Source organism: Variovorax sp. AC103, from assembly GCF_979254005.1.
On sequence record NZ_CEEDFC010000002.1, the window covers coordinates 1 to 55,662 of the forward strand.

Below are 55,662 nucleotides of genomic sequence, written 5' to 3' on the forward strand. Positions count from 1 at the left end.
GGGTGGCGGCATCGGGGTGGGGGTCGGGACCCCGCTGCCCGCGGCCGACACCGGCCGGGGCTCGGTGGTCACCAGCCCGCCCGAGCAGACGGCCAATCTCACGGCCGACCAGTTCAAGGCCAGCCTGCAGGCCAGCGCCCAGGGCAGCGCGCTGCTGCAGGTCGCGGGCACGCCCAAGTGCGGCATCGACATGCGCTACCTCGAATACCGCACCGTCGGCGCGAAGAACGAGGCCACCAACGCCACCGCCGCCGTGATGGTGCCCACGGGCTCCGACGTGGCCTGCAGCGGCCAGCGGCCGGTGGTGCTCTATGCGCACGGCACCACGGCGGCACGCAACTACAACCTGGCCAGGTGGACCGACAGCACGCAGGCCGCCGCCGGCGAGGGCCTGCTGATCGCGGCCACCTTCGCGGCGCAGGGCTACATCGTGGTGGCGCCCAACTACGCGGGCTACGACAAGTCGACGCTGCCCTACCACCCCTACCTCAACGGCGACCAGCAGGGCAAGGACATGGTCGATGCGCTCACCGCGGCGCGCAAGACCTTCGCGAGCATCGGGGCGAACGACGCGGGCTCGCTGTTCATCTCCGGCTACTCGCAGGGCGGCTACGTGGCCATGGCGGCCCACCGCGAGATGCAGGCCACGGGCAGGACGGTGACGGCCTCGGCCCCGCTGTCGGCGCCCTCGGCCATCAGCCTGCTGACCGACTACACCTTCCAGGGCTGGCCGGCGCTGGGCGCCACGCTGTTCGTGCCGCTGCTGTCGACCAGCTGGCAGCAGCAGTTCGGCAATGTCTACGGCACCCCTGGCGACGTGTACGAAGCGCAGTACGCCAGCGGCATCGAGACCCTGCTGCCGAGCCTCGCGCCCGACACGCTGTTCAGCTCGGGCAAGCTGCCGCAGCTGGCGCTGTTCCCGGCCAATGCCACGCCGGGGCCGGTGAACAGCCAGCTCGCGATCTTCTACGGCGCCAACAACCTGGTGCGCCAGAGCTACCTGACGCAGGCGGCCGCCGACATCCAGTCCAACCCCTGCCCCGGCAATGCGCTGCCGGCCACGGCAGCTTCGCTCAGCACGGCCACGCCGCTGGGCTGCACGCCGTCCACGGGTTTCCGCAAGGCGGCCGTGGCCAACGACCTGCGCAACTGGGTGCCCGCCAGGCCGGTGCTGATGTGCGGCGGCGCCAACGACCCGACGGTGAACTTCGTCAGCACCCGCGCCACCGCCGGCTACTTCCGCGCCAAGGGCATGCCGGCCGCCGCGCTGACGGTGGTCGACCTGGAGGACTCGGCCGCGGTCGACGCGTATGCGACGGCGCGCGCCGGCTTCGCGCAGGCCAAGGCGTCGCTGGTGCAGAGCACGACGGGCAGCGCGGCGGACAAGGCCCAGGCGGTCACGCTGGCGTACCACGGCACGCTGGCGCCGCCGTTCTGCCTGGCGGCGGCGCGCGGGTTCTTCCAGGGCGTGCTGGCGGCCGGCGGCTGACCGGGGTCAGGGCCCGCCCCCAGGCTGCGCGCACTTCGTGTCGCTGCTCCTCCCCCCTACCTGGGGCAACACCTGAGGCCCGGCAAAGCCGGTTCCCCGGTGTTCCTGGATCAGGCCACCGACGCTCGTTGCAGCCTGTCCTTCACGCCTTCCCACTCGGGCGTGTCGGGCGGGGTTTCGATCCAGATCAGCTTGGCGCCCTGCGCGTCGAACTCGCGCAGCACGGCGAACAGCTGCTGCGCGCTGGCCGCCGCGTCGTCGGGCATGCGCCGCAGCAGCAGGCGCTGCGAGCGGGTGCGCATCGGGGCGCGGGCCCACACGGCGATGTGCGCCGCGTTGGCGCCCAGCACGTCGAGCCCGGCCTGGAGAGTCTTGGCATCCATCAGCCGCACCTTGGCATTGGGGGCGTAGTGCGCCTCCAGCGTGCCCGAGGCGCGCGGGTCGGGCGTGTCGAGCACGTCGCGGTCGCTGAGCTTCTCGCCGCAGGCGGCCTCGATCTGCGCGCGCGTGATGACGCCCGGGCGCAGCAGCACCGGCGCGCCGCGACTGCAGTCGACGATGGTCGACTCGATGCCCACCTCGCACGCGCCACCGTCGATCACGAGCAGGTCGTCTCCGAACTCGTCGTGCACATGCTGCGCGGTGGTCGGGCTGACGCGGCCGAAGCGGTTGGCGCTGGGCCCCGCGACGCCGGGCACGCCCAGCTCGGCGCAGGCCTCGAGCAGCGCCTGCGCCACCGGATGCGAAGGGCAGCGCAGGCCGATGGTGTCCTGCCCGCCCGCGGCGGCAGCGCCCACGCCGGGCTGGCGCGTGACGATCAGCGTGAGCGGGCCGGGCCAGAAGACCTGCACCAGCTTCTGCGCGAACAGCGGCAGCGGCTGGGCGAAGCGCGACAGCGCCTCGGTGCCCTTGATGCCGGCCGCCACGTGGACGATCAGCGGGTGGTCCGAAGGCCGTCCCTTGGCCTTGAAGATGCCGGCAACCGCCATGTCGCTGGTGGCATCGGCGCCCAGGCCGTACACGGTCTCGGTCGGGAAAGCGACCAGGCCGCCCGCGCGCAGCACGCGCGCGGCTTCGGCAATGGCGTCGATGGCCTGGGGCGAGCGCCCGTCCAGGATCATGCGAGGTCGGCGGTGGTCACCGCGGGCAGGCCCAGCAGCAACGCGGCCTGCGACGCGGCGGCGCGCACGCCGTCGAGCGTGGCGCCGGTGAAGGTCAGGTGGCCCATCTTGCGGGCGCGCCGCGGGTCGACCTTGCCGTACAGGTGCAGGTGGGCGCCGGGCAGCGCGAGCACCTCGCTCCAGCGCGGCGTGACGGGGGTGTCACCTCCCTGCACGAACCACAGGTCGCCCAGCAGGTTGAGCATGATGGCCGGGCTGTGCTGGCGCGGCGCGACCAGCGGCAGGCCGGCGAGCGTGCGCACCTGCAGCTCGAACTGCGACACGTCGCAGGCTTCCATCGTGTAGTGGCCGCTGTTGTGCGGGCGCGGGGCCATTTCATTGACCACCAGCGAGCCGTCGGCCAGCGCGAAGAACTCCACGCACAGCATGCCCACGTAGTCCAGGCCGTTGGCAATGCTCTTCGCGGAATTGACCGCGCCCTGCGCCACCGTCTTGGGCATGTTCTGCGCGTGCACCTCGGTCACGGCCAGGATGCCGTCGCGGTGCAGGTTGCGCTGCGGCGGAAAGTGCACGATCTGGCCGTCGCGCCCGCGCGCCAGGATCACCGAGCATTCGAACTCGAGCGGCAGCATCTTCTCGAGCACGCAGGGGACGCAGCCCGTGGCCTGCCAGGCCTCGACCAGCTCGGCGCGTGTCTTCACGCGCTGCTGGCCCTTGCCGTCGTAGCCCAGGCGCGCGGTCTTCAGGATGCCGGGCAGCAGGCCGTCGTCGACGGCGGCGAGCTGCGCGGCCGTTTCGATGGCCGCATAGGGCGCGCAGGGCACGCCGCAGCGCGTGAAGTGCGCCTTCTCGGCGATGCGGTCCTGCGCGATGGCGATGGCCGAAGCGGCGGGCGACACCGGGCGGGCCACCGCCAGGTGCTCCAGCGAGGGCGCGGGCACGTTCTCGAACTCGGTCGTCACCGCGTCGGCGAGCCCGGCCAGGCGGGCCAGGCCGTCGACGTCGTCGTAGTCGGTGTGGATGTGGTGGTGGCTCACGCGGCCGGCGGGGCTGTCGGCGTCGGGGTCGAGCACCGCCGTGAAGTAGCCCATGCGCTGGGCGGCGTGCACGAACATGCGCCCCAGCTGGCCGCCCCCGAGCACCCCGAGCGTGGCGCCCGGAAGAACCGGCAGATCGCCTTCATGGCCGCTCACAGGGCACCTCCGCCTTGCGGCGAGAAGGGGGAGACCGGCGCGGCCTCGCCGGCGCGAACCGGGGCCGGCGGCAGCGTCATGGCTTCGGCGGCGGCGGTCTGCGCCGTGCGGAAGGCGTCGAGCTGCGCGCGCAGCGCCGGGTCGTTCACCGCCAGCATCGCCACCGCGAACAGCGCCGCGTTGGCCGCGCCGGCGTTGCCGATGGCAAAGGTGGCCACCGGCACGCCCTTGGGCATCTGCACGATGCTGTAGAGCGAATCGACGCCCTGCAGGTGCCGGCTGGCCACCGGCACGCCGAGCACCGGCACCGTGGTCTTGGACGCCAGCATGCCCGGCAGGTGGGCCGCGCCCCCCGCGCCCGCGATGATCGCGGTGAGCCCGCGCCCCGCGGCGCTTTCGGCGTACGCAAAGAGCGCATCGGGCATCCGGTGGGCCGAGACCACCTTTGCTTCGTGGCTGATTCCGAATTGCTGGAGAATCTCGACCGCGTTGCGCATCGTCTCCCAATCGGAGCTCGAGCCCATCACTACACCGACCTGAATGGTTTCGTTCATGGTTTCAATTTTACGTTTCACCCCCAGCTGGTTCCGATGATCGACATCACTCTCGAAAATTTTCAGGCCGAACTGGTCGAAGGCTCCGTCGCCACGCCGGTGCTGCTGGACATCTGGGCCGAATGGTGCGGACCGTGCAAACAGCTCGGGCCGGTGCTCGAAAAGCTCGAGGTCGAATACGCCGGGCGCTTCACGCTGGCCAAGCTCGACGCCGACAAGGTGCCGCAGATTTCCTCGCAGCTGTCTGAAATGTTCGGCGTGCGCAGCATTCCGTTCTGCGTGATGTTCAAGGACGGCCAGCCGGTGGACGGCTTCGTCGGCGCCATTCCGGCCGAGAAGATCCGCGAGTTCCTCGACAAGCATGTGCCCGGCGCCGACGAGGCGCAAGCCGCGTCCGAAGAAGCCGCGGCACAGGACGCGCTGGCCGAGGGCGACACCCAGGGCGCGCTCGAGAAGCTGCAGCACGCCGTGGCCACCGACCCCGCCAACGACGACGCCCGCTTCGACTACATCAAGCTGCTGCTGCTGGAAGGCCGCCTCGACGACGCCAAGGTCGCCTTCGCGCCGGTGATCGCCAAGACCGGCCTGGTGCGCCGCTTCGACGCGCTGCAGCGCTGGATGGATGCTATCGATTTCGCAGCACCACCCGCAGGCGTGGCGCCCGCGATGACCGATTTCGAGGCCCAAATTGCCGCCAACAAGCGCGACTTCGACGCCCGTTTCGCCCGTGCCCGCCTGCTGATGGCCGCGCAGCGATGGACCGACGCCATGGACGAGCTGCTCGACATCCTGATGCGCGACAAGTCCTGGAGCGAAGAGCTCGCCCGCAAGACCTACATCGCGATCCTCGACGTGATCGAGCCGCCCAAGGTGAAGGTCGCCGACGGCCAGATTCCGCCGGACGATCCGGTGGTGGCCACCTACCGGCGCCGGCTCAGCAGCGTGGTGCTGAGCTGATTTTTGCCAATGCGCCTTTGGGCGCTCAAATTCAATGAAAAGCGACCTTCAGGTCGCTTTTTTTGCGTCTGTGAGTTGCCCAACGGTTCTCGCATAGCTAAGATTGCTACTCTTTTTTGAAGAAAAGCATATTTCAATGAGCCAAGTCATCGAAGAACTGTCAAGCGCGCGCAAGGCAGGGGGCTGGAGCCAGGAAGCACTGGCGACCCAGGCAGGCCTGTCGCGCATGACGGTGCAGCGCATCGAAAGCGGCCAGATCGATCCACGCCTGTCCACCCTGCTCGAGATGGCGCGCGTGCTGGGACTCGAATTGATGACCGTGCCCGCCGCGTTGCGCCCGCAACTGGAAGACTTCGTGCGTTCGGGCGGCCGCCTGCTGGGCCAACCGGCGGGCGTGGGCGCGCCGCCCTCCATCGCACAGAGCCTGGCCGACGAAGGGCGGTGAGCACAGCCGCCGCATTCAACACCGGCATCCGCTACCTGCGGATGTCCCTGCACGCACCGGACGGCGGACGGCGCGCCGTCGGCTATCTCTCGCAGTACGGCGACATCCTGCGCGTGTCGTTCGACGACGCCTACATCGGCGACGCCGGGCGCCCGACGCTCTCCCTGGCCTACCGCGGCGCCGACGAGGCCGCCACCCGCGCCATCCTCGCCTCGGCCCGCGACGCTCGCGTCTCGCGCGGCGACCGGCACTGGCCCACCTACTTCCAGAACCTGCTGCCCGAAGGCCACAACCGCGAGCGCCTGGCCCAGCAGCGCGGCTGCAGCGCCGACGATGAGTTCGAGCTGCTGGCCGCCGCCGGCCACGACCTGATGGGCGCGCTCGAGGTCGAGCCCGTGCCCGCGGCCGAAGGCATTCCCGACACCGTGCGCCACTGGCACACGGCGCTCGGGCTCGACGTGCTGGAACCGGGATTCGTCGAAATGCCGGTGGAAGATGCCGCCGCCCTGCCCGGCGTGGTGACCAAGTTCTCCGCCGTGCAGGACGGCCGGCGCTACGTGGTCAAGCGCCATGGCGCGGCGGGCTCCTTCATCCTCAAGCTGCCGACCACGCGCCACCCCGACCTGGTCGACAACGAGTTCACCGGCTACCGCCTGTGCGGCGCGCTGGGCCTGGACTGCGCCGAGGCCAGCGTCATCGGTCGCGCCGATGCGGACCTGCCCGAGCAGGTGCCGTTCACTCAGCTCCTCGCCGTGCGCCGTTTCGACCGCACGGCCGACGGCGGGCGCATTCACATGGAAGAGTTCGCGCAGGTGTTGCAGTACGAGCCGCGCCAGAAATACGGGCGCGGCCTCGCCGTCGACTGGCCCGCCATGCTGCGCGTGCTCGACCGGCTGTCGCCGAACCCGGTGGCCGACGTGCGCGAATGCGTTCGGCGCATCGTGGCGTTCATCCTGCTGGGCAACAGCGACGCGCACCTGAAGAACTGGGCGCTGCGCTACCCCGACGGCGTGGCTCCGGTGCTCGCGCCGCTCTACGACCCCGTCTGCGTGGCGGCCTTCTTCGAGGACGTGCCGCCTTCGGACTACGGGGTCAACCGCGCCATCGACGCCAAGCTGCGCGCCTTCGACTGGGACGCGCTCGACGCGTTGCTGCGCTCGGCGGGCCTGCTGCGCCCCGCGCGGCTGATGACCATCGCCAAGGACACCGTGCGCCAGGCACAGGCCGACTGGCCCGCGCTGCTCGCGCGCGACGACACGCCCGACAGCGTGCGGCGCTGCGTGAAGGCCCGGCTGGCCGGTGGCGTGGCATTGGCGAGCTAGACGCGCTCGCATACGATCACGCCCGATTCAACTTGTTGCAGATCGAAAAGGAAAGACCGGCCATGCGCTCCTTCGCCCGCCTCGCACGCTTCTCCCGCGGTACAGCGCTTCCCGCCCTCGCAACGGCGGCTTTGCTGACGGCCTTGACCGGTTGCGGCAGCGGCATCAGCCTCGACGAGCCGATCGAAGGCCCGGCCTGGCGGCTGGTCCAGCTGGGCGACGAGCCCGTCGCGCCGGGCGGCGAGGCGCAGGTCCAGTTCGACCGCAGCAGCGGCCGCGTCAGCGGTTCGGGCGGCTGCAATCGCATCTCGGGCACCTTCACGCGCGCGGGCAGTGCGCTGAAGATCGGACAGATGGCCGCGACCCGCATGGCCTGCCTCGACCCTGCGCGCGGGGCCAACGAGGCGCAGTTCATCTCCGCGCTGCAGAGCACCGCGAGCTACAGCCTGGCAGGCCCGGGCCGGCTGGCGCTGCTGGATGCGCGTGGGCGGACGGTGGCGTTGCTCATCGGCGGCGGCCGCTGAAACGAAAAAAGACCGGCCTCGGCCGGTCTTTGCTTTTGAAGAGAACGCCGGGTCAGCCGGTCAGCCGCTCCAGCGCCTCGCGGTATTTGGCGGCCGTCTTCTCGATGACCTCGGCCGGCAGGCGCGGCGCCGGGGGCGTCTTGTCCCAGGGCTTGCCGTTGATCTTGGTGGCTTCGAGCCAGTCGCGCACGAACTGCTTGTCGTAGCTCGGCGGATTGGTCCCAGCGGCCAGGGCGGCCTGGTAGCCCTCCACCGGCCAGTAGCGCGAGCTGTCGGGCGTGAGCACCTCGTCCATCAGCACCAGCGTGCCGGCCTCGTCCAGGCCGAACTCGAACTTGGTGTCGGCAATGATCATGCCCTTGGCCAAGGCGATCTGCGCGGCGGTCTCGTAGATGGCGATGCTGGTCTCACGGATCTGCTGGGCCAGCTTGGGGCCGACGATTTCCACCACGCGGTCGTAGGTGATGTTCTCGTCGTGCTCGCCGGCCGCGGCCTTGGCGGCGGGCGTGAAGATCGGGCGCGGCAGCTTGCTCGCGTTGGTCAGGCCCTCGGGCAGCGGCACGCCGCAGACCGACTGGGTTTCCTGGTATTCCTTCCAGCCGCTGCCGGCCAGGTAGCCGCGCACCACGGCCTCCACCGGAATCGGCTTCAGGCGCTTGACCAGCATGGAGCGCTGGGTGACCTGTGGCACTTCGTCGGCCGTGACCACGCTCTCGGGCGCGTCGCCGGTCAGGTGGTTGGGGCAGAGCTGGCCGAGCCGCTCGAACCACCACAGCGCCATCTGCGTGAGGATCTCGCCCTTGCCGGGAATGGGCTCGCCCATGATCACGTCGAAGGCGCTGAGCCGGTCGCTCGCGACCATCAGGATGCGGTCTTCGCCGACGGCGTAGTTGTCGCGCACCTTGCCGCGCGCAAGCAGGGGCAGGCTCTGGATGGAGGAGGTGTGGACGGTGGTCATGGGGCAGATGCGGTGAAAAACGACGGAAACGAAAAGACGGTGAAAGCGGATTGTGCGCGCAGAAAAAAGCCACCGCGAACGGTGGCCTTCGATTCACGCGGAAGTTGTCAGACCACGGCCTGCGCCAGCTCGCCCTTGGCGTAGCGGGCGGCAACCACCTGCAGCGTGTCGCCCTTGATCTTGGCGCCCTGGCCTTCGCAGCCGAACTCGATGTAGCGCTGCTTGCAGATCAGCTTGGCGGCTTCGCGCGCGGGCTTGAGCCATTCGCGGGCGTCGAACTTGTCGGGGTGCTCGGCCAGGAACTTGCGCACCGCGCCGGTCATGGCCAGGCGGATGTCGGTGTCGATGTTGATCTTGCGCACGCCGTGCTTGATGGCTTCCTGGATTTCCTTCACGGGCACGCCGTAGGTTTCCTTCATGTCGCCGCCGTACTGGCGAATGATGGCCAGCAGCTCCTGCGGCACGCTCGACGAGCCGTGCATCACCAGGTGGGTGTTGGGAATGCGGCGGTGGATTTCCTTGATGCGGTCGATCGCCAGGATGTCGCCGGTGGGCTCGCGCGTGAACTTGTAGGCGCCGTGGCTGGTGCCGATGGCAATGGCCAGTGCGTCGATCTGGGTGCGCTTGACGAAGTCGGCGGCCTGCTCGGGGTCGGTGAGCAACTGCTCGCGTGTCATGGTGTCGTCGGTGCCGTGGCCGTCTTCCTTGTCGCCCTTCATGGTCTCCAGCGAGCCGAGGCAGCCGAGCTCGCCTTCGACGGTCACGCCCAGGCGGTGGGCCATGTCGGACACCTTCTTGGTGACGTCCACGTTGTACTCGTAGCTGGCGATGGTCTTGCCGTCGGCCTCGAGCGAGCCGTCCATCATGACCGAGCTGAAGCCCAGGTCGATGGCGCCCTTGCACACGTCGGGGTTCTGGCCGTGGTCCTGGTGCATCACCAGCGGAATGTTCGGATACTGCTCGATGGCGGCCTGGATCAGGTGCTTGATGAAGGCTTCACCGGCGTACTTGCGCGCACCCGCGCTGGCTTGCAGGATGACCGGCGCGCCGATTTCCTTGGCGGCCTCCATGACGGCCTGGACCTGTTCGAGGTTGTTGACGTTGAAGGCCGGAATGCCGTAGCCATTGGCTGCGGCATGGTCGAGCAGTTCGCGCATCGAGACGAGAGCCATAGGGAAATACCTCGCGGGAATTAGGGAAAGAAGAAGGCGGAAAGACGAGAGAAAACTGCCGCAATTCTACCGAGACCCCCCTCACCCTAATTGTGGGACGGCACCGACGCCAGCCCGAGGAAACCCAGGACCGGCGGCAGAACCGGCCCGCCCAGCCACTGGATCGGCTTGGCGAAGGCGCCGATCAGCGTGACGTGGCTCAGGTTGTCGAACAGCTTGACCTCCACCGGCACGCCCGCAGTGCGCAGCGCGGCGGCCATCTGGCCGGTGTTGCGGTCGGGGTAGACCAGGTTGTCCTTCGAGGCCGCCATGAGCAGCGCGCGCGGCGACGCCGCAGTGACATGCGCCAGCGGCTGCGAGTCGCGCGGCGTGTTCGGCCAGTTGAAAGCCGCCTGCGCCTGCGGGTCGCCGATGGGCAGGAAGTCGTAGGGGCCGGCCAGGCCTATCCAGCCGGCCAGCTGCTTCGGGCTGGCGCCCACCTCGCCGAGCCAGCGATCGTCCAGCGCCACCATCGCGGCGTTGTAGCCGCCCGAGCTGTGGCCCATCACGTAGACCTGCTTCGGGTCGGCACCGAGCTGCGCGGCGTTGTCGAGCGCCCATTTGACGGCCAGCGCGCTGTCGCGCACGAACACCGGGTAGGTCAAGGCCGGCGACAGCCCGTAGTCGGGCACCACCACCACCGCGCCGCGCGCGGCCAGCGCCTCGCCGACGAACTTGTAGCTGGCGCGGTCGCCGTGGGTCCAGGTGCCGCCGAAGAAGAACACCACCAGTGGGCGCGAACCGCGTGCCGGCCGGGTGGACGGCAGCGGCTGGTACACGTCGAGCACCTGGCGCGGCGCCTGGCCGTAGCCGATGTCGCCCTGGAACTGGTAGGTGTCGGCGGGCACCAGCCCGTTGAGCACCTTGACCGGCGAACAGGCCGACAGCACGGCGGCGGCGGTGACGGTGAAGGCGGTGACGAAGGCGCTGCGGCGCCGGCGAAGGGAGTGGAAAGCGGTGGCGAAGGTGGGAAAGCTCATCGCACCAGTACGCATGCAGTGGCCGACCGGTTTCGTCAGATGGGAAGCTGCGTGGTCGACAGCACCTGCTTCAGAACGACGAAGGTGCGGATCTGCCGCACCCCCGGCAGGTACAGCAGCTGCTCGGCGTGCAGGCGGTTGAAGCTGTCGTTGTCGCGCGTGCGCACGAGCATGAAGTAGTCGAACTCGCCGGTCACCACGTGGCATTCGAGGCAGCCCGAGACCTTCTGCGCGGCTTTCTCGAAGTCGGCGAAGGAGTCTGGCGTGGAGCGGTCGAGCACCACGCCGATCATCACGAGCATGCCGACGTCGAGCGCGTCGGGGTCCAGCAGCGCGACGATGGCCTTGATGAGCCCCGAGACCTTGAGCCGCTCCACGCGGCGCAGGCAGGCGGCGGCGCTGAGGTTGACCTTGGCGGCCAACGCCACGTTCGACAGCGAGGCGTCGCGCTGCAGGGCGCGAAGGATGGCGCGGTCGGTGCGGTCGAGCTCCGGGGGAGAACGCAATTTTGTTGTGCTCATTCCTTTTTCCTCGGCTTGAAAGTGATGGCTTTTGCCATCGTGCCTTTTTTTCCTTCGGGAAGCCAGACAACTTCGCAAGCACGTTGCGAGCCCTTCTTCCTACGATTCAAGGCTTCAACCCCTTGGAGCCGCACCATGAACCTGAAGAAGTTTCCCCGTCACGCACTGACCTTCGGCCCCACGCCGATCCACCCCCTGAAGCGCCTGAGCGCGCACCTGGGCGGCGAGGTCGAGCTGTACGCCAAGCGCGAGGACTGCAACAGCGGCCTGGCCTTCGGCGGCAACAAGACGCGCAAGCTGGAGTACCTGATTCCCGAGGCGCTCGAAGGCGGCTACGACACCCTGGTGTCCATCGGCGGCATCCAGTCGAACCAGACGCGCCAGGTGGCCGCGGTGGCGGCGCACCTCGGGCTGAAGTGCGTGCTGGTGCAGGAGAACTGGGTCAACTACTCCGACGCGCTGTACGACCGGGTCGGCAACATCGAGATGTCGCGCATCCTGGGCGCCGACGTGCGGCTGGACGCGGCGGGCTTCGACATCGGCATCCGCAAGAGCTGGGAAGAAGCGATGGCCGACGTGCGCAAGGCCGGCGGCAAGCCGTTCCCGATTCCGGCGGGCTGCTCGGAGCATCCGCGCGGTGGCCTGGGCTTCGTGGGCTTTGCGGAAGAAGTGCGCCAGCAGGAGGCCGAGCTGGGCTTCAAGTTCGACTACATCGTGACCTGCTCGGTCACCGGCAGCACGCAGGCCGGCATGGTGGTGGGCTTCGCGGCCGACGGCCGTGCCGACCGCGTGATCGGCATCGACGCCTCGGCCAAGCCGCAGCAGACCTTCGAGCAGATCGTGCGCATCGCCAAGGGCACGGCCGAGCTGGTGGGGCTGGGCCGCGACATCACCGACAAGGACGTGGTGCTGGACCGGCGCTTCGGCGGGCCCGAGTACGGGCTGCCGAACGAGGGCACGCTGGAGGCGATTCGCCTCTGCGCACGCATGGAGGGCATGCTGACCGACCCCGTGTACGAGGGCAAGTCGATGCACGGGATGATCGAGAAGGTGCGGCTCGGGGAGTTTCCGGCCGGCTCGAAGGTGCTGTATGCGCACCTGGGCGGTGTGCCCGCCCTGAACGCCTACAGCTTCCTCTTTCGCAACGGCTAGAAATTGGCACTCCCCCAGGCTGCGCGCACTTCGTGTCGCTTCGCCAACCCCCTCGCCGGGGGCAACACCTGCGGCCCGGCAAAGCCGGTTCCGCGGTGTTTCGTGAAAGTACCCGTCAGCTGGCGCGGCAGATCTTGAGCATGTTGGTGCCGCCCGGGGCGCCCATCGGCTCGCCGCAGGTGATGGCGTAGACGTCGCCGCTCTGCACGATGCCGCGCTTCTTCAGATGGGCTTCGGCCTGTTCGAGCGCGGTGTCGCGGTCGGTCTGCGAGTCCATCAGCAGCGGGCGCACGTTGCGGTACAGCGCCATCTTGCGCTGCGTGGCCAGGCGCGAGGTCAGCGCGTACATGGGAATGTGCGCGCGGTGGCGGCTCATCCACAGCATGGTGGAGCCCGACTCGGTGAGCGCCACGATGGCCTTGGCGCCCAGGTGGTGGGCCGTGAACAGCGCGCCCATCGCGATCGACTGGTCGATGCGGCTGTAGGTCTTGCCGCTGAAGTCGGCGTCCAGCGTCTTGTCTTCGGCGATTTCGGCCGCCTCGCAGATGCGGCTCATCTCCTGCACGGTTTCCAGCGGATAGCGGCCCGAGGCCGTTTCGGCCGAGAGCATCACGGCGTCGGTGCCGTCGAGCACGGCGTTGGCCACGTCGCTCACCTCGGCGCGGGTGGGCACGGGGTTGGTGATCATCGACTCCATCATCTGGGTCGCGGTGATGACCACCTTGTCCATGTCGCGCGCCATGCGGATCATCTTCTTCTGCAGCGCCGGCACGGCGGCGTTGCCGACTTCAACGGCGAGGTCGCCGCGGGCGACCATGATGCCGTCGCTGGCGCGCAGGATCTCTTCGAGCTTGGGAATCGCCTCGGCACGCTCGATCTTGGCGATCATGCCGGGCTTGTGGCCGAACTCGGCCGCGGCCACGTTGCACAGCTGGCGCGCCATTTCCATGTCGGTGGCGTTCTTGGGGAAGCTCACGGCCACGTAGTCGGCCTGGAAGCTCATCGCGGTCTTGATGTCTTCCATGTCCTTGGCGGTCAACGCGGGCGCCGTGAGGCCGCCGCCCTGCTTGTTGATGCCCTTGTTGTTCGACAGCTCGCCGCCGAGCTTGACGGTGGTGTGCACCGCCTCGCCCTTGACGCCGTCCACCGTGAGCACGATGAGGCCGTCGTTCAGCAGCAGCTTGTCGCCGGGCTTCACGTCGCGCGGCAGGTCCTTGTAGTCCAGGCCCACGGCGTCGACGTCGCCGGGTTCGGTGCGCGAGGCGTCCAGCACGAACTTGGCGCCCGGCTCCAGCCAGACCTTGCCCTGCGCGAACTTGCCCACGCGGATCTTCGGGCCTTGCAGGTCGGCCATGATGGCCACTTCGCGGCCCATCTTGCGGGCGGCTTCGCGCACCATGACCGCGCGGTCGATGTGGTCCTGCGCCGTGCCGTGGCTGAAGTTCAGGCGCACCACGCTGACCTTGGCCTGGATCATCTGTTCCAGCAGTTCCGGTGTGCTGGACGCCGGACCGAGCGTGGCAACGATCTTGGTGGCGTGGCGGGGGATGCGGTCCGTGCTCATGAGGGTAGTCTCCGTTTTGTATTCGCTACTGTATACACTTTGTGTGTCTGACGGAAGTCACCCTGACGGGCTTTCGTCGCGCGTCCGCCGCACCGCCGGTCAACCGGCCGCGCGTTTGGCCAGGATTTCGAAGGCCGGCAGGGTCTTGCCTTCCAGCACCTCGAGGAAGGCGCCGCCGCCGGTCGAGATGTAGCCGACCTGCTTTTCGATGCCGTACTTGGCGATGGCCGCAAGCGTGTCGCCGCCACCGGCGATCGAGAACGCGCTGCTCTCTGCAATGGCTTGCGCGATGGCCTTGGTGCCGCCCGCGAAGGCGTCGAACTCGAACACGCCCACCGGGCCGTTCCAGACGATGGTGCCGGCTTCGCGCAGTTGCGCGGCCAGGATGGCGGCGGTCTTGGGGCCGATGTCCAGGATCAGGTCGTCGTCCGCCACGTCATTGGCGTCCTTGACGGTGGCGAGCGCATCGGCGGCGAAGGTCTTGGCCGTGACCACGTCCACCGGAATCGGCACGTCGGCGCCGCGCGCGCGCATGGCCTCGATCACGGCCTTGGCGTTGTCGACCAGGTCGGGCTCGGCCAGCGACTTGCCGATCTTCAGTCCGGCGGCCAGCATGAAGGTGTTGGCGATGCCGCCGCCGACGATCAGCTGGTCCACATTGGCCGACAGGCTTTTGAGGATGGTGAGCTTGGTGCTGACCTTGGAGCCCGCCACGATGGCCACCAGCGGGCGCTTGGGTTGCGCCAGCGCCTTGGTGATGGCGTCGATCTCGGCCGCCAGCAGCGGACCGGCGGCGGCAATCTTGGCGAACTGCGCAATGCCGTAGGTGGTGGCTTCGGCGCGGTGGGCCGTGCCGAAGGCGTCGTTCACGTAGATGTCGGTGAGCGCGGCCAGCTTCCTGGACAGCGCCTCGTCGTTCTTCTTCTCGCCCTTGTTGACGCGGCAGTTCTCGAGCAGCACGACCTGGCCGGGCTTGACGTCGACGCCGTCGACCCAGTTGGCGACCAGCGGCACTTCGCGGCCGAGCAGCTCGCCCAGACGCTTGGCCACGGGGGCCAGCGAGTCTTCGGGCTTGAACTCGCCTTCGGTCGGCCGGCCCAGGTGCGAGGTGACCATCACGGCCGCGCCGGCATCGAGCGCGAGCTGGATGCACGGCACCGAGGCGCGGATGCGCGTGTCTTCGGTGATGTGGCCGGCGTCGTCCTGCGGCACGTTGAGGTCGGCACGGATGAAAACGCGCCGGCCGGCGGCTTTGCCCTGTGCGCAGAGGTCGGTGAATCGAATGACGTTCATGGATCTGGAGTAGGTGGAAGACGGGTCGGCCTGCATTGTAGGTTTGGCGCCCTCGTGGCACTGTGCGCCTCTTGCGCCGGCCCGATGCTTTTCAGCCCTTGCTCAACGCCCTGGCTGGGCTTTGGCGAAGCCTTCGAGGATCTCGACGAAGCTCGCCGCCGCCGGGGACAGGCTGCGCCGCGCCGCACTGTAGACGCACACCTCGCGGTGGAAGTCGGGCGACTCGAGCCGCACCATCTGCAGGCCGTGGGCGCGCACCAGCGAGGCGGAGTAGGTCGGGCACACCGTGAGCCCGAGCCCCGAGGCCACCATGCCGAGCGCTGTGGTCATGTACGACACCTCCTGCGTGCCGGCGCGCAGCATGTACGCGCGCTCGGCCGGGCCCAGCTCGGGCAGCACGCGCTGGCGGAAGTCGCGCGTGGGGGCGATGAAGGTGTAAGGCCCCAGCTCGTGCCAGCGCACCTTGCGGCGCTTGGCGAAGGCATGGTCCGGCGGGCAGATCAGCCAGTGGCGGTCGCGAAACAGCGTGCGGCGATCGATGGCACCGTCGACCGCCACGTCCTGCCCCACGGCGAGTTCGACGTCGCCGGCCATCACGCCCGCGAGCAGGTGCTCGGGCAGCGTGTCGGCCAGGCGCACATCGACGTCGGGGTAGCTCTCGCGGTAGGCCGCGATCACGCGCGGCATCAGCGTGCAGGCCATGAGCTGCGGCGCGGCAAGCCGCAACACCCCTTTCTTCTTGTCACGCAGATCGGTAACGCCGGCCACCGCACCCGCAAGATCGCCGAGCAGCCGGTGCACCGAAGGCAGGAACTCACGCCCGGCCTCCGACAGCTGCACGCTGCGGGTGTTGCGGTCGAGCAGCTGCACGCCCATCTCGCGTTCGAGTTCGCGCACCAGCACGCTGAGCGCCGACTGCGTGAGGTGCAGCTGCTGTGCCGCGGCGGTGAAGCTGCCGGTTTCGGCCACGGCTGCGAAGGCGCGCAGCTGGCGCAGGGTCAGGTTCATATATATGGTTATTTCATCAATCGATGAATTAATTTCGATTGCATCATAAGACGCGTCGTCGCCCAATCGCGGCTGAACGGAGACACCCATGCCGACGACGACAACTGCCCACACGGCACCCCCGCCCATCCGCGGGTTGCACCATTTCGCCTGGCGCTGCCGCGACAGCGAGGAAACCCGCCGCTTCTACGAAGACCTGCTGGGCCTGCCACTGGCCCACGTGATCAAGAGCGACCACGTGCCGAGCACGGGCGAGTACTGCCCCTACGTGCACATCTTTTTTCAGATGCGCGACGGTTCGTACATCGCCTTCTTCGACCTGGGCGACGACACCGCGGCGCTGCCCTCGCCCAACACGCCTGCGTGGGTGAACCACATCGCGCTGCGCGTCGATTCGGTGGCCGACCTGCAAGCCGCCAAGGCGCGGCTCGAAGGCGCGGGCGTCGAGGTGCTGGGGGTGACCGACCACCACATCATCGAGTCGATCTACTTCTTCGACCCCAACGGCATCCGCGTGGAACTGACCACGCCCACCGTGCCGCAAGCCGAGATGGACGCACATGCGTTGCGCGCCCGTGCCGACCTCGATGCATGGACAGCGCGCAAGGCCGAGCTGCGTGCAGCGAAGAAGGGCGCATCGCATGTCTGAACTGCAACTCGCCGTCATCGACGTGAAGCCCGGCGCGGCGATGGAAAGCCAGTCGGGCCTGCAGATGCTGCGCCCGCGCATCTACGGCGCCTTCCGGGCCCCACAGGGGCCGAAGAAGGTGGCGGCGATCGTGATGCACCCCACCAGCAACTTCATGGGCCACTACCTGATCGGCCCGCTGGCCGAGCGCGGCGTCTGCTGCATGGGGCTGAACTCGCGCTTCGTGGGCAACGACACGGTGCTGCTGATGGAGCGCGCCATCCAGGACCTGGGCGCCGGCGTGCGGCACTTGCGCGAAGCCGGCTACGAGAAGGTATTTCTCGTCGGCAACTCGGGCGGCGCCGCGCTCGCGGCCTTCTACCAGGCGCAGGCCGAACAACTCACCGCCACCCACCTGCCCGACGGAGACGCGACGCACCTGCACCCGAACGACCTGCCGCCGGTGGACGGCATCGCGCTGTGCGCCGCGCACCTGGGCCGCACGCGGCTGATGCGCGACTGGATCGACCCCTCGGTCACCGACGAGCACGACCCGCTGTCGGTGGACCCCGACCTCGACATGTACGACCCGCGCCACCGCATGCCCTACGACAGCGACTTCCTGGCGCGCTTCAGCGCGGCGCAGAAGGCGCGGCTGGACCGCATCGAGCAGTGGTGCGTCGAGCGCCTCGCGCTGCTGCGCAGCACAGCGGGCGCGCCGCGCGACCAGACCTTCATCGTCTACCGCACGCACGCCGATCCGCGCTGCGTGGACCTCTCGCTGGATGCGAACGACCGGCTGCCCGGCAGCGTGTGGGGCGATGCGCGGCAGGTGAACTACTCGGCCAACGCCATGGGGCGCACCACGTCGCTGACGGCGTTTCTCTCGCAATGGTCGTCGCGCTCGCAGGCCGACGGGCCGACCAACCTCGCGCGCACCACGGTGCCCAAGCTGCTGCTGACCTACACGGGCGACCAGTCGACGTTCCCGAGCACGCGCGACGCGTGGATGGCCGCGGGCGGCTCGCGCATCCGCAACGTCGACATCGTGGGCGGCAACCACTACCTCGCGGGGCAACCCGAACTGGTCCCGAAGGCGGCCGACGCCATCGCCGAATTCGCGCACGCGCTGTAGAAGAAACATGGAAACCTTTGCCTTCGCACCGGCCTACGAGCTGCCGGCCTGGCCCTTCACGCCCCCGCCCGAACTGGGGAACACGAAGGTCGTGCGCCACCCGATCGTCATCGTCGGCGCCGGGCCTTCCGGCCTCACGCTGGCCTGCGACCTGGCGCAGCGCGGCGTGCGGGCCGTGCTGCTCGACGAGGACGACACCGTCGGCGTGCGCGGCGCGTCGTCGCGCGGCATCTGCTACGCGCAGAAGAGCCTGGAGATCTTCGAGCGCCTGGGCGTCTACGAGCGCATCGCGGCCAAGGGAATCACCTGGTCGTTCGGGCGCACCTTCTCGGGCGACGAGGAGGTCTACAACTTCAACCTGCAGGCCGCGAGCGTCTCCAGGCAGCCGCCGTTCATCAACCTGCAGCAGTTCTACGTCGAGTGGTTCCTGGTCGAGCGCATCCTCGAACTGGGCGTGACCGACGTGCGGTGGAAGAGCCGCGTGACGCGCGTGCAGCCGCTGGCCGACGGCGTGCGCCTGGACATCGAGACGCCCGCCGGCAGCTACACGATCGAGGCCGACCGGCTGATCGACGCGGCCGGCGCCAACAGCCTGATCCGCACGCAGCTCGGCATCGAGGCCCATGCCTCGCGCAGCACCGACCGCTGGTGCATCAGCGACGTGCGCTTCAAGAAGCCGCTGCCCACCGAGCGCTGGACCTGGGTCGACGCGCCCTTCAACGAAGGCCGCGGCGTGTGGCAGCACCTGATGGCCGACGGCGTGTGGCGCATCGACTACCAGATGCCCGAGGACTGCGACACGGTCGCCATCAGCCGGCCCGAGGTGGCGGGCGCGCGGCTGCGCGAGCAGCTCGGACCCGACGTGGCGTTCGAGTTCGTGTGGATCGGGCCCTACGGCTACCGCGACCACCTGCTCGACAGCTTCCGGCACGGCCCGGTGTTCTTCATCGGCGATGCGGCGCACGTGGTGAGCCCGTTCGGCGCGCGCGGCGGCAACAGCGGCATCCAGGACGCGGCCAACCTCGGCTGGAAGCTCGCGCTGGTCGCGCAAGGCCAGGCCGACGATGCGCTGCTCGACAGCTACGACGCGGAGCGCCAACCCGCCGCGAAAGAGAACCTGCAGGTGACGAGCCGCTCGGCGCGCTTTCTTGCGCCGCGCTCGCCGGCCGAACACACGCTGCGCCGCGCGGTGGTGGCGCTGGCGGCGCGGTATCCGTTCGCACGCGCGCTGGTGAACACGGGGCGCATGTCGGTCGCCAACGCCTACCCGGCCGCGCCGCATTTGCCCGAGGGCGCGCGCACCGTGCAGAACCTGCCGCTGCGCTGGGCCGATGGGCATGGGACGACGTTGATGCAGCTGCTGGCCGAAGGCACGCAATGCATCGGCCTGTGGTTCGCGCCCACACGTGCGCAGGCCGAAGCGGCGCTCGAGGCCACGGCTTCGCTGCCGCTGCGCCTGCTGGCCGTGGGCGGCGACAGCGGCCTGCCCGCGCTGCAAGCCGACGACCAACTCGCCGCCCATCTCGGCATCGACGGCGCAGGCGGCTTCGCGCTGGTGCGGCCCGATGCCTACCGCGCCGCCGTGCTGCAGAACGCCACGCCCGAAGCCATCGCCTCTGCCTTGCGCACCGCGCTCGCACACCGCCCGCCCCCATGATCACCGAACCCCGCATCCCCGATCCCGACGGCTTCTACGCAGCGCTGCTCGCCGCGCACGAAGGCCGCACTGGCGCGCAGAGCGCCGACCTCAACGCCCGCCTGGTGCTGCTGCTGGCCAACCAGTGCGCCGACCAGGACGTGCTGCTCGCCTGCATCCATGCGGCAGCGGCCGCGCAAGACCCCACGACCCCCCACGCCCCATGACCACTTCCGTCTCCTTCGCTTCCGCTTCCGACACCCGCGAGCAGAAGCCGCAGCTGCGCGAGCTCGCGCCCGGCGCCTACGGCTACATCAGCGACTTCGACCCCAACTGCGGCTTCGTCGTCGGCGACGAGCAGGTGGTGCTGATCGACACGCGCCCCACGCCGCGCATGGCGCGTGACTTTCTCGCGGCCATCCGCACGGTGACCGACAAGCCCGTCAAGACCATCGTGCTCACGCATTACCACGCAGTGCGCGTGATGGGCGCGAGCGCCTTCGACGAGGTGGAACAGATCGTCGCAAGCAACGGCACGCTCGACTGGATCCGCACGCGCGGGCAGGCCGATTTCGATTCGGAGGTCGGTCGCTTTCCGCGCCTGTTCGCGGGCGTGGAGGAAATCCCGGGGCTGACCTTTCCGACGATGAGCTTCGCCGGCGAAATGAGCCTGTGGCTCGGCCCTCGCCCGGGCACGGGCCGCGAGCTGCGGCTGATGGCGCTGGGTCGCGGCCATTCGAGCGGCGACACGGTGGCCTGGCTGCCCGACTGCGGCGTGCTGTTCTCGGGCGACGTGGTCGAGAACCACTGCGGCGTGTACGCGGGCGATGCCTACATCGGCGACTGGGCCGGCACGCTCGACGCGGTGCGGGCGCTGAACCCGCGCGTGCTGGTGCCGGGGCGGGGCGCGGTGCTGCAGAACGAAGCGGCCTGCGCGGAGGCCATCGACCTCACCAAGGCCTTTCTCTCCACGCTGCTCGACAGCGTGAAGGCCGGCATCGCCGCAGGCGAAACACTGCGCGGCTGCTTCGCGCGCGCCGACGCGGCGATGACACCGCGCTTCGGCAGCTGGCCCGTGTTCCAGCACGTGCTGCCCTTCGACGTGTCGCGCGCCTACGACGAGCTTCGCGGCATCGAGCACCCCGTGGTCTGGACCGCCGAGCGCGACCGCGAGCTCTGGCAGGTCTTGCGCGGCGAATGACCTGAACCGAGACAAGCAACGGAGACAAGAGACGATGAAGCGATTCCTTCCCCTGATGGCCGCGGCGCTCGCGCTGGCGAGCGCCACCTTCGCGTCGGCGCAGCCGGCCGCCTACCCCAGCCAGCCGATCAAGTGGATCGTGCCCTACTCGGCCGGCGGCGGCACCGACAACCTCGCGCGCACGCTGGCCGAGGCGATGCAGCCGTCGCTCGGGCAGCCGCTCATCATCGACAACCGGCCCGGTGCGTCGACCAACATCGGCGTGTCCGTGATGATGCAGGCCAGGCCCGACGGCTACACGGTCATGCAGGCCGAGAACGCGGCGCTGCTCTTCAACGAGCACATGTTCGTCAAGCTGCCGTACAAGCCCGCGAGCGACTTCACCTACATCGGCACCATCGGCCGCTTCCCGGTGGCGCTGGTGGTGCACCCCGACTTTCCCGCCAAGACCGTGGCGGAGTTCGTGCGCTACGTGAAGGCCAACCCCGACAAGGTGAGCTACGCCTCGCCCGGCAACGGCTCGCCGCACCACATGGCGATGGAACTCTTCAAGCAGAAGGCGGGCCTGACGATCACGCACGTGCCGTACAAGGGCGCCGCGCCCGCCATGACCGACGTGATGGGCGGCCAGGTGCCGGTGATGATGCTGGACCTGGCCTCGGGCCTGCCCATCATCAAGTCGGGCAAGGTGCGGGTGCTGGCCATCGCGCTGCCGCAGCGCGCGAGCGCCTTGCCCGAGGTGCCGACCTTCGTGGAGGCCGGTTTCAGCGACGTCAACGCCTACGCCTTCCACGGCCTGATCGGCCCGGCCGGCATGCCGCCCGAAGCGGTGGCGCGGCTCAACAGCGAGCTGCACAAGGCAATGAAGGCACCGAAGGTGGTGAAGCTGTTCGCGGACTTCGGCTTCGAGGCGCTGCCCGGAACGCCGCAGGACTTCTACAAGCTGTCGCGCGCGGAAAGCGACCGTTGGGGAAAGATCATCGCGGCCGCCGGCGTGAAGCTCGACTGAACAAAAAAGAAACCCTGCGGCTACCAGCCCAGGCCGAGGTGCAGCGGCAGGTAGACCGCCATGCCGGCGATCATGGTGCCGAGCACCCCGCGCCGCCAGTAGAAATACGCCGCACCGACGACCGCCGCATACAGGCGGGCGTCGTGCAGCGTGGTGATCAGGTGACCCTGGGTCATGACGATCTCGGGCGCGATCACGCCCGCGAGGGCGGCCGCCGGCGCGTAGTGCAGCGCGCGGTGCGCCCACTCGGGCAGGCCCCAGGGCCGGTCGAGAATGAAGAAGAAGCAGCGGGTCAGCACGGTGACGAGCGCCAGGCCGACGATCACGCCCATCGTCCACCAGTCCGTCGTGGCGCTCACTTGTCGTCCTCCGCCGTCGGGTCGAGGCCGAACTGCTTCTCGAGCCAGAAGCACAGCAGCACGGCCACGCCGATGGCCACCACGATGTTCAGCTTCAGCGGCAGTGCATAGGCCGCCACGGCGGTCATGCCGGCAATCAGCGCGGCGAGCACGCGCAGGCGGGTGGTCGCCATCGAGCAGACGATGGCCACCAGGCTCAGCACGCCGGCGAAGCCCAGGCCCCAGGTCTGCGGAATGAAGTTGGCCAGCGCCACGCCCAGCAGGCTCATGCCCATCCACGCGCACCAGGTCACGAAGTAGTTGCCGGTGAGGTAGGCCTCCTGCGATTCCTGCTCGGAAATGGTCAGCGGCGGCTTCGGATACTTCTTGGTGAAGAGCGCATAGCTCATGTCGGCCGTGAGGTAACCGTGCATCATGCGGCGCCAGCGCGGCATGTGCATGAGGTAGGGGCGCAGGTGCAGGCTGAACACCACGAAGCGCAGGTTGACGCAGAAGCCCGTGGCCAAGATGACCCACGCCGGCGCGCCCGCGAACAGCAGCGGAATGGCCGCGAGCTGCGAGCTGCCCGCGTAGACCAGCAGGGTCATGGCCAGCGCCTCGATCACGCTCATGTTCGACTTGACCATGGCCACGCCGGTCATCAGGCCCCAGGCGCCGATGCCCAGCGCCACCGGCGTCATGTCGCGCACGCCGACGCGGAATTCAGGGCGGCTGCGGATGCGCTGCGAGAGGAACATCAGCCGAAGGCCTGCCCGGGCTTCAGGTCGAAGCCGCGCAGGAAATCGGCCACGGCCAGGCGCTTGCCGCCCGGTCGCTGGAGTTCGGTGACGGTGACGGCCGAACCGGCGGCGGCCACGGTCACGCCGGTGTCGCTGACGGCCAGGATGGTGCCCGGTGCGGCCTGCTCGGCAGACGCGGCCTCTGCATGGGCGGTCCACAGCTTGATGGTCTCGCCGTCCAATGGGCTGTTGGCGCCCGGGAACGGATCGAAAGCCCGGATGCGCCGCACGATGGCGTCGGCCGGCTGGGCCCAGTCGATCAGCGCTTCATGCTTCTCGACCTTGTGGGCATAGGTCACGCCTTCGGCGGGCTGCGGCGTGCGCACGAGCGTGCCGATGCGCGCCAGCGCCTCGACGATCATCTTCCCGCCCAGCTCGGCCAGCCTGTCGTGCAGGCGGGCGGTGTTGTCGCTGCCGATGTCGACGGCCTCGCGCAGCAGCATGTCGCCGGTGTCCAGGCCCGCGTCCATCTGCATGATGGTGATGCCGGTCTGGGCGTCGCCGGCCTCGATGGCGCGGTGGATGGGCGCAGCGCCGCGCCAGCGCGGCAGCAGGCTCGCGTGGATGTTGAGGCAGCCGTGCACCGGCAGGTCGAGCACCCACTGGGGCAGGATCAGGCCGTAGGCCGCCACCACCATCACGTCGGGCCTGGCGGCCAGCAGGGTGTCGCGCGCGGCCGAGGCCTCGTCGGGGTACTTGCCGTCCAGCCGCAGGCTGCGCGGCTGCGCCACCGGCCATTGGTTGGCGACGGCGCATTGCTTGACGGGGGAGGCCTGCAGCTTCATGCCGCGACCGGCGGGGCGGTCGGGCTGGCTCATCACCAGCACGACGTCATGTCCGGCGGCGGCGATGGCCTCCAGGGCGGCGCGCGCGAACTCGGGCGTGCCCGCGAAAACGACTCGCAGGCGGCTCAATCCCGGACCCGATCGAGCTCGAGATCGTCTCCTGTGTGATAGCGCCGGACCACGCCGGTGGGGTCGATGTAGATGTACAGCATGCGGCGTTCGTTCACGGCCTTGTAGCGCCAGGTCCAGACGGCACCGTCGAAGGAACTGACGCGGCTGATTTCATAGGGGCGGCCGTAGAAGGCCATCACGTCGTTCTGGCGCCACTGGTTGACCCGGATGTCCTGCCCGAAGCGCGCCTCGCTGAGCACCTGCGTCACCGAGACGACCTTGCCTGCGGCGTCGACGTCGATGTCGGTCACCTCGAAGCCCGCCGGCATGCGCGAGTACTGCAGCCGCTCGCCACCGCCGGTAAGCGGGTACCGGCCCGTGGGCGCGCCCAGGCGCTGCAGGGTGTCGGCGGCGGTGGCGCCCGGCTGGACGCGCGTGGGCTCGTTCGCGCAGCCGGCCAGGCCCAGGCCGGCCATCGCGAAGACCGCCAGCGCTGCGAGGGAGCCGAAACGACGTGAGGTCATGAGTGTCAGGCCTGTTCGCGCAGTTCTTCGCGCTGCTGCTTGAGCAGCTTGCTCTTCATGCGGTTGCGCTTCAGGGGCGAGAGGTATTCGACGAACACCTTGCCGAGCAGGTGGTCCAGCTCGTGCTGGATGCACACGGCCAGCAGGCCGTCGGCCTCGATGGTGCGCTGCTCGCCGTTCTCGTCGAGCGCCTGCACCTTGACCGAGGTGGAACGCATCACGCCGTCGTAGATGCCGGGCACCGAAAGACAGCCCTCCTCGTTCAGCACCTTCTCGTCGCTGGCCCAGGTGATTTCGGGGTTGATCAGCACGATGGGCTGGTTGCGCTCCTCGGACACGTCGATGACCACGAGGCGCTCGTGCACGTCGACCTGCGTCGCCGCCAGGCCGATGCCGCTGGCGTCGTACATGGTCTCCAGCATGTCGGCCACCAGGGCCTTGATGCGGGCATCGACGCCCTGCACGGGCTTGGCCACGGTGTGCAGGCGCTTGTCCGGGTAACTCAGAATGATTCGTTTAGCCATGAAATCGGGGGAAAGTTGTGGCTATTTTCGCCAATTCCGCGACCAGACGCGACGCGTGGCACCGAAAACGTTGCCCTCCCAAGGGCTTCAGCGCAGAATTCGTAGCAAATTGTGAGATTCGTATGCGCGGCGATACTTCGCGCGCTCACCATCCAGACATGAAAAAGCTCAGATTCACCGACCACCAGCGCCCTCATCTTCTTGCAACGCTGACAGCCCTGGCGGTGCTCGGCGGCTGTGGCGCCACGACGGCCTGGGCACAGAATTACCCGGTCACGCCCCAGCAGCGAGCCACGGCCCAGCAAACCGCCCAGCAGGGTGTGCCCCTGAGCGAACTGGCGCCCAACGCGCCCGACGAATACACGGTCAGGCCCGGCGACACGCTCTGGGCCATTTCACGCCTCTTCCTGCTGCGCCCCTGGCGCTGGCCGGAGCTCTGGGGCATGAACATCGATGAAATCGCCAACCCGCACCGCATCTACCCGGGCCAGGTGCTCTACCTTGACAAGACCGGCGGCCGGGCACGCCTGACCACCCGCCGCGGCGGCTTCGGCGGCGAAGGCGGCACCATCAAGCTGTCACCGCGCACCCGTTTCGATTCGCTGGCCGGCATGGCATTGCCCACGCTCAACCCGAGCGTCATCGAGCCGTTCCTGAGCGAACCCATCGTGGTGGACGCCAACACGCTGGACAGCGCCCCCCGCATCGTGGCGGGCAACGACAGCCGCGTGCTGCTGTCGCGCGGCGACCGGGCCTATGCCCGGGGCAATGCCGAATCGCCGCTGGTCGAGGCCGCGGGCCCGGTGCAGAACTTCCGCGTCTTCCGCACCGCCACGCCGCTGAAGGACCCCGGCACGGGTGAAATCCTGGGCTACGAGGCGCAGTACCTGGGCAAGGCACGGCTGCAGCGCGGCGAGTCGACCACCATCGAGACGGTGCAGGACAAGGACGTCATCACCGTGGTGCCGGCGAGCATCGACATCGTCGCGTCGCGCGAGGAAATGCGCGCCGGCGACCGGCTGCTGCCCGAGCCGCCGCGCCAGCTCCTGAGCTACGTGCCGCGCGCACCGTCGACGCAGGTCGAAGGCCGCATCATCTCCGTCTACGGCAATGCGGTGCAGTTCGCGGCGCAGAACCAGGTGGTGGCCATCAACAAGGGCACGCGCGACGGCGTCGACAACGGCCATGTGCTGGCCATCCTCAAGAACGGCGAGACCATCCTCGACCGCACCGGCGCGCGCAAGGAAACCATCAAGCTGCCGAACGAACGCATCGGCCTGCTGATGGTGTTCCGCACTTTCGAGAAAGTGTCCTACGCGCTCGTGCTCGAAATCAACGACACTCCGCGCGCCGGCGACTTCCTCGTCAATCCCTGACCTGCGGCCCCGGCTTTCTCGAACACAGGTTTGGAACGCGCAGAACTCGCAGGTTGGCTGCGGCTTTCATTGACGCCAGGCGTCGGCGACGGCGCCGCTCGGCGGTTGCTCGCGGCCTTCGGGCTGCCTGAGCAGGTCTTCGCGCAACGCGACGCCGCGTTGTGCGAGGTCGTTTCGCAAGCCCAGGCCGCGGCATTGCAGCAGACGCCCCCCAACCTGCAGGCGCAGATCGACCTGACCTGGCAGTGGCTGCATGCCGGGGACAACGGCACGTCGCGCCGCGTCGTGACGCTCGGCGACGACGGCTACCCCGCCTCGCTGCTCGAAATGACCGATCCGCCGCTGCTGCTCTACGTGCTGGGCGCCGCCGACTACAACCTGACGCAGCTCGGCCACAGCATCGCGGTGGTGGGCAGCCGCAACCCCACGCCGCAAGGCGCCACCAACGCACGCAGCTTTGCCCGCGCCCTGGGCGAGGTGGGCCTGCCCGTGGTGTCGGGCCTCGCGCTGGGTGTGGACGGCGCGGCGCACCAGGGCGCGCTCGACGCGGCCGGCGACACGCCGCGGCTGGCCACGGTGGCCGTGGTCGGCACCGGGCTCGACCGCGTGTACCCGGCGCGGCACCGCGACCTGGCGCATCGCATCACGCAGCAGGGGCTGATCGTGAGCGAGCTGCCGCTCGGCACGCCCCCGCTCACGCAGAATTTCCCGAAGCGCAACCGGCTCATTGCCGGGCTGGCGCGCGGCACGCTGGTGGTGGAGGCGGCGCTGCAATCGGGCTCGCTCATCACCGCGCGGCTCGCGTCGGAGCAGGGCAAGGAAGTGTTCGCGATTCCGGGCTCGATTCATTCACCGCAATCGCGCGGCTGCCATGCGCTGATCCGCCAGGGCGCGAAGCTCGTGGAATCGGTGAGCGACATCCTCGAGGAGCTCCCGCCTTTGCGGACCCCGATCGCGGCCGCGGCCTCGTCCACCATCGGCAACGGGCACGCGGCCACCCCGGCCGAAGACCCGCTGCTGGACGCCCTCGGCTTCGACCCCGTGAGCCTCGACGCGCTGAGCGCGCGCACCGGCTGGAGCGCGGCCGCGCTGCAGGCCAGGATGCTCGAGCTCGAGCTGGACGGCCAGATCACACGCCTGCCAGGCGGCCTCTTCCAGCGCATGGCCACCACCTGATTCGCGGGTGCTCGTTCGCAAGCGAAGGAGAAGAGACACGAAGTGCACGAAGCCCGAGGGCGAGCGACCACTTCCTGGGCTATATTGGGCCCATGTTCGAAGTGCTTGTTTTTGTGTACGAAAACTATTGGCGCGGCGATGCCTGCCCCGAACCCGAGCAGTTGGGCCGCAAGCTCAGTGCGCACGGCTTCGAGGCAGAAGAAATCCGTGACGCCCTTCACTGGCTCGACGGCCTGAGCCTTGCCACGCAAGGCATGCAGATCGAGCACCACACCAAGGACAGCGCCACGGTCACGCTGCGCGGCGCGCCCGAAGCGGCCATGCCGCAGTCGCAAGATGCCATGCGCGTCTACTCGCAGGCCGAGCAGGAGCACCTGGGTGCCGAGTGCCTGGGCTTCATCAGCTTTCTCGAGTCGTCCCAGGTGCTGCCCTGCGGCTTGCGCGAAATCGTGGTCGAGCGCGCCATGGCGGCGCCGGGCGATCCGGTGGCGCTCGACGAGCTGAAGATCATCGTGCTGATGGTGCACTGGAGCACCGGCATCGAGCCCGATGCGCTGGTGCTCGACGAGCTCTGCGAGTCCCGCGAAGGCCGCACGGCCCATTGACCCGGGGGCCCGGCGCCCCGTCCACGAACTAGTTCAGCAGCCGTTCCGGGTTGGCGTCCAGCTTGGCCAGCGCCTCGCGCGTGGCGCGCACGGTGAGCGTTTCTTCCTCGGCCGGCACCAGCAAGCCCGCCTGCAGGTAGCTCGCGAGCCGCCCCGCCTGGATCAGGAAACTGCGGCCGTCCGCCGAGGCGAACAGGTGCAGCTTCTTGCGATCGCTGCGCCAGACGAACTGAACCTGGCTCACCCGGTCGTTGTGGTCCAGCATGAACCAGTTGCCCACTTGCAGTTCGTGCGCCCAGGCCAGCATGTCCTCGGCGACCTTGCTGCCGCCGGCATCGGGAATCACCTCGATCGATGCGGCGTCCACCCCCAGCAGCAGTTCGATGCTGTGGGCGTCCAGCGGCAGGTCGTCGCCTGCCCCGCCCTCGTCGCTCACGAAGTCTTCCAGGTGCGTCAGCCGTTCGGCCATGGCTTCGATCTTGGCCTGCGGAATCGCCTCGGTCTTCGACAGGAAGGCATCGGACAGCGTGGCGCCGATGATCTTGATGTGCGCCTCCTGCGGCTCGTCGACGATGCCCAGCAGCGCCATGCCCTGGCGCAGGCGCTGCAACAGCTGCGGCAGGTCCTGAATCACGCGGGCGCGGTCTGTGCGGTTGGGCTTGGCGCTGGCGGCCCACACCAGTTCGGAGGCCACGCGCTTGAGCATGACGGTCTGCTCGCCCTGCGCGCCGTAGCGCAGGGCCGCGATGGCCAGCACCTCGGCCCAGACCTTGAACAGGAACTCGCGGATCTCTTCGCGCACCGGCATGTCGTTGAGCATCTTGCGCAACTCGATGGTGTACTGGATCGCCATCGTTTCCTTCTGCTCGACCTGCTGCGCCACGCTCATCACGCGCTGCGTGGTGTCGCTTTGCGTCAGGTAGCGGTTGAGGAAGGCGACGAACTCGTCGAACACCAGCTTGAACACGCGCTGGCCGGTTTCAGGGTACTGCTCGATGACCTGCACCACGCGGCGGATCTCGCTTTCGAGCGCGCTGCCGGTGATGGCCGCCGCGTCGAAGCCCATCACGCACGAGCCCATGCGGTCGATCAACATGCGCGCGGGATGCTGCAGCGTGCCGAAGAACTCGGGCTCGGCGATGGCCACGCGCAGCACCGGCATCTGCAGCCGGGCGAACCACACGCGGGCGGAGAAGGGAATGCGCTCTTCGGCCAGGATGGCCTGGAACATCAGCGCCACGATCTCGACCGTGGCCTTGTCGGCCGTGGTGGGTGCGCGCTTCTTGAGCTCGGCGGTGCGCCGGCGCATGTCCACCGCGGTCTGCTGCATCAGCGTGGCCTGCTCGCCGGCGCCGTCCATGAACTGGGTGGCGGCCATCCGGTAGGCGACCTCGGCGTCGGCGATGGCGCCTGCAAAGGTCCTGGAAAAGACGCGGGGTGGCGAGGTGCCGGCGACCTGGCCCGCATTGCTGCCACCGCCACCGCCACTGCCGCTGCCGCTTGCTCGTCCTTCGGCGCCAGAGGCCGGGTACTGCCCGGCCGAGCCGCCCGCCTCGCCGCCGATGCGCGCGGCGACGAAGCGCTTCAGGCTCAGCAGCGCTGTCTGCGCACGCTGCCGCGCGATCATCAGCGGCGAGCCGCCCGTGGTGGCCGTGGCGACAGTGGACGAGGTGCCCGCGTTCGAAGACGCCGAAGTCTGCTGCCCGTCGGATCCGAAGCCTGCGCGCTGTCCACCGCGCGGACCGCCCGGCATGCCGCCGCCGTCCATCGGCACGCCGGACGACGTGGCCGGTCCACCGCTGCCGGCGGCGCCGGCGCTGCCCGTGCGGCGCACGAAGCTCTTGAGGTCGATCTCCTCCATCACGCCGTTGGCGATCAGGAAGGCGTTGGCGCTCTGGTAGGCCTTGACCACCACCTCGACCAGCCCCTGCTGCACCGTGTCCTGCACCCGGGTCCACAGCCCGCGGCTCAGGCCGGCGGCCAGCCATTGTTCGACCAGCAGCTTGGCCAGCGTCTCGGGCTTGAGCACGTCCCTGGCGTCGAGCTCGGTCGTGCCTTCGAGGTGCTGGATGCGCAGGCGCAGGTCGCTGAGCTCGAAACTGGCCTTGTCGTGGATCATCTGCGCCAGGCGCGAGGAGAGGATGTTGCTCTCGACCACCTCGTCGCCGATCAGTTCGAGCCGCAACGCCGAAGGCACCGCCGACACGCCGCCGGCCGAGGCGCCCAGCGCCTTGCGCCAGCCAGTCTGCGCAAGCGTTACCCATTGCGTGGCCTGGCCCTGGAACGCCACGAAGTCGTCGCGATGTTCCTGCATGGCGCGGGCGTTGCCGGCCTCGGAGGAGATGGCAGTCAGCCGGTCGCGGATCGCGCGGGCCAGCGGCGCGATGGCGCCTTCCGTTGCCAAGACGAAACGCTCACGCGTCTCGCGTGCGAGCTGCAGGGAAGAGGCGGACCGCGCAATGCTCATTGAAAAGTCGGAAAGACCCGGATATTCGAATTCGATTCGTCAGCAACAACCGAGAGCTTGCATCGGGATGCGCAACCGCACAAGTGCGCAGAGTGCCCGGCGTTGCATGCGAACCGCAGCGCGGCGCGGCCGCCGCCTGATTAAAGCCTGAAGTATCCGTCAGACCACCGCGCCGGCGTTGGGATCGTCTTCGGACTCCCCGTCGCGCTTCGTCGGGCCGCCCTTGACCAGGTCTTCGCGCTTCACCCCCAGCCACATCGCGATGGCAGCCGCCACGAAGCACGAGGAGTAGATGCCGAAGCAGATGCCGATGGTCAGTGCCAGGGCAAAGTAATGCAGGGTCGGGCCGCCGAAGAAGAACATCGACAGCACCACCAGCTGCGTGGAGCCGTGGGTGATGATGGTTCGGCTGATGGTCGAGGTGATCGCGCTGTCGATCACTTCGGAGGTCGTCATCTTGCGGTAACGCCGGAAATTCTCGCGGACCCGGTCGAAGATCACGACCGACTCGTTCACCGAGTACCCCAGCACCGCCAGCACCGCCGCCAGCACCGCCAGCGAGAACTCCCACTGGAAGAAGGCGAAGAAGCCCAGGATGATCACCACGTCGTGCAGGTTGGCGAGCACGGTGGCCAGCGCGAACTTCCATTCGAAGCGGAACGCCAGGTAGATCATGATGCCGAGAACCACCATGCCCAGGGCCTTCAGGCCGTTGGTGGTGAGTTCCTCGCCGACCTGCGGGCCGACCACCTCGATGCCGCGCTGCGTGGCCGACGCGTCGACCGACTTCAGCGCCCCCATGACCTGCGCGCTCTGCTGGTCGGAGCTCATGCCCTTCTGGGCCGGCAGGCGGATCTGCACGTCGCGCGAGCTGCCGTAGCTCTGCACCTGCACGTCGGGGTAGCCGAGCTTGCCGATGGCGTCGCGCACCTTGCCGATGTCGGCCGACTGCTCATAGGCGACCTCCATCACGGTGCCGCCCGTGAACTCGACCGACAGGTGCAGCCCGCGGTGGAACAGGAAGAAAACCGCCAGCGCGAACGTGACGAAGGAGACGATGTTCAGCACCAGTGCATGGCGCATGAACGGGATCGTCTTGTGGATGCGGAAGAATTCCATGGCGCTTGTCCTCGACCTTTACTTGGTGGCCACGGCCGAGCCGTCGGTCGTTGGGCGCCAGACGGTACCGATGGACACCGTCTTGAGCTTCTTCTTCTGGCCGTACCAGAAGTTCACGAGGCCGCGCGAGAAGAACACGGCGGAGAACATCGAGGTGACGATGCCGATGCAGTGCACCACCGCGAAGCCGCGCACCGGGCCCGACCCGAAGGCGAGCAGCGCGATGCCTGCGATGAGCGTGGTCACGTTGGAGTCCAGGATGGTGCCCCAGGCGCGTTCGTAGCCCGCGTGGATGGCCGCCTGCGGCGACGCCCCGTTGCGCAGCTCTTCGCGCACGCGCTCGTTGATCAGCACGTTGGAGTCGATGGCCACGCCGATGGCCAGCGCCATGGCCGCGATGCCGGGCAGCGTGAGCGTGGCCTGCAGCATCGAGAGAATGGCCACCAGCAGCATCAGGTTGACGGCCAGCGCGATCGAGGAGAACAGGCCGAACAGTGCGTAGTACGCGCACATGAACACCATGATCGCCAGGAAGCCGTACATCACGCTCTTGAAGCCCTTCTCGATGTTGTCGGCGCCCAGGCTCGGACCGATGGTGCGTTCCTGGATGATTTCCATCGGCGCGGCCAGCGAGCCGGCGCGCAGCAGCAGCGCGAGGTCGCTGGCTTCCACCACCGTCATGGAGCCCGACACCTGGAAGCGGTTGCCCAGCTCGCCGTTGATCGACGGGGCCGTGAGCACTTCGCCCTTGCCCTTTTCGAAGATCAGCATCGCCATGCGCTTCTTGTAGTTCTCGCGGCTGACGTCGCGCATGATGCGCCCGCCCTTGGCGTCCATGGTCAGGTCGACCTTGGGCTGGTTGCTCTGCTGGTCGAAGCCGGGTTGCGCGTCGGTGAGGTTCTCGCCGGTGACCAGCACCTGCTTCTTCACGATGACGGGGCGGCCCTGGCGGTCGAGGAATTTCTCGGAGCCGAACGGCACCGGGCCGCCGCTCAGTTCGGCCGAGCGGCCTTCGGCGCTTTCGTCGACCAGGCGCATTTCGAGCGTGGCGGTGCGGCCCAGGATTTCCTTGGCCTTGGCCGTGTCCTGCACGCCGGGCAGCTGCACGACGATGCGGTCCAGGCCCTGCTGCTGGATCACCGGTTCGGCCACGCCGAGTTCGTTGATCCGGTTGTGCAGCGTGGTGATGTTCTGCTTGAGCGCGGCGTCCTGCAGGCGGCGCGCAGCCTCCGGCTTGATGCTCGCCACGAGGCGCCAGTTGCTGCCGTCCTGGCTGTCGGTGGTGCTCAGGTCGGTGAACTGGTCCTGGATGACGCGCTTGGCCGCCTCGAGCGCGGCCGCATCGCGAAAGCTCACTTCCACGGTCTGACCGTTGCGGCTCACCGAGGTGCCGCGGATGTTCTTGTCGCGGAAGGTGGTGCGCAGGTCGCTGGCGAAGGACTCGGCCTTCTTGTCGATGGCGCCCTTCATGTCCACCTGCAGCAGGAAGTCGACGCCGCCGCGCAGGTCGAGGCCCAGGTACATCGGGAACGCGTGCAGCGCGGTCAGCCACTTGGGCGAGCGCGACAACAGGTTCAGCGCCACCGTGTAGGGCGGGTCGCCGGCGTCGGGCACCAGGGCGCGCTGGATCACGTCGCGCGCCTTGAGCTGGTCGTCGGGGGTGGTGAAGCGGGCGCGCAGGGAGCCGGCGTCCAGCGTGATGAGGTCGGGCGTCAGGCTGGCAGCCTTCAGCGCCTCTTCGACCCGGGTCTGGGTGGTGGCGTCGACCTTGACGGTCGTCTTGGCCGCCGACACCTGCACCGCAGGTGCCTCACCGAAGAAATTGGGCAGGGCATAGATGAGCCCCACGAGCAACACGATCACGATGATCGCGTACTTCCAGACCGGGTAACGGTTCATGAGAAAACGCTTTTCTGAAACGGAACACGGCGTGAATTGGGGCCCTGCGCCGCAAAGCGCAAGGTTCAGCTCACGCCTTTATTTGACGGCGCCCTTGGGCAGGACCTGCACCACGGCGCTGCGCTGGATCTTGATCTCGACGCCGTTGGCGATCTCGAGGCCCAGGTACTGGTCGCTCATCGAGGTGATCTTGCCGAGCACGCCGCCGGCGGTGGCGACTTCGTCGCCCTTGGCCAGCGCTTCGATCATGGCGCGTGCTTCCTTCTGGCGCTTCATCTGGGGCCGGATCATCACGAAATACAGCACCACGAACATCAGCACCAGCGGCAGCATGCTGCCGAGCGAGGACAACATGTCACCGCCGCCGGCTGCGGCAGGCGCGGTTTGGGCGAAAGCAGAGGAAATGAACAAGAGAGTCTCCAGCAGAGGGAAGAGAAAAGGATGGGAGCGCGGGCAGCGTCCGCGGTTCCTTGGGGCTGGCGGCCGCATGGGATGCGCACCGCAAGTCAAAGCGCGGCGGGGCTTGGCCGCGCACAGCACCGGGCATTGTATTCGGCGCGCAAGGCCGCTCCACGCGCTTATCCGGCGCGGTGGGGAGGGCTTTCCGGGTATTCAACCAGCGCGGAGTCCGCTACGTTTTCAATAGCAACGGGCGTCCAGTGGACGCCCGTACGCTCGCAAAAACCCTGAAATTCAGGCCGCCACGCGCTGCGCCTGCGGGTTGCGCCACTTGGCCAGCAGCTCGCTCCAGCGGGTGCGGGCGGCCGCCAGGTTGCGCTCCTTCACATGGCCGTAGCCGCGAATCTGCTCGGGCAGGCCGGCAATCTCGAGTGCCAGCGCGTGGTTGTCCGCGCGCAGGGCGCCGATCACTTCCTCGATGCTGGCGCGGTACTCGCCGATCAGCGCGCGCTCGGTCTTGCGCTCCTCGGTGCGCCCGAAGATGTCGAGCGCCGTGCCGCGCACGCCCTTGAGCTTGGCCAGGAACCTGAAGCCGGTGAGCATCCAGGGGCCGAACTTCTGCTTCTGCAGCTGGCCCTTGGCGTTCTTCTTGGCAATGATCGGCGGCGCCAGGTGGTAGTTGAGCTTGTAGTCACCTTCGAACATGCCCTCGACGCGGTCGAGGAACGAGCGGTCGGTGTGCAGGCGGGCGACTTCGTACTCGTCCTTGTAGGCCATCAGCTTGAACAGGTAGCGCGCCACCGTCTCGCTCAGCCCCGTGCGGCCCAGTGCCGATTCGGCCTGCTGCACCTTGCCGACGAACTGCTTGTATTCGGCGGCGTAGGCGGCGTTCTGGTAGCCGGTCAGGAACTCCACGCGGCGGGCCACGAGGCTTTCGAGCGTTTCGCGCTTCTTGAACTCGATGACCTGGCCGGGACGCACGCGCTTCTGGAAATCTTCCGGACGCACGGCCGCCTGGCGGCCCCACTCGAAGGCGGTCTTGTTGTTCTCGATGGCCACCGCATTCAGCTCGATGGCGCGCATCAGCGACTCGTGCGCCAGCGGCAGCCAGCCCTTTTGCCAGGCGTAGCCCAGGATCATCGGGTTCACGTAGATGGTGTCGCCCATCAGCGCGGTGGCTGCGGCATCGGCGTCGAAGGTGCCCATGCCGTCGATGCCCACGGCGCGCGCAATTTCGGCGGCGCAGGCGTCTTCGGGGTTCTGCCAGTTGGCGTTGCGCACGAAGGCGGCGGTGGGCGAGCTGTGGGTGTTGAGCGCCACGTGCGTGCGCCCTTCGCGCATGCGCGCCATGGTTTCGCCGTTGATCGTGACCAGCGGATCGCACGCCAGGATCAGGTCGGCCGCCGCGGTGCCCACGCGCGTGGTGCGAATGTCGTCCTGCGTGTCGCCGATGAGCACGTGGCTCCAGGTGGCGCCGCCCTTTTGCGCCAGGCCGGCCGCGTCCTGCGTGACGATGCCCTTGGCCTCGATGTGCGCGGCCATGCCCAGCAGCTGGCCGATGGTGATGACGCCGGTGCCGCCCACGCCCGCGACCACCACGCCCCAGACCTTGCCGCCCGCCAGCGACGGCAGCGCGGGCTCGGGCAGCAGGCCGAACTCGGCCGGCGTCGCGCCCTTGCTCTTGCTCTTCTTCTTGAGCTGGCCGCCTTCGACGGTGACGAAGCTCGGGCAGAAGCCCTTCAGGCAGCTCATGTCCTTGTTGCAGCTGCTCTGGTTGATGGTGCGCTTGCGGCCGAATTCGGTTTCCAGCGGCTCCACGCTCAGGCAGTTGCTCTGCACGCTGCAGTCGCCGCAGCCTTCGCAGACCAGCTCGTTGATGACCACGCGCTTGGCCGGATCGACGGCCGTGCCCCGCTTGCGGCGGCGGCGCTTCTCGGTGGCGCAGGTCTGGTCGTAAATGATGGCCGTGGTGCCCGGCATGGCGCGGAACTCGCGCTGGATGTCGTCGAGCAGGTCGCGGTGCTTCACCTGCACGTGGTCGCCCGGAATCGACACGCCCTCGTACTTCTCGGGCTCGTCCGTGACGATGACCACTTTCTTCGCGCCCTCGGCATGCAGGCTCTCGGCAATCTGCAGCACCGAGTGCCCTTCGGGCCGCTCGCCGACCTGCTGGCCGCCGGTCATGGCGACCGCGTCGTTGTAGAGGATCTTGTAGGTGATGTTCACGCCCGCCGCGATGCTCTGGCGAATGGCGAGCAGGCCGCTGTGGAAGTAGGTGCCGTCGCCCAGGTTCGCGAAGATGTGCTGGTCGGTCGTGAAGGGCTGCTGGCCGACCCACGGCACGCCCTCGCCGCCCATCTGCGTGAAGCCGATGGTGGAGCGGTCCATCCAGGTCGCCATGAAGTGGCAGCCGATGCCGCCCATCGCGCGTGAGCCTTCGGGCACCACGGTGCTGGTGTTGTGCGGGCAGCCCGAGCAGAACCAGGGCTGGCGCGTGGCGTCGGCCACGCTGGTGGACGCTTGCTGCACCACCATCGAGCGCTCCTTGGCCTCCAGGATGGCGAGCTGCGCGTCGATGCGCGCGGCCATGTCGGCGCCGGCGGCGGCCAGCAGGCCGGTCTTCTTCAGGCGCGCGGCGATCGCCTTGGCGATGAGCGCGGGGTTCAGGTCGGCGTTGGCGCGCAGCAGCGTGTGGGCGGTGGGGTTGGGCATCGACCATTCGCCGCCGGAGTAGCCGTCGTCGCTCGCGCCCTGGCCTTCGTCGAACTTGCCGACCACGTTGGGCCGCACGTCCGAGCGCCAGTTGTAGAGCTCTTCCTTCAGCTGGTATTCGATGACCTGGCGCTTTTCCTCAACCACCAGAATCTCTTGCAGGCCGGTGGCGAACTCGCGCGTGAGTTGCGCTTCGAGCGGCCACACCACGCCCACCTTGTGCAGGCGAATGCCCAGCTGGCGGCAGGCCGCGTCGTCCAGGCCCAGGTCGATCAGCGCCTGGCGCGTGTCGTTGAAGGCCTTGCCGCTGGCCATGATGCCGAAGCGGTCGTTCGGGCCCTCGATCACGTTGTAGTTCAGGCGGTTGGCGCGGATGTAGGCCAGCGCGGCGTACCACTTGTAGTGCATGAGCCGGGCTTCCTGCTCCAGCGCATGGTCGGGCCAGCGGATGTGCAGGCCGCCGGGCGGCATCTCGAAGTCGGTGGGAATGACGATCTGCACGCGCTCGGGGTCGATCATGGCCGTGGCGCTCGACTCCACGATTTCCTGGATCGTCTTCATGCCCGACCACACGCCCGAAAAACGGCTCATGGCAAAGGCGTGGATGCCCAGGTCGAGGATTTCCTGCACGTTCGCCGGGAAGAACACCGGCGTGCCGCAGGCCTTGAAGATGTGGTCGCTCTGGTGCGCGGCCGTGCTGCTCTTGGAAATGTGGTCGTCGCCGGCCACCGCGATCACGCCGCCGAACTCGGTGGTGCCGGCCATGTTGGCATGCTTGAACACGTCGGAGCAGCGGTCCACGCCCGGGCCCTTGCCGTACCAGATGCCGAACACGCCGTCGAACTTGTTGGTGCCCTGCGGGGAGAAGCCCAGCTGCTGGGTGCCCCATAGCGCAGTGGCCGCGAGCTCTTCGTTCACGCCCGGCTGGAAGACGATGTTCTGTTCCTTGAGGAACTTGCTGGCCTTCCACAGCGCCTGGTCGTAGCCGCCGAGCGGGGAGCCGCGATAGCCGCTGATGAAGCCGGCGGTGTTCTTGCCGGCCTGCTTGTCGCGCAGCTGCTGGAGCATCGGCAGCTTGACGAGGGCCTGGACGCCGCTCATGAAGGCACGGCCGTAGTCGAGCGAGTATTTGTCGTCGAGGGTGACCGTTTGCAGGGCCTTGAGAATGTGCGCGGGCAGCGGTGCATTCATATATGTCTTGTCTCCGTATGGCAGGGCCTTGTGGGCCTGGCTGATGGGTGTGGGTCTGTGCCCGGGTAGGGCGTGAGCCCATGATCACGCAAAGTGTATGCCGGGGTCCGCGACAGGTGTTTGCGTTCTTTGCCCTGAAAAACCCTCTTCTAGAAAGAATCTTGCTTAACATCGCCACCCATGGAAAGCATTGATAAGTTCGACCTTGCAATCCTGCAAGAACTGCAGGCCGACGGCCGCCTCACCAACGCCGAGCTCGCGCAGCGCGTGGGCCTGTCGGCCGCGCCCTGCTGGCGCCGGGTGCGCGCGCTGGAGGAGTCCGGGTTCATCAAGGGCTACCACGCCGAGATCGACCGCCACAAGATAGGGCTGGGCGTGCTCGCCTTCGTGCGGGTGGACACCGAGCGCGTCACCCACGAAGCCACGCGCAAGCTGGAGGACGCCATCCGCAAGCTGCCCGACGTGATCGCCTGCCACTACATCAGCGGCACCGGCACCTTCGAGCTGCAGGTGGTGGCGCGCGACCTCGACGGTTTCTCGGCCTTCGCGCGCCAGCACCTGATGAACCTGCCGAATGTGAAGGACCTGCACACCAGCTTCTCGCTGGGCGAGGTGAAGGCCAGCAGCGCGCTGCCGCTGGGGCACCTGGCGCGCTAGACGCCTGCGGCAGGCCGCGGGCGCGGCGTGTGCGAGCATGCGCCACCCCTCACAGCCCGCGAAAGACGCCTCCATGCCCCTCGACGCCAGCCGACGCGCCCTGTCCTACCTGCAGGAGATCCGCCTGCTGACCGACGAGGAACATGCCACCGCAGCGAACGATCCGGAACTGGCCGCGGTCACGCTGCGCACGCCGGGCGAGGCCCTGGGCTGGGTGGTGGCCCGGGAGATCGTTTCGCAGGAACAGCTCGCGGACCTGCCCGCGCGCGCGGTCGCCGGCCGCGACAACGAGGCGCAGGCCATCGTGTCGGAGGCCACGGGCCTGATCAGCAGCGGCCTCCCGTTGCCGGCCTGGGCGGTGCTGCACATGAGCCTGCTGGAGCGCCGGACGCAGGACGGCGTGAGCGCCGAGGCGCTCGACCAGCTGCTGGCCTTGCAGCTGATCGATGCGGCGCAGCACGCGCACAGCCTCTCGATGCTGCCCACGCACCAGGAAGCCTGGGCCGCGCCCGATTCGCTGCCCGCCACGCTCGCCTGGACCGTGCGGGGGTCGGGCGCACTGAACGAGAACGACCTGAAGGCGCTGGCCACGCGCGGGACGAACCCGGAGATCGTCGCGGACGCCATCGCCCGCGTTGCCGGCGGTGCCGGCGCACAGGCCGGTGTACGGCACGACAGCAGCACCGGGACCACGACGCGAACGGGTTCGGCCTCGACGTCGTTCTCGACCCGCTCGTTCTCGATCACCACCACCGCGTCGCCGTCTTCTTCATCGTCTTCTTCAGCGCCTTCTTCGTCACAGCCACGGACGCAAACCTGGACATGGACGGCACCGCAGGGCCTCGTTTCAGGCCGCTGGAAGACTGTCGGCATCGTCGTGGTGGCCCTCATTGCGCTGTACCTCGTGGTCGGGCGCTGACCGGGCTCGGTACTTGCGAGCGGACGACCGCCGGCAACGACCGCCTAAAATCCCCGCCCACTGCTTACCGCCGCCTGCGGAAAAAAGAGGACTCCCCATGAACCCCATCCGCCGCGCCCTGGCGCTCGGCCTCGCCGCCACTACCCTCGCTTTCGGTGCCCAGGCGCAGAACCGCGAACTGACCGTGGGCTCCAGCGCCACCTACGCGCCCTTCGCCTTCGAGAACAAGGACAAGCAGATCGTCGGCTTCGACATCGACATCATCAACGCCATCGCCAGGCAGCAGGGCCTGAAGATCAAGATCGTCAACACGCCCTTCACCGGCATCTTCGGCGCGCTGAACAACGGCGACGTCGACCTGGTGATCTCGGGCGTCACCATCAACGACAAGCGCAAGCAGAGCTACGACTTCACGCCGCCGTACTTCGCGGCCCGCCAGCTCATCGCGCTGCCGAAGAACAGCAAGGTCGCTTCGCTGAAGGACCTGGCCGGCAAGAAGATCGCCGTGGTGAGCGCCTCCACCGCCGACGACATCGCCTCGCGCGAGTTCGGCAAGACCAGCCCCGACATCCGCCGCTTCGAGAGCACGCCGCTCATCATTTCCGAGCTGGCCGGCGGCGGCGTCGATGCCGCCATGGGCGACAACGGCGTCATTGCCTACCGCGTGTCGCAGAACCCCGAGCTGAAGACGCTGGACGACAAGTCCTTCCCCGAAGAGGGTTTCGGCATCGTCGTGAAGAAGGGCGACAAGGCCCTGCTCGACAAGCTCACGGCCGGCCTGGCCGCCATCCGCGCGGACGGCAGCTACGTGACCATCTACAAGAAGTGGTTCAACAAGGACCCGAACGTGCGCTGAGCCGCACGGCATTTCCCTGAATACGGCCGCCCTCACGCGGCCGTTTCGTTTTTCGTTGACTGAGAGTTGAGGACGCAAGCATGGAACAACCGGTGCTGCTTTTCGGATGGTTCCGCTGGGACATCCTCGTGGAATACAAGGACCTGTTCTGGCAAGGTGCCTGGATGACGCTGCGCATGACCGTGGTCTGCGTGCTGCTGGGCTCCAGCTGGGGCCTGTGCCTGGCGCTCGCGCGCCTGGCGCAGCCGCGCCACGCGCCCTGGACCTGGGTCGCGCGCTTCTTCCTGCGCTGGCCGGCCACGGTGTATGTGAGCTTCTTCCGCGGCACGCCGCTGTTCGTGCAGATCCTGCTGATCCACTTCGCGGTGATGCCGGTGTTCATCCATCCGACCTCGGGCCTGCTGATCGACGGGGAGCTGGCGCGCACGCTCAAGCAGGAGCACGGCGCGCTCATCTCGGGCGTGGTGGCGCTCACGCTCAACTCGGCCGCCTACATCTCGGAGGTGTTCCGCGCGGGCATCCAGTCGATCTCGCGCGGGCAGTTCGATGCCGGGCGCTCCATCGGCTTCACGCCCGCGCAGGTGATGCGCTACGTGGTGCTGCCGCAAGCCTTTCGCCGCATGCTGCCGCCGCTGGGCAACAACGCCATCGCGCTGCTGAAGGACACCTCGCTGGTCTCCGCCATCGGCCTGGCCGAGCTGGCCTACGCGGCACGCACCGTGGCCGGTGCGTATGCGCGCTACTGGGAGCCGTACCTGGCGATCTCGGTGGTCTACTGGGTCATGACGCTGGTGCTCACCACCTTGCTGCGGCGCCTGGAGATCCACCTCGCGCGCAGCGACCGGGGCTGAGGAAAACGCCGGCGCCACAATAGCGCCACATGCCACCCATATCCCCCGAAGAGACACCGATCCCGCCCGCGCGGCCGCAGCCATCGAAGCTCGCGGCCCTCGAGCCCCTGAAGCTCCCCGTGTTCCGCATGCTGTGGAGCACCTGGCTCATCGCCAACATCTGCATGTGGATGAACGATGTGGCCGCCGCGTGGATGATGACCTCTCTCACCACCTCGCCCATCTGGGTGGCGCTGGTGCAGTCGGCCTCCACGCTGCCGGTGTTCCTGCTGGGCCTGCCCAGCGGCGCGCTGGCCGACATCCTCGACCGCAGGCGCTGGCTGGTGGCCACGCAGTTCTGGCTGGCCGGCACCGCCGTCGTGCTGTGCGCCGCGCTGGCGCTCGACCTCATGACCGCGCCGCTGCTGCTGGCGCTCACCTTCGCCAACGGCATCGGCCTGGCGCTGCGCTGGCCGGTGTTCGCGGCCATCGTGCCCGAGCTGGTGCCCCGGCCGCAGCTGCCCGCCGCGCTGGGCCTGAACGGCATTGCGATGAACGCGTCGCGCATCGTCGGCCCGCTCACTGCGGGCGTGCTGATCGCGAGCGCGGGGACCGTCTGGGTGTTCGCGCTGAACGCGGTGCTGTCGGTGGCCTCCGGCTTCGTGGTGATGCGCTGGCGGCGCGAGCACACGCCCAACCCGCTGGGCCGCGAAAAGCTCATCGGCGCGATGCGCGTGGGCGTGCAGTTCGTGCGGCAGTCGCAGCGCATGCGCGCGGTGCTGGTGCGCGTGTCGATCTTCTTCTTTCACTCGACCGCACTGCTCGCCCTGCTGCCGCTGCTCGCGCGCAACCTGCAGGGCGGCGGCGCGGGCACCTTCACGCTCCTGTTGGCGGCCATGGGCGCGGGCGCGATCATCGCGGTGCTGTTCCTGCCGCGGCTGCGCCAGGCGCTGGGGCGCGACCAGCTGGTGCTGCGCGGCACGCTGCTGCAGTCGGCCGCCACCGCCGTCATGGCCTTCGCGCCCAACGCGTGGGTCGCGGTGCCGGCCATGTTCTTCGGCGGCATGGCGTGGATCACGGTGGCCAATTCGCTGTCGGTGTCGGCCCAGCTCGCACTGCCCGACTGGGTGCGCGCGCGCGGCATGTCGATGTACCAGATGGCCATCATGGGCGCCAGCGCAATCGGCGCGGCCATCTGGGGCCAGGTGGCGACGGTCAGCAACCTGGAGATCAGCCTGGCCATTGCCGCCGCGAGCGGCACGCTGCTGATGCTCCTGGCCCTGCGCTGGGTGACCGACCTGAGCGGTGAGGACGACACCAGCCCCGCCCAGGCCGGCTGGGCGGCCGGCCCGCCCACCGAGGCGCCGCAGGAACACGGCCGCGTGGTCATCACCGTCGAGTTCCTCATCGATCCGGCCCGCGCCGCGGCCTTCCACCTGGTGATGCAGCAGACCCGCCGCGCGCGCCTGAGCCAGGGCGCCGTCGGATGGGAACTTCTGCACGACATTGCCCAGCCTGAACGCTACGTGGAGCAGATCGTCGACGACTCGTGGACCGACCACCTGCGCCGCTTCAACCGCGCCACCGCGAGCGACATGGCGCTGCGCGAGCGGCGGCTCGCGTTCCACCTGGGCGAGACGGCACCGGTGGTGACGCGGTACGTGGTGCGGCGCTGAGCCTGCGCGCGTTCGCCCCCGCCCGCCTTCGCCCTGCTTTCCCTTTCTCTGGCCCCTGCCTTGCGGCCAAGACACGACCTGGGTTTGACCGTGTGTGCAAATTTGAGTGCGCGAAACACCTATTTACGATGGCATTCGGGTAATTTCCTAGCCACTTTTCTTGACCACATGGATAATTAAAGGGTCCAACCGACGTCAAAGAGGTGTGCCACGATGAATCCGCCCCGCCTGCGCAGCCGCTTCTGGTCCGACCTGACCAGCGAAGAGTTCTCCCGCCTCGACCGCGAACGGCTCATCGCCGTGCTGCCGGTGGGCGCCACCGAACAGCACGGCCCCCACCTGCCGATGTCGACCGACACGGCCACCATCGACGGCATGGTGCGCGCCACGCTGCCGCACCTGCCCGACGACCTGCCGGTGCTCTTTCTGCCTACCGTGCCCTACGGCAAGAGCAACGAGCACTCGCGCTATCCGGGCACGCTCACCGTGTCGGCCACCACCCTCATCGCGCTGTGGAAGGACATCGGCGCCTGCGTCGCCAAGGCCGGCGTGCGCAAGCTGGTGCTCTACAACAGCCACGGCGGGCAGATGAGCGTGATGGACATCGTGGCGCGCGACCTGCGCGAAGCGCACGACATGATGGTCGTGGCCGCCAACTGGTACACGCTGGGCCTGCCCGAAGGCCTGTTCACCGCGCACGAGGGCAAGCACGGCATCCACGCCGGCGACCTCGAGAGCTCGGTCATGCTGCACCTCACGCCCGACTACGTTCGCCGCGACCAGTTCCAGAATTTCAGCTCCATGACCGAGCAGCTGGCCGAAGAGAACAAGTTCCTCTCGATCACGCCCAGCGGCAAGCTCGGCTGGCAGATGCACGACATCAACCCCGCCGGTGCCGCCGGCGACGCCACGCGCGCCACTGCCGAGAAGGGCGCCGCGGTGCTCGACCACGTGGGCCGGCGCTTCGTCGAGCTGCTGCACGAGGTCGACCGTTTTCCGTTGTCACGCCTGGCCAACACGCCGGCCTGGCGCTAGGCTGCGCGCCAAAGGAACGCGCCATGGAAAGCACAACGCCATCCACTCCGCCCCTGGTCGCCCTGCGCAACGTCGGCAAGCGCTTTGCCAACGGCACGCTCGCGCTGCAGGGCATGTCGCTCGACATCGGCGAGCACGACTTCGTCAGCTTCCTGGGCCCCTCGGGCTGCGGCAAGAGCACCGCGCTGCGGCTGATCGCGGGGCTCACCCGCGTGAGCTCGGGCGAGATGCACTGGTCGGGCGCCAACACCGGCGCGGCCAAGGACAGCAAGAGCGACCGCGACCTGGGCTTCGTGTTCCAGGAGCCCACGCTCATGCCCTGGACCAAGGTGTTCGACAACGTGTGGCTGCCGCTGAAGCTCGCGGGCATGCGCCGCGACGAAGCCGCGCCGGTGGTCGAGCAGGTGCTGGAGCTGGTCGGCCTCTCGCGCTTTGCCGACGTGTACCCGCGCGAGCTCTCCGGCGGCATGAAGATGCGCGTGTCGATTGCCCGCGCGCTGGTCACGCACCCGCGCCTGCTGCTGATGGATGAGCCCTTCGCCGCGCTCGACGAGATGACGCGCATCAAGCTCAACAACGACCTGCTGGCCATCTGGCGCGAGCACCGCTTCTCGATCGTGTTCGTCACGCACAGCGTGTACGAGTCGGTGTATTTGTCGAACCGCATCGTGGTGATGGCGGCGCGCCCGGGCCGGGTGATCGACGAGATCCGTATCGACGAGCCGTATCCGCGCGGCGAAGAGTTCCGCACCTCGAGCCGCTACAACGCGCATTGCACGGCCGTCTCGCAATCCCTGCATGGAGCGCTGCATGGCCTCGACGTCGACCATTGAACCCGTGATGCCTGCACCACCCGTGGACACCGCCGAAGCCACGCCCACCGCGGACATGCTGCGCACGCACGAAGACAGGCTGCGCCGGCGCGAGTCGATGCTGCGCATCGTGGTGCCCGCGGGCATCGTGCTCGCGCTGCTGCTGCTGTGGGAATGGATGGTGCGGGCCAACAACATCCCGCACTACATCCTGCCCGCGCCCTCGCTCATCCTGCGCACGCTGTTCGACAACTGGGATTCGCTGTCCAGCGCGCTGTGGTTCACGGTGAAGCTCACGCTGCTCGCGCTCACGGCGGCCATCGTCGGCGGCGTGGCGCTGGCGATCGCGTTCGCGCTGTTCAAGTGGGTGGAGATCGGCCTGTTTCCCATTGCCGTGATCCTGCAGGTGACGCCCATCATCGCGATCGCGCCGCTGATCCTGATCTACGTGTCGAGCACCACGGCGGCGCTGCTGCTGTGCGCATGGATCGTGGCGTTCTTTCCGATCCTGTCGAACACCGTCATCGGCCTGAAGAGCGCCGACAGCAACCTGCGCGACCTGTTCCAGCTCTACAAGGCCTCGCCGTGGCAGACCTTCCGCTACCTGCTCGCGCCCAGCGCGCTGCCGTACTTCATGGCGGGGCTGAAGATCGCGGGCGGGCTGAGCCTGATCGGCGCGGTGGTGGCCGAGTTCACGGCCGGCACGGCGGGCAAGGAAACGGGGCTGGCCTCGCGCATCCTCGAGTCGAGCTTTCGCACCGAGATCCCGATGATGTTCGCGGCGCTGCTGCTGGTGTCCTTGCTGGGCATCGTGATCTTCATCGTGTTCGCGGCGCTGTCGCGCCTGGTGCTCGGCCACTGGCATGAAAGCGAGATGCGCCGTGAAAGGTAATTGGCTCGCCCCCAGGCTTCGCGCACTTCGTGTCGCTTCGCCAACCCCCTACCGGGGGCAACACCTGCGGCCCGGCAAAGCCGGTTCCGCGGTGTTTCCTTGCAATGCGATCCCGCGAGGCACGCCCCGATGACTTCCGAACGGGCCTTCCCGACAGACATCGACTGGGACGCGGTGCGCGCAGACCTGCGCGGCCTCAACCTGATCACTGCGTCGGCGCAGCGCAAGCAGCTGTCGAAAGACTTCTACTGGTACAGCCCCATCCTCACCGCGCAGCTCGCGGGCTGCGTGGCCGACCTCGTGGTGAAGGTCAGCACGGAAGACGACGTGCGCCAGGCCGCGGCCGTGGCCGCGAAGTGGAAACTGCCGCTCACCGTGCGTGCGGGCGGCACCGGCAACTACGGCCAGTGCGTGCCGCTCGAAGGCGGCATCGTGCTCGACGTGACGCAGATGTGCCGCGTGCTCGACATCCAGCACGGCTGCATGCGCGTGGAAGCCGGCGCGCGCATGCACGACATCGACCTCGCCGCGCGCGAGACCGGCCAGGCCTTGCGCATGTGGCCCTCGACCTGGCATGTGGCGACCATCGGCGGCTTCATCGCAGGCGGCTTCGGCGGCATCGGGTCGTTTCGCCACGGCATCCTGCGCGACCCCGGCAACCTGCTGCGCGCGCGCGTGATGACGGTGGAGCGCGAGCCGCGCGTGATCGAACTGCACGGCGACGAGATCCAGCAGGTGCATCACGCCTACGGCACCAACGGTGTGATCCTCGACGTGGAGGTCGCCCTGAGCCCGGCCGTCGAATGGGTGCATTGCACGGTGCTGTTCGAAAGCTACCGCGGCGCGCTGGATTTCGGCATCGCGGCGCAGGCGCCGTCGCTCGACATCTTCCTGCTGTCGACGGTGGAGGCGCGTTTCTCGCCGTACTACACCGCGATGCGCGACCGCTTTCCGATCGACCGCCACGCGGTGTTCACCATGGTCTCGCCCGAGTCGATGGCCGAGTTCCGCGCGCTGGCCGATGCGCACGGCGGCACGATCTCCGTCGCAGGCACCGAGGCCGAGTTGCTCGCCGACGGCCTGCCACCCGCCTACGAGTGCGCGTTCAACCACACGACGCTGCAGGCGCTGAAGGCCGACCGCGGCTGGACATACCTGCAAGTGGCTTATGCGCAGCCCTTCGATCCTTCAGTGGTCGAGCGGCATCTTGAAATCTTCGGCGATGACGTGCTGCAGCACCAGGACTTCGCGCGCGCCGGTGGCGAGTGCGGCACCTTCGGCATCCTGCTGGTGCGCTGGAAGGGCGAAGCCCACCAGTACGAGCTGATCCGCGAGATCGAGTCGCAGGGCGGCTGCCAGATCTTCAACCCGCACGTGGTCACCATCGAGGACGGCGGCATGAAGACCATCGACACGCAGCAGATCGAGTTCAAGAAGCGCAGCGATCCGATGGGTTTGATGAACCCGGGCAAGACGCGCGGCTGGCACCCGGACATGGCCGTCGAACGCTGAGAAAAGATTTAGTCTCCGCATCCCGTACCTTTCAAAACCTCCACAGGAGCACGTCCCCATGCGCATCCCCGCTTTCCGCATCCGCCCGCTGGCCTTCGCCCTGGCGCTGACCGCCGCCGCCTTCGCCGCGCAGGCGCAGGAAAAAGTGGTGTTCGCCACCAACTGGAAGGCGCAGGCCGGCCACGGCGGCTTCTACCAGGCGCTGGTGGACGGCACCTACAAGAAATACGGCCTCGACGTCGATATCCAGCAGGGCGGCCCCATGGTCAACAACCGGCCGATGCTGCCGGCCGGCAAGGTCGACTTTTTGATGACGGGCAACCTGCTGCAGTCCTTCGACAACGTGAAGAACGGCGTGCCCACCGTCGTGGTGGCGGCCTTCTTCCAGAAGGACCCGCAAGCCATGTTCGCGCACCCCGGCCAGGGCTTCGACACCTTCAAGGACATGGCCAAGGCGCCCGTGGCCTTCATCGGCAAGGACGGCCAGTTCAGCTTCTGGCAGTGGATGAAGTCGGAGCACGGCTTCAAGGACTCGCAGCTCAAGCCCTACACCTTCAACGTCGGCCCGTTCCTGGCGGACAAAAGGTCCATCCAGCAGGGCTACGCCATCTCGGAGCCGTTGTCGATCAAGGCGCAGGCCGGCTTCGACCCCGTGGTGCAGCTGCTGGCCGACAACGGCTTCTCGACCTACTCCACCACCATCGAGACCCGCGCCGACCTGATCAAGACCAAGCCCGAGACGGTGCGCAAGTTCGTCGAGGCCTCGATCATCGGCTGGAACAACTACCTCTACGGCGACAACAAGGCCGCCAACGAACTCATCGCCAGGACCAACCCCGACTCGCCCGTCGCGTCGCTGCAGGGCTCCATCGAGCTGATGAAGAAGATGGGCATCGTCGACAGCGGCGAGTCGCTCACCAAGGGCATCGGCGCCATGGACGAAGCGCGCGTGAAGGACTTCTACGACAAGATGGTCAAGGCCGGCCTGTACAAGGCGGGCGAGGTCGACCTGTCGAAAGTGGTCACCACGCAGTTCGTGAACAAGGGCGTGGGTATCGACGTCCGCAAGAAGCTCACCGGCAAGTAAGCCGCTGCTTCATTCAGTTTCCCGTGGGTCGCGCGGGGCTTGCGCCGGGGTCAGATGCCGGCGCCTGGGTTGCCATAAGGCACGCGCGGCCTTTGTTCCCTGGGCTCTGACCCTGTCTCGCCGAACAGGCGATGCGGCCCTCTCTCATGAAAACGTTAGTCGTCCACTGCCATCCGAACCCCGACAGCTTCAACCACGCGCTCTACCGCACCGCGCTCGCGGCGCTGGAGCCGCGCCACGCCGTGAAGACCATCGACCTCTATGCCGAAGGCTTCGACCCGACGCTGACGCGCGAAGAGCGCATCGCCTACCTGGACAACCCCGACCTGATCCGCGAGCGTGTGAAACCCCACGTCGACGCGCTGCTGTGGGCCGAGCACCTGGTGTTCGTGTTTCCCACCTGGTTCCACGGGCCGCCGTCGATGCTCAAGGGCTGGCTGGAGCGCGTGTGGCTGCCGGGCGTGGCCTTCTTGCCGGCCGAGCGCAAGGGGCAGCTCGCCAGGTCGGGCATGCGGCATGTGCGCAGGCTCACCGTGGTGACGACCGGCGGCTCGCCGCACTGGTTCGTGCTGGCCATCGGCCATCCATGCAAGCGCCTGTTCACCCGTGCGCTGCGCGCGCTGTTCGACTGGCGTTGCCGCGTCACCTGGCTGCAGCTGCACGACATGAACGCCGCCACCGCACAAGACCGCACGCGCTTCATCGAGCGCGTGTCACGCAAGCTGGGCAGCATCTGACGAACACCCACCCCACCGACCAGACCCAGGGAGCCCTTCCATGAGCCTCGAACGCACGCTGACCGTGCGCGTCGCACGCATCTCGCGGCAGACGCCCGAAATCCTGGCCTTCGAGCTGGCCCACCCGTGGGGCCGGCCGCTGCCGTCGTACGAGGCGGGCGCGCACATCGACGTGCACATGCCGGGCGGCTTCTCGCGGCAGTACTCGCTGGCGCGCGCGCCTGCTTCCTGCGATGCCGGCCCGTACGTGATCGGCGTGAAGCGCGAGGCGCTGAGCCGCGGCGGCTCGGCCTCGATGCACGAGCGCGTGCGCGAAGGCGACCTGCTGTCGATCAGCGCGCCGCGCAACACCTTTCCGCTGCGCGAAGAAGCCACGCACCACCTGCTGCTGGCCGGCGGCATCGGCATGACGCCGCTGCTGGCGATGGCGCAGGCGCTGGCCGCGCGCGGCGCTGCGTTCACGCTGTGCGTGTTCGCGCGCAGCGAGGAACACCTGGCGTTCGCCGACGCGCTGCGCGACGCAGCGCTCGCGCCGCACCTGCGCCTGCACCTGGACCAGGGCGACGCCACGCAGCGCATCGACCTGCACGCGCTGCTGGCCGACCGTGCAACGGGCACGCACCTCTACGTGTGCGGCCCGGGCGGCTTCATGCAGGCGGTGCGCGACGCCGCCGCGCACTGGCCGGAAGACGCCTTGCATGCCGAGTACTTCGCAGCGCCGACCGACGCGGCCACCAGCACCGGCCTGCCCTTCACGCTGATGCTCGCGAAGCGCGGCATCCGCGTGCCGGTGGCCGCGGACCAGACCGCCGTCGATGCGCTGCATGAGGTGGGCATCGAGATTCCCGTGTCGTGCCAGCAGGGCCTGTGCGGCACCTGCGTGGTCGAGGGCGACGGCGAAGGCGCGGAGCACCGCGACTTCTGCCTCACGGGCAGCGAGCGCCGCCACAAGGTGGCCCTGTGCTGCTCGCGCGCCAAGGGCACGGAACTGGTGCTGCAGCTGTGAGCGCACGCCCGCCCGCCGCCACCGAAGAGAGCGAAGCCGACGCGCCCGCCACGCGCGGCCGCTCGCGCAAGTACACGCAGGTGCTCGGCCTCATCAACCAGGCCGCCATCGAGGTGTTCGCCAGCGAAGGGCTGGCCGGCGCGTCGACGCAGGCCATCGCCGACAAGGCCGGCTTGTCGAAGGCGCAGCTGCACTACTACATCGAGAGCAAGGAGGCGCTGTACCGGCAGGTGCTGCAGGACATCCTGACCGACTGGATCGTGGTGTTCGGCTTCAGCGACGAGGCCTTCGGCCCGCGCAAGGTGCTGGGCGACCTGATCCACCGCAAGATGATGTTCTCGTTCGAGCACCCGCTGCGCTCGCGCATCTTCACGGCCGAGATGATGCGTGGCGCGCCGGTCATCAACGACATGATGGACACGAGCAAGCAGCGCACCGACCAGGCCGCCGCCGTGATCCGGAACTGGATGAACCAGGGCCTGATGGACAGCGCCGACCCGATGCTGGTGCTGTTCCACATCTGGGCCGTGACGCAGTTCTACGCCGACCACGCCACGCAGGCCGCGTACTACCGCGACGCGGCGCGCCAGGGCGACGAGAAAGACCGGCGCTACCTGATCGAGCAGGTGACCGAGTTCCTGCTGAAGGGCGCGGGCGTCAAGTAGACGCGGCCCGTCGGCGCCTTGTCAGCGCCGGGGCAGGTACATGGTGGCTTCGACTTCCACCAGCACCTCGTCGCCGGGCAGGAAGCGCGACACCTCGACCACCGTGCTCACCGGCGGCTCGCCGGGATAGAACAGGCCGCGCACGCGGTTGTAGAACGCGTAGTGCGGCAGGTGGCGAAAGTACTGCACCAGCTTCACCACGTCTTCCATCGTGCCGCCGTGCTCCGCTGCGATCTGGCGGATGCGTTCCAGCACGAACCAGCTCTGCGCCACGATGGGCGCCTCGAACACGTCGACCGACATCTGGCCCGTGGCGTAGCCCACGCCCTGCAGCGCGGTGCGTGCGGCTTCGGGAATGGCGTCGTAGCCGGCGACGGCGCGGCGCGTGGCCGGGTCGACCGCGACCACGCCGCTCATGAAGACGAAATCGCCGACGCGCTTGGCGGCGGCGTAGTTGGCCATTGGCTTGCCCATGCTCATGGGGTGTTCTCCGGATTCATTTCAAGGCATCGAGCACACGGCCTGCGCGGATGACGGTGCGTTGCCGTCCGCGCGGGCCGATGAGTTCGTGTTCGTCGGTGGCCGCCAACACCAGCAGGTCCGCCGGGCAGCCCGGCGCAATGCGCCCGTCCCATGCGAGCCCCAGCGCCTTGGCGGGGCTCACGGTGACGGCGTCGAGCCAGTCGGAGGCCGGTGCCAGGTGCGCCATCTGCACGCCGAGGCCGAAGGTCTCCAGCAGGTCGTAGCTGCCGTAGGGGTAGAAGGCGTCCTGCACGTTGTCGGTTGCCAGGCTCGCACGCAAGCCCCGTGCCGCCGCCTCGCGGATGCGCGTGATGCCGCGCGGCACCGGTGTGCCGTCCCAGGCGCCCTGCAGGTAGAGGTTGGTGGTGGGCAGCGCGACCAGGTGCAGGCCCGCGCCGGCGCACAGCGCGAGTGTTTCGTGGGCGACCGCATCGTCCTGCACCGACAGCGAGCAGCAATGGCCGCAGACCACGCCGTGGCGGAAGTCGCGCGCACGCACCAGCTGCGCGATGCTGCGCAGCCCGCCGGCCTCCACGTCGAGGCCCTCGTCCACATGAAAGTCGAGCCCCAGTTCGTGCTGCTGCGCCAGGTCGAACACGCGCCCCAGCTTGTGCACGATGCCGTCGTTGCGGTAGACGAACGCGCCGAGCGTGCCGCCCGCGCGCTTCACCTCGCGCGCGATGCGCTCGCCCGCCGCGAGGTCCGCGAACAGGTCGAGCGGCGTGAGCGACACGAACTGCAGCGCGACGCGCCCGCGCCATTCGTCACGCAGCGCTTCGAACACGGCCAGCGCGGCCGGCGCCTCGGCCTGCACCCAGTCCAGGTGCGTGCGCAGCGCGCGCGTGCCCGAGTGCCACGCGTCTTGCAGCGCGCGCTCCATGCGCAGGCGCAGCGACGCCCCGGTCCAGCTGTCGCGGTGCCTGTTCATGCGCTCGATGGCCGCGAACAGGTTGCCCTGCGCCGCGCCCACGTCCTGCACGGTGTAGTTCTTGTCGATGTGCGCATGCGCTTCGACCAAGGCACTCAGCAGGGTGCCGCGCGCCGGTGCGTGCGAGGCGCTGGGCGCGATGGCCGCGACCCTGTCGCCCTCGAGCGTGACATCGAAGACCTGCGCATCGCCCGCCGCAAAGCCGCGCAGCGGCGCCGGAATGCGCAGCGCTTCGAGCCTCATGCGCGTTGCTGCAATGCGCGCAACCAGCCCAGGCCCGCGGAGGTGCCGCCGGGCTCTGAACCGCGCCTGGGCCGGTACTCGCAACCGACCCAGCCCTGCCAGCCGCACTGCGCCGACACCTCGTCGAGCACGTCGAACAGGTACCCGTAGTTCTGCTCGCCGAGGTCGGGCTCGTGCCGGTCGGGCACGCCCGCGATCTGGATGTGGCCGACGCGGCCGGTGGGCAGGTACTTGCGGATCTTCATCGCCACGTCGCCCTCGACGATCTGGCAGTGGTACAGGTCCATCTGCACCTTGAGGTTGGGCGCGCCGACCGCCTCGACGATCTCGTGCGCATGGTCTTGCCGGTTGAGGAAGAAGCCCGGAATGTCGCGCGTGTTGATCGGCTCGATCAGCACGTCGCGGCCGGCCTTGGCGGCTTCAGCCGCGGCCCAGCGCAGGTTGTCGAGGTACACCGGCTGCAGCGCGTCGCGCTCCAGGCCTTCGGGCACGAGGCCGGCCATGACGTGGATGCGCGGGCAGTCGAGCGCCACGGCGTAGTCGATCGCGCGGGCAATGCCTTCGCGAAACTCGGCATCGCGCCCGGGCAGGCAGGCCAGGCCGCGCTCGCCGGCGTTCCAGTCGCCGGGCGGGCCGTTGAACAGCACCTGCTGCAGGCCGTTGTGTTTCAGCCGCGCCACGATGTCGCTCTGCGCGAAGTCGTACGGAAAGAGGTACTCCACGGCCTTGAAGCCGTCTTTCGCGGCGGCGTCGAAGCGGTCGAGGAAGGCGAGCTCCGGGTAGAGCATCGAGAGGTTGGCGGCGAATTGGGGCATGGGGTGTTTGTACTACCAGCGTGCGCCGAAGGTGCGGCGCAGTTCATCGATCTGATCGGCGCTCAGGGGCACGGGTCTTGAAGCCTGCGTGAGCATCTGGAGCCGGGCGGTTTCCTCGAGTTCCTCGAGCACGGACATGGCTGCGGCGGGTGTGTCGTGCCACACGTTGGGGCCCAGGCGCGTGAGCATCACGGCGCGGATGGGCGTGCCCGCGTTGCCAAGGCGTTCGATGGCCTGCGCCACCTGTTCGGCCGCGTCGGGTGCGCCGGGGCGGTGGTACGCAATGACGGGCACATGGCCGACCTTCATCACGAAGTACGGCGTAAGTGCGGGCAGCAGTTCGCCGCCGGGTTCGTTCAGCGTGAGCGCCACGCAGTGGGTGCTGTGGGTGTGGATGACGCAGGCCGTGCTTGCGTCGAACTTGCGCGCGGCGGCGTAGATGCGCGTGTGCAGCGCGATGGTCTTGCTGGCGCGGTCACCTGCTGTCTGCTGGCCTTGTGCATCGAGCCTGGCCAGACGCGCGGGGTCCAGAAAACCCAGGCAGGCATCGGTCGGCGTGATGAGGTAGCCGTCGTCCAGCCGCACGCTGATGTTGCCTGCCGTTGCGTGCACATAGCCTCGCTCGAACAGGCTGCGGCCGACTCTGCAGATTTCTTCTCGGGCTTGGGTTTCGTTCATGTCACAACCACCGCGGAGGTCATCCAAGCACCGCAAAGGCCTTGGTAAAGAAGTCATCGCTGCCAAAGTTGCCGGACTTCAGCGCAATGTGCAGCCCCGCCTGCGGTGCGGCGGGAGAGCGCGCATGGCACCACGGCACACCCGGGTCGATCTGCGGGCCGATCTGCATCTGCGCGATGCCCAGCGCCTGCACGCAGGCGCCGGAAGTCTCGCCACCGGCCACCACCAGTTGATGCACGCCGCGCTCGACCAGGCCGCGCGCAATGGCGGCGATGGTGCGTTCGACCATGGCGCCCGCTTCTTCCACGCCGAGCCGGCCCTGCACCGATTTCACGGCAACGGCTTCGGCGGTGGAGTAGACGAGGACCGGCCCCTTGTCGATCAGCGGTGCGGCCCAGGCCAGCACCTCGGCCGCGACATCCACGCCCGCCGCGATGCGCAAAGGGTCGACGGCCATCGCCGCGCCGCCGCGCTCGATGAAGTCATGCACCTGGCGGTTGGTGGCCAGCGAGCAACTGCCCGAGACCACCGCCGTCTTGCCGCCGGCCTTCGGCAACGCGCTGGCCTGCGACGACGGCGCAAGGCCGAAGTTGGCAGGCAGGCCGATGGCCACGCCGGAGCCCGCCGTGAGCAACGGCAACTTCGCGAGCGCCGGGCCCATGCGCAGCAGGTCGTCGTTCGACACCGCATCGACGACGGCGATCGACACGCCCTCGGCCTTCAGCTGCGCGATGCGCGCGTCGATGGCCTCGGCACCGCGCGCAACCACCGTGTAGTCGACCAGCCCCACCTTGCGCGTGCACTGCGCCTGCAGCACGCGCACCAGGTTCGGGTCGGTCATCGGCGTGAGCGGATGGTTCTGCATGCCGCTCTCGTTGAGCAATACATCGCCCGCGAACAGGTAGCCCTTGAACACGGTGCGCTTGTTGTCGGGGAAGGCGGGCGTGGCAATGGTGAAGTCGCATTGCAGCGCGTCCATCAGCGCCTCGGCGACGGGGCCGATGTTGCCTTTCGCCGTGCTGTCGAAGGTGGAGCAGTACTTGAAGTAGATCTGCTGGGCGCCCTGCGCCTGCAGCCAGCGCAGGGCGTCCAGCGATTGCGCGACCGCGTCGGCCGGGGCGATGGTGCGCGACTTGAGCGCCACCACCACGGCGTCGACATCGGCGGCCAGCGGGCCGTCCGGCACGCCGATGGTCTGCACCACGCGCATGCCGGCGCGCACCAGGTTGTTGGCCAGGTCGGTCGCGCCGGTGAAGTCGTCGGCGATGCAGCCGAGCTTGAGGGCGCTCATGCCTTCTTGCCCTTGGGCAACTCGATGCCCGGGAAGATCTTGATGACGGCGCTGTCGTCTTCCTTGGCAAAGCCGGCGGTCGAGGCCTGCATGAACATCTGGTGCGCGGTCGAGGCCAGCGGCAGCGGGAATTTGCTGGCGCGCGCGGTGTCGAGCACCAGGCCCAGGTCCTTCACGAAGATGTCCACGGCCGACAGCGGCGTGTAGTCGGCGGCCAGCACGTGGGCCATGCGGTTCTCGAACATCCAGCTGTTGCCGGCGCTGTTCGTGATGACCTCGTACAGCGCGGCGGCGTCCACGCCCTCGCGCAGGCCCAGCGCCATGGCTTCGGCGGCGGCGGCGATGTGCACGCCGGCGAGCAACTGGTTGATAATCTTCACCTTGCTGCCGGCGCCGGCGCCGTCGCCCAGGCGGTAGACCTTGCCGGCCATCGCGTCGAGCACGGCGTCGGCCGCGGCATAGGCCGCAGGCCTGGCCGAGGTCATCATCGTCATCTGGCCCGAGGCCGCCTTGGCGGCGCCGCCGGAGATGGGCGCGTCGACGTAGTTCACGCCTTGCGCGTGGAGCCGGGTTT

At 68.4% G+C, this 55,662-nt stretch carries 54 protein-coding genes (1 of these 54 only partly in view); 28 read left to right on the forward strand and 26 right to left on the reverse strand.

Annotation, left to right across the window (positions count from 1 at the left end; all coding sequences use genetic code 11):
* Positions 1–1,489: alpha/beta hydrolase family protein (locus AC0IYU_RS02655; protein ID WP_472112758.1), on the forward strand; the 1,489-nt coding region annotated here is incomplete at its 5' end.
* A 110-nt stretch (positions 1,490–1,599) separates the two neighbouring features.
* Here the strand turns inward: AC0IYU_RS02655 and AC0IYU_RS02660 are convergent.
* Genes AC0IYU_RS02660 through purE form a run of 3 tightly spaced genes read right to left on the reverse strand, consistent with a single transcriptional unit; the run spans position 1,600 to position 4,357 of the window.
* Entirely contained in the window at positions 1,600–2,610 is a 1,011-nt protein-coding gene (locus AC0IYU_RS02660) for an L-threonylcarbamoyladenylate synthase (RefSeq protein WP_472112760.1), read from the reverse strand.
* Entirely contained in the window at positions 2,607–3,803 is a 1,197-nt protein-coding gene (locus tag AC0IYU_RS02665) for a 5-(carboxyamino)imidazole ribonucleotide synthase (RefSeq protein ID WP_472112763.1), read from the reverse strand. The genes AC0IYU_RS02660 and AC0IYU_RS02665 overlap by 4 nt, the downstream gene beginning before the upstream one ends.
* Complete coding sequence (gene purE / locus AC0IYU_RS02670) at positions 3,800–4,357, reverse strand: 5-(carboxyamino)imidazole ribonucleotide mutase (RefSeq protein WP_435487572.1); 558 nt, start codon at positions 4,355–4,357, stop codon at positions 3,800–3,802. Before purE ends, AC0IYU_RS02665 begins: the two co-directional genes overlap by 4 nt.
* 36 nt (positions 4,358–4,393) lie before the next feature.
* On the opposite strand from purE, the gene AC0IYU_RS02675 reads away from it, so the two are divergent.
* From AC0IYU_RS02675 to AC0IYU_RS02690, 4 genes are all read left to right on the forward strand, one after another.
* The gene (locus tag AC0IYU_RS02675) at positions 4,394–5,314 is read left to right on the forward strand and encodes a tetratricopeptide repeat protein (protein ID WP_472112766.1); all 921 of its coding nucleotides are present in this window, start codon (positions 4,394–4,396) and stop codon (positions 5,312–5,314) included.
* 136 nt (positions 5,315–5,450) lie between these two features.
* On the forward strand, positions 5,451–5,759 hold the full coding sequence (locus AC0IYU_RS02680; protein WP_472112769.1) for a helix-turn-helix domain-containing protein: 309 nt from the start codon (positions 5,451–5,453) through the stop codon (positions 5,757–5,759).
* A gap of 41 nt (positions 5,760–5,800) precedes the next feature.
* Positions 5,801–7,081 carry a type II toxin-antitoxin system HipA family toxin gene (locus AC0IYU_RS02685; protein ID WP_472113617.1) on the forward strand — a complete coding sequence of 427 codons (1,281 nt, stop codon included), beginning with the start codon at positions 5,801–5,803 and terminating at the stop codon, positions 7,079–7,081.
* A 62-nt stretch (positions 7,082–7,143) separates the two neighbouring features.
* A complete protein-coding gene (locus AC0IYU_RS02690; RefSeq protein WP_472112771.1) occupies positions 7,144–7,605 on the forward strand; it encodes an META domain-containing protein in 462 nt (153 codons plus the stop codon).
* 52 nt (positions 7,606–7,657) lie between these two features.
* Here AC0IYU_RS02690 and AC0IYU_RS02695 read toward each other — a convergent pair whose 3' ends face one another.
* The 4 genes from AC0IYU_RS02695 to AC0IYU_RS02710 all read right to left on the reverse strand — a co-directional run bounded on the left by AC0IYU_RS02695 (position 7,658) and on the right by AC0IYU_RS02710 (position 11,275).
* Positions 7,658–8,563 (reverse strand): phosphoribosylaminoimidazolesuccinocarboxamide synthase, encoded by a 906-nt coding sequence (locus AC0IYU_RS02695; RefSeq protein WP_435487576.1) that lies wholly within the window; start codon positions 8,561–8,563, stop codon positions 7,658–7,660.
* Positions 8,564–8,670: 107 nt separating this feature from the next.
* Positions 8,671–9,735 (reverse strand): class II fructose-bisphosphate aldolase, encoded by a 1,065-nt coding sequence (gene fba, locus AC0IYU_RS02700; protein ID WP_472112774.1) that lies wholly within the window; start codon positions 9,733–9,735, stop codon positions 8,671–8,673.
* An 86-nt stretch (positions 9,736–9,821) separates the two neighbouring features.
* Positions 9,822–10,754, reverse strand: coding sequence for an alpha/beta hydrolase (locus AC0IYU_RS02705; protein ID WP_472112777.1), 933 nt, complete (start codon positions 10,752–10,754; stop codon positions 9,822–9,824).
* Positions 10,755–10,789: 35 nt separating this feature from the next.
* Complete coding sequence (locus AC0IYU_RS02710; RefSeq protein WP_472112780.1) at positions 10,790–11,275, reverse strand: Lrp/AsnC family transcriptional regulator; 486 nt, start codon at positions 11,273–11,275, stop codon at positions 10,790–10,792.
* A 135-nt stretch (positions 11,276–11,410) separates the two neighbouring features.
* On the opposite strand from AC0IYU_RS02710, the gene AC0IYU_RS02715 reads away from it, so the two are divergent.
* Positions 11,411–12,427: a 1-aminocyclopropane-1-carboxylate deaminase gene (locus tag AC0IYU_RS02715; protein ID WP_435437447.1), complete on the forward strand. Its 1,017-nt coding sequence runs from the start codon at positions 11,411–11,413 to the stop codon at positions 12,425–12,427.
* Positions 12,428–12,542: 115 nt separating this feature from the next.
* Here the strand turns inward: AC0IYU_RS02715 and pyk are convergent, their stop codons facing one another.
* The 3 genes from pyk to AC0IYU_RS02730 all read right to left on the reverse strand — a co-directional run bounded on the left by pyk (position 12,543) and on the right by AC0IYU_RS02730 (position 16,292).
* Complete coding sequence (gene pyk, locus AC0IYU_RS02720; protein WP_472112783.1) at positions 12,543–13,991, reverse strand: pyruvate kinase; 1,449 nt, start codon at positions 13,989–13,991, stop codon at positions 12,543–12,545.
* Between the two features lie 99 nt (positions 13,992–14,090).
* Entirely contained in the window at positions 14,091–15,284 is a 1,194-nt protein-coding gene (locus AC0IYU_RS02725) for a phosphoglycerate kinase (RefSeq protein ID WP_472112786.1), read from the reverse strand.
* Between the two features lie 102 nt (positions 15,285–15,386).
* Positions 15,387–16,292: a LysR family transcriptional regulator gene (locus tag AC0IYU_RS02730; RefSeq protein ID WP_472112789.1), complete on the reverse strand. Its 906-nt coding sequence runs from the start codon at positions 16,290–16,292 to the stop codon at positions 15,387–15,389.
* 88 nt (positions 16,293–16,380) lie between these two features.
* Here AC0IYU_RS02730 and AC0IYU_RS02735 point away from each other — a divergent pair, with 88 nt between their 5' ends.
* From AC0IYU_RS02735 to AC0IYU_RS02760, 6 genes are read left to right on the forward strand one after another with little or no spacing between them, the layout of a single operon-like run.
* Positions 16,381–16,941: a VOC family protein gene (locus tag AC0IYU_RS02735; protein ID WP_472112792.1), complete on the forward strand. Its 561-nt coding sequence runs from the start codon at positions 16,381–16,383 to the stop codon at positions 16,939–16,941.
* Positions 16,934–18,055 carry an alpha/beta hydrolase gene (locus tag AC0IYU_RS02740; protein ID WP_472112795.1) on the forward strand — a complete coding sequence of 374 codons (1,122 nt, stop codon included), beginning with the start codon at positions 16,934–16,936 and terminating at the stop codon, positions 18,053–18,055. The genes AC0IYU_RS02735 and AC0IYU_RS02740 overlap by 8 nt, the downstream gene beginning before the upstream one ends.
* Positions 18,056–18,062: 7 nt before the next feature.
* Entirely contained in the window at positions 18,063–19,712 is a 1,650-nt protein-coding gene (locus AC0IYU_RS02745) for an FAD-dependent oxidoreductase (RefSeq protein ID WP_472112798.1), read from the forward strand.
* Positions 19,709–19,918: a DUF2783 domain-containing protein gene (locus AC0IYU_RS02750; RefSeq protein WP_472112801.1), complete on the forward strand. Its 210-nt coding sequence runs from the start codon at positions 19,709–19,711 to the stop codon at positions 19,916–19,918. Before AC0IYU_RS02745 ends, AC0IYU_RS02750 begins: the two co-directional genes overlap by 4 nt.
* Positions 19,915–20,892: an MBL fold metallo-hydrolase gene (locus tag AC0IYU_RS02755; RefSeq protein ID WP_435487585.1), complete on the forward strand. Its 978-nt coding sequence runs from the start codon at positions 19,915–19,917 to the stop codon at positions 20,890–20,892. Before AC0IYU_RS02750 ends, AC0IYU_RS02755 begins: the two co-directional genes overlap by 4 nt.
* Before the next feature lie 34 nt (positions 20,893–20,926).
* A complete protein-coding gene (locus AC0IYU_RS02760) occupies positions 20,927–21,901 on the forward strand; it encodes a Bug family tripartite tricarboxylate transporter substrate binding protein (RefSeq protein ID WP_472112804.1) in 975 nt (324 codons plus the stop codon).
* Positions 21,902–21,921: 20 nt separating this feature from the next.
* On the opposite strand, the gene AC0IYU_RS02765 is transcribed toward AC0IYU_RS02760, so the two are convergent.
* Genes AC0IYU_RS02765 through def form a run of 5 tightly spaced genes read right to left on the reverse strand, consistent with a single transcriptional unit; the run spans position 21,922 to position 24,983 of the window.
* Entirely contained in the window at positions 21,922–22,233 is a 312-nt protein-coding gene (locus tag AC0IYU_RS02765; protein WP_435487620.1) for an AzlD domain-containing protein, read from the reverse strand.
* Positions 22,234–22,256: 23 nt separating this feature from the next.
* Positions 22,257–22,997 (reverse strand): AzlC family ABC transporter permease, encoded by a 741-nt coding sequence (locus AC0IYU_RS02770; protein WP_472112807.1) that lies wholly within the window; start codon positions 22,995–22,997, stop codon positions 22,257–22,259.
* Complete coding sequence (fmt, locus tag AC0IYU_RS02775) at positions 22,997–23,953, reverse strand: methionyl-tRNA formyltransferase (protein WP_472112809.1); 957 nt, start codon at positions 23,951–23,953, stop codon at positions 22,997–22,999. Before fmt ends, AC0IYU_RS02770 begins: the two co-directional genes overlap by 1 nt.
* A complete protein-coding gene (locus tag AC0IYU_RS02780) occupies positions 23,950–24,459 on the reverse strand; it encodes a hypothetical protein (protein ID WP_472112812.1) in 510 nt (169 codons plus the stop codon). The genes fmt and AC0IYU_RS02780 overlap by 4 nt, the downstream gene beginning before the upstream one ends.
* Positions 24,460–24,464: 5 nt before the next feature.
* Positions 24,465–24,983 carry a peptide deformylase gene (gene def, locus AC0IYU_RS02785; RefSeq protein WP_472112815.1) on the reverse strand — a complete coding sequence of 173 codons (519 nt, stop codon included), beginning with the start codon at positions 24,981–24,983 and terminating at the stop codon, positions 24,465–24,467.
* A gap of 158 nt (positions 24,984–25,141) precedes the next feature.
* On the opposite strand from def, the gene AC0IYU_RS02790 reads away from it, so the two are divergent.
* The 3 genes from AC0IYU_RS02790 to AC0IYU_RS02800 all read left to right on the forward strand — a co-directional run bounded on the left by AC0IYU_RS02790 (position 25,142) and on the right by AC0IYU_RS02800 (position 28,140).
* Positions 25,142–26,359 (forward strand): LysM peptidoglycan-binding domain-containing protein, encoded by a 1,218-nt coding sequence (locus AC0IYU_RS02790; RefSeq protein ID WP_435487590.1) that lies wholly within the window; start codon positions 25,142–25,144, stop codon positions 26,357–26,359.
* 30 nt (positions 26,360–26,389) lie between these two features.
* Positions 26,390–27,535, forward strand: coding sequence for a DNA-processing protein DprA (dprA, locus tag AC0IYU_RS02795; protein WP_472112817.1), 1,146 nt, complete (start codon positions 26,390–26,392; stop codon positions 27,533–27,535).
* 92 nt (positions 27,536–27,627) lie between these two features.
* A complete protein-coding gene (locus AC0IYU_RS02800; protein ID WP_472112820.1) occupies positions 27,628–28,140 on the forward strand; it encodes a Smg family protein in 513 nt (170 codons plus the stop codon).
* A 28-nt stretch (positions 28,141–28,168) separates the two neighbouring features.
* Here AC0IYU_RS02800 and AC0IYU_RS02805 read toward each other — a convergent pair whose 3' ends face one another.
* The 5 genes from AC0IYU_RS02805 to AC0IYU_RS02825 form a co-directional block, all read right to left on the reverse strand.
* Positions 28,169–30,607, reverse strand: coding sequence for a DUF1631 family protein (locus AC0IYU_RS02805; RefSeq protein ID WP_472112823.1), 2,439 nt, complete (start codon positions 30,605–30,607; stop codon positions 28,169–28,171).
* Positions 30,608–30,766: 159 nt separating this feature from the next.
* The gene (gene secF, locus AC0IYU_RS02810; RefSeq protein WP_435437429.1) at positions 30,767–31,726 is read right to left on the reverse strand and encodes a protein translocase subunit SecF; all 960 of its coding nucleotides are present in this window, start codon (positions 31,724–31,726) and stop codon (positions 30,767–30,769) included.
* A gap of 18 nt (positions 31,727–31,744) precedes the next feature.
* Positions 31,745–33,625: a protein translocase subunit SecD gene (gene secD / locus AC0IYU_RS02815; RefSeq protein ID WP_435487594.1), complete on the reverse strand. Its 1,881-nt coding sequence runs from the start codon at positions 33,623–33,625 to the stop codon at positions 31,745–31,747.
* Between the two features lie 78 nt (positions 33,626–33,703).
* Positions 33,704–34,036 (reverse strand): preprotein translocase subunit YajC, encoded by a 333-nt coding sequence (gene yajC, locus AC0IYU_RS02820; protein ID WP_435437427.1) that lies wholly within the window; start codon positions 34,034–34,036, stop codon positions 33,704–33,706.
* Positions 34,037–34,318: 282 nt separating this feature from the next.
* On the reverse strand, positions 34,319–37,927 hold the full coding sequence (locus tag AC0IYU_RS02825) for an indolepyruvate ferredoxin oxidoreductase family protein (protein WP_472112825.1): 3,609 nt from the start codon (positions 37,925–37,927) through the stop codon (positions 34,319–34,321).
* A 180-nt stretch (positions 37,928–38,107) separates the two neighbouring features.
* Here AC0IYU_RS02825 and AC0IYU_RS02830 point away from each other — a divergent pair, with 180 nt between their 5' ends.
* The 13 genes from AC0IYU_RS02830 (at position 38,108) to AC0IYU_RS02890 (ending at position 50,611) form a co-directional block, all read left to right on the forward strand.
* Entirely contained in the window at positions 38,108–38,584 is a 477-nt protein-coding gene (locus AC0IYU_RS02830) for an Lrp/AsnC family transcriptional regulator (protein WP_472112828.1), read from the forward strand.
* Positions 38,585–38,657: 73 nt separating this feature from the next.
* Positions 38,658–39,503, forward strand: a complete 846-nt coding sequence (locus AC0IYU_RS02835; protein WP_472112831.1) for a hypothetical protein — start codon at positions 38,658–38,660, stop codon at positions 39,501–39,503.
* Positions 39,504–39,600: 97 nt separating this feature from the next.
* Entirely contained in the window at positions 39,601–40,359 is a 759-nt protein-coding gene (locus AC0IYU_RS02840) for a basic amino acid ABC transporter substrate-binding protein (protein ID WP_435437423.1), read from the forward strand.
* An 80-nt stretch (positions 40,360–40,439) separates the two neighbouring features.
* Complete coding sequence (locus AC0IYU_RS02845) at positions 40,440–41,210, forward strand: amino acid ABC transporter permease (protein WP_435437422.1); 771 nt, start codon at positions 40,440–40,442, stop codon at positions 41,208–41,210.
* Between the two features lie 29 nt (positions 41,211–41,239).
* Entirely contained in the window at positions 41,240–42,865 is a 1,626-nt protein-coding gene (locus AC0IYU_RS02850; protein WP_472112834.1) for an MFS transporter, read from the forward strand.
* 213 nt (positions 42,866–43,078) lie between these two features.
* Positions 43,079–43,900 carry a creatininase family protein gene (locus tag AC0IYU_RS02855; RefSeq protein WP_472112837.1) on the forward strand — a complete coding sequence of 274 codons (822 nt, stop codon included), beginning with the start codon at positions 43,079–43,081 and terminating at the stop codon, positions 43,898–43,900.
* A gap of 23 nt (positions 43,901–43,923) precedes the next feature.
* The gene (locus tag AC0IYU_RS02860; RefSeq protein ID WP_435437419.1) at positions 43,924–44,733 is read left to right on the forward strand and encodes an ABC transporter ATP-binding protein; all 810 of its coding nucleotides are present in this window, start codon (positions 43,924–43,926) and stop codon (positions 44,731–44,733) included.
* Positions 44,711–45,604: an ABC transporter permease gene (locus tag AC0IYU_RS02865; protein WP_472112840.1), complete on the forward strand. Its 894-nt coding sequence runs from the start codon at positions 44,711–44,713 to the stop codon at positions 45,602–45,604. Before AC0IYU_RS02860 ends, AC0IYU_RS02865 begins: the two co-directional genes overlap by 23 nt.
* Before the next feature lie 129 nt (positions 45,605–45,733).
* Positions 45,734–47,116 (forward strand): FAD-binding oxidoreductase, encoded by a 1,383-nt coding sequence (locus AC0IYU_RS02870; RefSeq protein ID WP_472112842.1) that lies wholly within the window; start codon positions 45,734–45,736, stop codon positions 47,114–47,116.
* A 58-nt stretch (positions 47,117–47,174) separates the two neighbouring features.
* Positions 47,175–48,203: an ABC transporter substrate-binding protein gene (locus AC0IYU_RS02875; protein WP_472112844.1), complete on the forward strand. Its 1,029-nt coding sequence runs from the start codon at positions 47,175–47,177 to the stop codon at positions 48,201–48,203.
* A 146-nt stretch (positions 48,204–48,349) separates the two neighbouring features.
* The gene (locus AC0IYU_RS02880; protein ID WP_435487604.1) at positions 48,350–48,940 is read left to right on the forward strand and encodes an NAD(P)H-dependent oxidoreductase; all 591 of its coding nucleotides are present in this window, start codon (positions 48,350–48,352) and stop codon (positions 48,938–48,940) included.
* A gap of 40 nt (positions 48,941–48,980) precedes the next feature.
* A complete protein-coding gene (locus tag AC0IYU_RS02885) occupies positions 48,981–49,946 on the forward strand; it encodes a PDR/VanB family oxidoreductase (RefSeq protein ID WP_472112846.1) in 966 nt (321 codons plus the stop codon).
* Positions 49,943–50,611: a TetR family transcriptional regulator C-terminal domain-containing protein gene (locus AC0IYU_RS02890; RefSeq protein WP_472112847.1), complete on the forward strand. Its 669-nt coding sequence runs from the start codon at positions 49,943–49,945 to the stop codon at positions 50,609–50,611. Before AC0IYU_RS02885 ends, AC0IYU_RS02890 begins: the two co-directional genes overlap by 4 nt.
* Positions 50,612–50,632: 21 nt before the next feature.
* Here the strand turns inward: AC0IYU_RS02890 and AC0IYU_RS02895 are convergent, their stop codons facing one another.
* The 6 genes in view from AC0IYU_RS02895 to ltnD are tightly spaced (at most 19 nt apart) and all read right to left on the reverse strand, a layout consistent with a single transcriptional unit that may run on beyond the window.
* Complete coding sequence (locus tag AC0IYU_RS02895; protein ID WP_198084040.1) at positions 50,633–51,091, reverse strand: RidA family protein; 459 nt, start codon at positions 51,089–51,091, stop codon at positions 50,633–50,635.
* Between the two features lie 16 nt (positions 51,092–51,107).
* Positions 51,108–52,304: an amidohydrolase family protein gene (locus AC0IYU_RS02900; RefSeq protein WP_472112849.1), complete on the reverse strand. Its 1,197-nt coding sequence runs from the start codon at positions 52,302–52,304 to the stop codon at positions 51,108–51,110.
* Positions 52,301–53,119 carry a 2-oxo-tetronate isomerase gene (gene otnI, locus AC0IYU_RS02905; RefSeq protein WP_435437411.1) on the reverse strand — a complete coding sequence of 273 codons (819 nt, stop codon included), beginning with the start codon at positions 53,117–53,119 and terminating at the stop codon, positions 52,301–52,303. The genes AC0IYU_RS02900 and otnI overlap by 4 nt, the downstream gene beginning before the upstream one ends.
* A 12-nt stretch (positions 53,120–53,131) precedes the next feature.
* On the reverse strand, positions 53,132–53,797 hold the full coding sequence (locus AC0IYU_RS02910; protein ID WP_472112851.1) for a class II aldolase/adducin family protein: 666 nt from the start codon (positions 53,795–53,797) through the stop codon (positions 53,132–53,134).
* Between the two features lie 19 nt (positions 53,798–53,816).
* A complete protein-coding gene (gene otnK, locus AC0IYU_RS02915; RefSeq protein ID WP_472112853.1) occupies positions 53,817–55,088 on the reverse strand; it encodes a 3-oxo-tetronate kinase in 1,272 nt (423 codons plus the stop codon).
* Positions 55,085–55,662 carry the 3' portion of an L-threonate dehydrogenase gene (ltnD, locus tag AC0IYU_RS02920; protein ID WP_472112856.1) on the reverse strand. 322 nt of this gene lie beyond the right edge of the window, so 578 of the gene's 900 nt are visible here — the last part of the coding sequence; its start codon lies beyond the right edge, outside the window; its stop codon occupies positions 55,085–55,087. The genes otnK and ltnD overlap by 4 nt, the downstream gene beginning before the upstream one ends.

Coding starts and splice junctions, on each gene's coding strand:
- AC0IYU_RS02660 (WP_472112760.1), bottom strand. CDS start 2,610: ATGATCCTGGACGGGCGCTCGCCCCAGGCCATCGACGCCATTGCCGAA.
- purE (WP_435487572.1), bottom strand. CDS start 4,357: ATGAACGAAACCATTCAGGTCGGTGTAGTGATGGGCTCGAGCTCCGAT.
- AC0IYU_RS02675 (WP_472112766.1), top strand. CDS start 4,394: ATGATCGACATCACTCTCGAAAATTTTCAGGCCGAACTGGTCGAAGGC.
- AC0IYU_RS02680 (WP_472112769.1), top strand. CDS start 5,451: ATGAGCCAAGTCATCGAAGAACTGTCAAGCGCGCGCAAGGCAGGGGGC.
- AC0IYU_RS02685 (WP_472113617.1), top strand. CDS start 5,801: ATGTCCCTGCACGCACCGGACGGCGGACGGCGCGCCGTCGGCTATCTC.
- AC0IYU_RS02690 (WP_472112771.1), top strand. CDS start 7,144: ATGCGCTCCTTCGCCCGCCTCGCACGCTTCTCCCGCGGTACAGCGCTT.
- AC0IYU_RS02695 (WP_435487576.1), bottom strand. CDS start 8,563: ATGACCACCGTCCACACCTCCTCCATCCAGAGCCTGCCCCTGCTTGCG.
- fba (WP_472112774.1), bottom strand. CDS start 9,735: ATGGCTCTCGTCTCGATGCGCGAACTGCTCGACCATGCCGCAGCCAAT.
- AC0IYU_RS02705 (WP_472112777.1), bottom strand. CDS start 10,754: ATGAGCTTTCCCACCTTCGCCACCGCTTTCCACTCCCTTCGCCGGCGC.
- AC0IYU_RS02710 (WP_472112780.1), bottom strand. CDS start 11,275: ATGAGCACAACAAAATTGCGTTCTCCCCCGGAGCTCGACCGCACCGAC.
- AC0IYU_RS02715 (WP_435437447.1), top strand. CDS start 11,411: ATGAACCTGAAGAAGTTTCCCCGTCACGCACTGACCTTCGGCCCCACG.
- pyk (WP_472112783.1), bottom strand. CDS start 13,991: ATGAGCACGGACCGCATCCCCCGCCACGCCACCAAGATCGTTGCCACG.
- AC0IYU_RS02725 (WP_472112786.1), bottom strand. CDS start 15,284: ATGAACGTCATTCGATTCACCGACCTCTGCGCACAGGGCAAAGCCGCC.
- AC0IYU_RS02730 (WP_472112789.1), bottom strand. CDS start 16,292: ATGAACCTGACCCTGCGCCAGCTGCGCGCCTTCGCAGCCGTGGCCGAA.
- AC0IYU_RS02735 (WP_472112792.1), top strand. CDS start 16,381: ATGCCGACGACGACAACTGCCCACACGGCACCCCCGCCCATCCGCGGG.
- AC0IYU_RS02740 (WP_472112795.1), top strand. CDS start 16,934: ATGTCTGAACTGCAACTCGCCGTCATCGACGTGAAGCCCGGCGCGGCG.
- AC0IYU_RS02745 (WP_472112798.1), top strand. CDS start 18,063: ATGGAAACCTTTGCCTTCGCACCGGCCTACGAGCTGCCGGCCTGGCCC.
- AC0IYU_RS02750 (WP_472112801.1), top strand. CDS start 19,709: ATGATCACCGAACCCCGCATCCCCGATCCCGACGGCTTCTACGCAGCG.
- AC0IYU_RS02755 (WP_435487585.1), top strand. CDS start 19,915: ATGACCACTTCCGTCTCCTTCGCTTCCGCTTCCGACACCCGCGAGCAG.
- AC0IYU_RS02760 (WP_472112804.1), top strand. CDS start 20,927: ATGAAGCGATTCCTTCCCCTGATGGCCGCGGCGCTCGCGCTGGCGAGC.
- AC0IYU_RS02765 (WP_435487620.1), bottom strand. CDS start 22,233: ATGGGCGTGATCGTCGGCCTGGCGCTCGTCACCGTGCTGACCCGCTGC.
- AC0IYU_RS02770 (WP_472112807.1), bottom strand. CDS start 22,997: ATGTTCCTCTCGCAGCGCATCCGCAGCCGCCCTGAATTCCGCGTCGGC.
- AC0IYU_RS02780 (WP_472112812.1), bottom strand. CDS start 24,459: ATGACCTCACGTCGTTTCGGCTCCCTCGCAGCGCTGGCGGTCTTCGCG.
- def (WP_472112815.1), bottom strand. CDS start 24,983: ATGGCTAAACGAATCATTCTGAGTTACCCGGACAAGCGCCTGCACACC.
- AC0IYU_RS02790 (WP_435487590.1), top strand. CDS start 25,142: ATGAAAAAGCTCAGATTCACCGACCACCAGCGCCCTCATCTTCTTGCA.
- AC0IYU_RS02800 (WP_472112820.1), top strand. CDS start 27,628: ATGTTCGAAGTGCTTGTTTTTGTGTACGAAAACTATTGGCGCGGCGAT.
- AC0IYU_RS02805 (WP_472112823.1), bottom strand. CDS start 30,607: ATGAGCATTGCGCGGTCCGCCTCTTCCCTGCAGCTCGCACGCGAGACG.
- secF (WP_435437429.1), bottom strand. CDS start 31,726: ATGGAATTCTTCCGCATCCACAAGACGATCCCGTTCATGCGCCATGCA.
- secD (WP_435487594.1), bottom strand. CDS start 33,625: ATGAACCGTTACCCGGTCTGGAAGTACGCGATCATCGTGATCGTGTTG.
- AC0IYU_RS02825 (WP_472112825.1), bottom strand. CDS start 37,927: ATGAATGCACCGCTGCCCGCGCACATTCTCAAGGCCCTGCAAACGGTC.
- AC0IYU_RS02830 (WP_472112828.1), top strand. CDS start 38,108: ATGGAAAGCATTGATAAGTTCGACCTTGCAATCCTGCAAGAACTGCAG.
- AC0IYU_RS02835 (WP_472112831.1), top strand. CDS start 38,658: ATGCCCCTCGACGCCAGCCGACGCGCCCTGTCCTACCTGCAGGAGATC.
- AC0IYU_RS02840 (WP_435437423.1), top strand. CDS start 39,601: ATGAACCCCATCCGCCGCGCCCTGGCGCTCGGCCTCGCCGCCACTACC.
- AC0IYU_RS02845 (WP_435437422.1), top strand. CDS start 40,440: ATGGAACAACCGGTGCTGCTTTTCGGATGGTTCCGCTGGGACATCCTC.
- AC0IYU_RS02850 (WP_472112834.1), top strand. CDS start 41,240: ATGCCACCCATATCCCCCGAAGAGACACCGATCCCGCCCGCGCGGCCG.
- AC0IYU_RS02855 (WP_472112837.1), top strand. CDS start 43,079: ATGAATCCGCCCCGCCTGCGCAGCCGCTTCTGGTCCGACCTGACCAGC.
- AC0IYU_RS02860 (WP_435437419.1), top strand. CDS start 43,924: ATGGAAAGCACAACGCCATCCACTCCGCCCCTGGTCGCCCTGCGCAAC.
- AC0IYU_RS02865 (WP_472112840.1), top strand. CDS start 44,711: ATGGCCTCGACGTCGACCATTGAACCCGTGATGCCTGCACCACCCGTG.
- AC0IYU_RS02870 (WP_472112842.1), top strand. CDS start 45,734: ATGACTTCCGAACGGGCCTTCCCGACAGACATCGACTGGGACGCGGTG.
- AC0IYU_RS02875 (WP_472112844.1), top strand. CDS start 47,175: ATGCGCATCCCCGCTTTCCGCATCCGCCCGCTGGCCTTCGCCCTGGCG.
- AC0IYU_RS02880 (WP_435487604.1), top strand. CDS start 48,350: ATGAAAACGTTAGTCGTCCACTGCCATCCGAACCCCGACAGCTTCAAC.
- AC0IYU_RS02885 (WP_472112846.1), top strand. CDS start 48,981: ATGAGCCTCGAACGCACGCTGACCGTGCGCGTCGCACGCATCTCGCGG.
- AC0IYU_RS02895 (WP_198084040.1), bottom strand. CDS start 51,091: ATGAGCATGGGCAAGCCAATGGCCAACTACGCCGCCGCCAAGCGCGTC.
- AC0IYU_RS02900 (WP_472112849.1), bottom strand. CDS start 52,304: ATGAGGCTCGAAGCGCTGCGCATTCCGGCGCCGCTGCGCGGCTTTGCG.
- otnI (WP_435437411.1), bottom strand. CDS start 53,119: ATGCCCCAATTCGCCGCCAACCTCTCGATGCTCTACCCGGAGCTCGCC.
- AC0IYU_RS02910 (WP_472112851.1), bottom strand. CDS start 53,797: ATGAACGAAACCCAAGCCCGAGAAGAAATCTGCAGAGTCGGCCGCAGC.
- otnK (WP_472112853.1), bottom strand. CDS start 55,088: ATGAGCGCCCTCAAGCTCGGCTGCATCGCCGACGACTTCACCGGCGCG.